Source organism: Bradyrhizobium sp. 154 (assembly GCF_023073875.1).
Classification (GTDB): Bacteria; Pseudomonadota; Alphaproteobacteria; order Rhizobiales; family Xanthobacteraceae; genus Bradyrhizobium.
Genome location: NZ_JADPKG010000117.1, coordinates 57,672 through 115,342, shown reverse-complemented (window position 1 = coordinate 115,342; position 57,671 = coordinate 57,672). Strand labels below are relative to the sequence as shown.

General features: G+C 62.5%; 44 protein-coding genes and 5 pseudogenes (2 of these 49 cut by a window edge). 14 read left to right on the top strand and 35 right to left on the bottom strand.

Annotation, left to right across the window (positions count from 1 at the left end; all coding sequences use genetic code 11):
* Positions 1-218, bottom strand: the 5' portion of a protein-coding gene (locus IVA92_RS31530) for a hypothetical protein (protein ID WP_247278801.1). Its footprint begins 169 nt before the window's first position; the window shows 218 of its 387 coding nt (coding positions 1-218); the start codon lies at positions 216-218; the stop codon falls past the left edge of the window.
* A 212-nt stretch (positions 219-430) separates the two neighbouring features.
* Between IVA92_RS31530 and IVA92_RS31525 the strand changes: the two genes are divergently transcribed.
* Positions 431-2,395 carry an acyltransferase family protein gene (locus IVA92_RS31525; protein ID WP_247278802.1) on the top strand — a complete coding sequence of 655 codons (1,965 nt, stop codon included), beginning with the start codon at positions 431-433 and terminating at the stop codon, positions 2,393-2,395.
* Between the two features lie 350 nt (positions 2,396-2,745).
* On the opposite strand, the gene IVA92_RS31520 is transcribed toward IVA92_RS31525, so the two are convergent.
* The 4 genes from IVA92_RS31520 to IVA92_RS31505 all read right to left on the bottom strand — a co-directional run bounded on the left by IVA92_RS31520 (position 2,746) and on the right by IVA92_RS31505 (position 5,063).
* Positions 2,746-3,045 carry a hypothetical protein gene (locus tag IVA92_RS31520; RefSeq protein ID WP_247278803.1) on the bottom strand — a complete coding sequence of 100 codons (300 nt, stop codon included), beginning with the start codon at positions 3,043-3,045 and terminating at the stop codon, positions 2,746-2,748.
* An 86-nt stretch (positions 3,046-3,131) separates the two neighbouring features.
* Positions 3,132-3,560, bottom strand: coding sequence for a hypothetical protein (locus IVA92_RS31515; RefSeq protein ID WP_247278804.1), 429 nt, complete (start codon positions 3,558-3,560; stop codon positions 3,132-3,134).
* Between the two features lie 407 nt (positions 3,561-3,967).
* Positions 3,968-4,654, bottom strand: coding sequence for a hypothetical protein (locus tag IVA92_RS31510; RefSeq protein ID WP_247278805.1), 687 nt, complete (start codon positions 4,652-4,654; stop codon positions 3,968-3,970).
* A gap of 226 nt (positions 4,655-4,880) precedes the next feature.
* Positions 4,881-5,063, bottom strand: a complete 183-nt coding sequence (locus tag IVA92_RS31505) for a hypothetical protein (protein ID WP_247278806.1) — start codon at positions 5,061-5,063, stop codon at positions 4,881-4,883.
* Positions 5,064-5,386: 323 nt separating this feature from the next.
* Here IVA92_RS31505 and IVA92_RS31500 point away from each other — a divergent pair, with 323 nt between their 5' ends.
* Positions 5,387-6,445, top strand: coding sequence for a methyltransferase domain-containing protein (locus IVA92_RS31500; protein ID WP_247278807.1), 1,059 nt, complete (start codon positions 5,387-5,389; stop codon positions 6,443-6,445).
* A 402-nt stretch (positions 6,446-6,847) separates the two neighbouring features.
* On the opposite strand, the pseudogene IVA92_RS31495 reads toward IVA92_RS31500, so the two are convergent.
* Positions 6,848-7,203 (bottom strand): annotated as a pseudogene (locus IVA92_RS31495) (tripartite tricarboxylate transporter permease); the annotation flags it as partial.
* Positions 7,204-7,344: 141 nt separating this feature from the next.
* Between IVA92_RS31495 and IVA92_RS31490 the strand changes: the two are divergent.
* Positions 7,345-7,571: pseudogene (locus IVA92_RS31490) on the top strand (IS5/IS1182 family transposase); the annotation flags it as partial.
* Between the two features lie 43 nt (positions 7,572-7,614).
* On the opposite strand, the gene IVA92_RS31485 reads toward IVA92_RS31490, so the two are convergent.
* Complete coding sequence (locus IVA92_RS31485; RefSeq protein ID WP_247278808.1) at positions 7,615-9,915, bottom strand: M10 family metallopeptidase C-terminal domain-containing protein; 2,301 nt, start codon at positions 9,913-9,915, stop codon at positions 7,615-7,617.
* A gap of 291 nt (positions 9,916-10,206) precedes the next feature.
* On the opposite strand from IVA92_RS31485, the gene IVA92_RS31480 reads away from it, so the two are divergent.
* Entirely contained in the window at positions 10,207-10,419 is a 213-nt protein-coding gene (locus IVA92_RS31480; protein ID WP_346015578.1) for a hypothetical protein, read from the top strand.
* 132 nt (positions 10,420-10,551) lie between these two features.
* Positions 10,552-11,745 (top strand): CoA transferase, encoded by a 1,194-nt coding sequence (locus tag IVA92_RS31475; RefSeq protein WP_247278809.1) that lies wholly within the window; start codon positions 10,552-10,554, stop codon positions 11,743-11,745.
* A gap of 98 nt (positions 11,746-11,843) precedes the next feature.
* Here the strand turns inward: IVA92_RS31475 and IVA92_RS31470 are convergent, their stop codons facing one another.
* The 3 genes from IVA92_RS31470 to IVA92_RS31460 all read right to left on the bottom strand — a co-directional run bounded on the left by IVA92_RS31470 (position 11,844) and on the right by IVA92_RS31460 (position 15,097).
* The gene (locus tag IVA92_RS31470; RefSeq protein ID WP_247278810.1) at positions 11,844-13,367 is read right to left on the bottom strand and encodes a tripartite tricarboxylate transporter permease; all 1,524 of its coding nucleotides are present in this window, start codon (positions 13,365-13,367) and stop codon (positions 11,844-11,846) included.
* An 11-nt stretch (positions 13,368-13,378) separates the two neighbouring features.
* Positions 13,379-13,921: a tripartite tricarboxylate transporter TctB family protein gene (locus IVA92_RS31465; protein ID WP_247278811.1), complete on the bottom strand. Its 543-nt coding sequence runs from the start codon at positions 13,919-13,921 to the stop codon at positions 13,379-13,381.
* A gap of 180 nt (positions 13,922-14,101) precedes the next feature.
* Positions 14,102-15,097, bottom strand: coding sequence for a tripartite tricarboxylate transporter substrate-binding protein (locus tag IVA92_RS31460; protein WP_247473070.1), 996 nt, complete (start codon positions 15,095-15,097; stop codon positions 14,102-14,104).
* Positions 15,098-15,440: 343 nt separating this feature from the next.
* Between IVA92_RS31460 and IVA92_RS31455 the strand changes: the two genes are divergently transcribed.
* Positions 15,441-16,403 carry a UDP-glucuronic acid decarboxylase family protein gene (locus tag IVA92_RS31455; RefSeq protein ID WP_247278812.1) on the top strand — a complete coding sequence of 321 codons (963 nt, stop codon included), beginning with the start codon at positions 15,441-15,443 and terminating at the stop codon, positions 16,401-16,403.
* Between the two features lie 57 nt (positions 16,404-16,460).
* Here IVA92_RS31455 and IVA92_RS31450 read toward each other — a convergent pair.
* Positions 16,461-16,887: pseudogene (locus tag IVA92_RS31450) on the bottom strand (tripartite tricarboxylate transporter substrate binding protein); the annotation flags it as partial.
* A gap of 468 nt (positions 16,888-17,355) precedes the next feature.
* Between IVA92_RS31450 and IVA92_RS31445 the strand changes: the two are divergent.
* The 3 genes from IVA92_RS31445 to IVA92_RS31435 all read left to right on the top strand — a co-directional run bounded on the left by IVA92_RS31445 (position 17,356) and on the right by IVA92_RS31435 (position 20,348).
* Positions 17,356-17,523, top strand: coding sequence for a hypothetical protein (locus IVA92_RS31445; protein WP_247278813.1), 168 nt, complete (start codon positions 17,356-17,358; stop codon positions 17,521-17,523).
* A 143-nt stretch (positions 17,524-17,666) separates the two neighbouring features.
* Complete coding sequence (locus tag IVA92_RS31440; RefSeq protein WP_247278814.1) at positions 17,667-18,611, top strand: hypothetical protein; 945 nt, start codon at positions 17,667-17,669, stop codon at positions 18,609-18,611.
* Between the two features lie 177 nt (positions 18,612-18,788).
* On the top strand, positions 18,789-20,348 hold the full coding sequence (locus IVA92_RS31435) for an AAA family ATPase (protein ID WP_247278815.1): 1,560 nt from the start codon (positions 18,789-18,791) through the stop codon (positions 20,346-20,348).
* A gap of 185 nt (positions 20,349-20,533) precedes the next feature.
* On the opposite strand, the gene IVA92_RS31430 is transcribed toward IVA92_RS31435, so the two are convergent.
* From IVA92_RS31430 to IVA92_RS31410, 5 genes are all read right to left on the bottom strand, one after another.
* Positions 20,534-21,649, bottom strand: coding sequence for a hypothetical protein (locus IVA92_RS31430; RefSeq protein WP_247278816.1), 1,116 nt, complete (start codon positions 21,647-21,649; stop codon positions 20,534-20,536).
* A 138-nt stretch (positions 21,650-21,787) separates the two neighbouring features.
* Entirely contained in the window at positions 21,788-22,429 is a 642-nt protein-coding gene (locus IVA92_RS31425) for a hypothetical protein (RefSeq protein ID WP_247278817.1), read from the bottom strand.
* A 692-nt stretch (positions 22,430-23,121) separates the two neighbouring features.
* Positions 23,122-23,919, bottom strand: a complete 798-nt coding sequence (locus tag IVA92_RS31420; protein WP_247278818.1) for an enoyl-CoA hydratase/isomerase family protein — start codon at positions 23,917-23,919, stop codon at positions 23,122-23,124.
* Between the two features lie 122 nt (positions 23,920-24,041).
* Positions 24,042-25,241, bottom strand: coding sequence for an aminotransferase class V-fold PLP-dependent enzyme (locus tag IVA92_RS31415; protein ID WP_247278819.1), 1,200 nt, complete (start codon positions 25,239-25,241; stop codon positions 24,042-24,044).
* 141 nt (positions 25,242-25,382) lie between these two features.
* Entirely contained in the window at positions 25,383-26,585 is a 1,203-nt protein-coding gene (locus IVA92_RS31410) for an alanine--glyoxylate aminotransferase family protein (protein ID WP_247278820.1), read from the bottom strand.
* A gap of 134 nt (positions 26,586-26,719) precedes the next feature.
* Here IVA92_RS31410 and IVA92_RS31405 point away from each other — a divergent pair, with 134 nt between their 5' ends.
* The 4 genes and pseudogenes from IVA92_RS31405 to IVA92_RS31390 form a co-directional block, all read left to right on the top strand.
* On the top strand, positions 26,720-27,451 hold the full coding sequence (locus IVA92_RS31405) for a GntR family transcriptional regulator (RefSeq protein ID WP_247278821.1): 732 nt from the start codon (positions 26,720-26,722) through the stop codon (positions 27,449-27,451).
* A gap of 112 nt (positions 27,452-27,563) precedes the next feature.
* Positions 27,564-30,539, top strand: a complete 2,976-nt coding sequence (locus IVA92_RS31400) for an FAD-binding and (Fe-S)-binding domain-containing protein (RefSeq protein WP_247278822.1) — start codon at positions 27,564-27,566, stop codon at positions 30,537-30,539.
* Positions 30,532-30,960 carry a heme-binding protein gene (locus tag IVA92_RS31395; RefSeq protein ID WP_247278823.1) on the top strand — a complete coding sequence of 143 codons (429 nt, stop codon included), beginning with the start codon at positions 30,532-30,534 and terminating at the stop codon, positions 30,958-30,960. The genes IVA92_RS31400 and IVA92_RS31395 overlap by 8 nt, the downstream gene beginning before the upstream one ends.
* Positions 30,961-31,186: 226 nt before the next feature.
* Positions 31,187-31,380, top strand: a pseudogene (locus IVA92_RS31390) (caspase family protein); the annotation flags it as partial.
* A gap of 676 nt (positions 31,381-32,056) precedes the next feature.
* Here the strand turns inward: IVA92_RS31390 and IVA92_RS31385 are convergent.
* The 8 genes and pseudogenes from IVA92_RS31385 to IVA92_RS36185 form a co-directional block, all read right to left on the bottom strand.
* Positions 32,057-33,625: an aldehyde dehydrogenase family protein gene (locus IVA92_RS31385; RefSeq protein WP_247278824.1), complete on the bottom strand. Its 1,569-nt coding sequence runs from the start codon at positions 33,623-33,625 to the stop codon at positions 32,057-32,059.
* A gap of 30 nt (positions 33,626-33,655) precedes the next feature.
* Positions 33,656-34,656: pseudogene (locus tag IVA92_RS31380) on the bottom strand (alpha-hydroxy acid oxidase).
* Positions 34,657-34,664: 8 nt separating this feature from the next.
* Positions 34,665-35,552: an IclR family transcriptional regulator gene (locus IVA92_RS31375; RefSeq protein WP_249816805.1), complete on the bottom strand. Its 888-nt coding sequence runs from the start codon at positions 35,550-35,552 to the stop codon at positions 34,665-34,667.
* 15 nt (positions 35,553-35,567) lie between these two features.
* Positions 35,568-36,473: a 4-hydroxy-tetrahydrodipicolinate synthase gene (gene dapA, locus IVA92_RS31370; protein ID WP_247278826.1), complete on the bottom strand. Its 906-nt coding sequence runs from the start codon at positions 36,471-36,473 to the stop codon at positions 35,568-35,570.
* Positions 36,474-36,508: 35 nt separating this feature from the next.
* Positions 36,509-38,281 (bottom strand): ABC transporter permease subunit, encoded by a 1,773-nt coding sequence (locus IVA92_RS31365; protein WP_247278827.1) that lies wholly within the window; start codon positions 38,279-38,281, stop codon positions 36,509-36,511.
* A 3-nt stretch (positions 38,282-38,284) separates the two neighbouring features.
* Positions 38,285-39,385 carry an ABC transporter ATP-binding protein gene (locus IVA92_RS31360; RefSeq protein WP_247278828.1) on the bottom strand — a complete coding sequence of 367 codons (1,101 nt, stop codon included), beginning with the start codon at positions 39,383-39,385 and terminating at the stop codon, positions 38,285-38,287.
* 28 nt (positions 39,386-39,413) lie between these two features.
* On the bottom strand, positions 39,414-40,499 hold the full coding sequence (locus IVA92_RS31355; RefSeq protein ID WP_247278829.1) for an ABC transporter substrate-binding protein: 1,086 nt from the start codon (positions 40,497-40,499) through the stop codon (positions 39,414-39,416).
* Positions 40,496-41,785, bottom strand: coding sequence for an FAD-binding oxidoreductase (locus IVA92_RS36185; RefSeq protein WP_247278830.1), 1,290 nt, complete (start codon positions 41,783-41,785; stop codon positions 40,496-40,498). The genes IVA92_RS31355 and IVA92_RS36185 overlap by 4 nt, the downstream gene beginning before the upstream one ends.
* 968 nt (positions 41,786-42,753) lie before the next feature.
* Between IVA92_RS36185 and IVA92_RS31345 the strand changes: the two genes are divergently transcribed.
* Complete coding sequence (locus tag IVA92_RS31345) at positions 42,754-44,187, top strand: FAD-binding oxidoreductase (protein WP_249811987.1); 1,434 nt, start codon at positions 42,754-42,756, stop codon at positions 44,185-44,187.
* A 184-nt stretch (positions 44,188-44,371) separates the two neighbouring features.
* Here IVA92_RS31345 and IVA92_RS31340 read toward each other — a convergent pair whose 3' ends face one another.
* The 11 genes from IVA92_RS31340 to IVA92_RS31290 form a co-directional block, all read right to left on the bottom strand.
* Positions 44,372-45,694, bottom strand: a complete 1,323-nt coding sequence (locus IVA92_RS31340; RefSeq protein ID WP_247278832.1) for an FAD-binding oxidoreductase — start codon at positions 45,692-45,694, stop codon at positions 44,372-44,374.
* Between the two features lie 292 nt (positions 45,695-45,986).
* A complete protein-coding gene (locus IVA92_RS31335) occupies positions 45,987-47,315 on the bottom strand; it encodes an aspartate aminotransferase family protein (protein WP_247278833.1) in 1,329 nt (442 codons plus the stop codon).
* 78 nt (positions 47,316-47,393) lie between these two features.
* A complete protein-coding gene (locus IVA92_RS31330; RefSeq protein WP_247278834.1) occupies positions 47,394-48,521 on the bottom strand; it encodes a phosphotransferase in 1,128 nt (375 codons plus the stop codon).
* Entirely contained in the window at positions 48,518-49,981 is a 1,464-nt protein-coding gene (locus IVA92_RS31325; RefSeq protein WP_247278835.1) for an aldehyde dehydrogenase family protein, read from the bottom strand. Before IVA92_RS31325 ends, IVA92_RS31330 begins: the two co-directional genes overlap by 4 nt.
* Positions 49,982-50,067: 86 nt before the next feature.
* Positions 50,068-51,237: an alanine racemase gene (locus IVA92_RS31320; RefSeq protein ID WP_247278885.1), complete on the bottom strand. Its 1,170-nt coding sequence runs from the start codon at positions 51,235-51,237 to the stop codon at positions 50,068-50,070.
* Positions 51,238-51,264: 27 nt separating this feature from the next.
* The gene (locus IVA92_RS31315) at positions 51,265-52,134 is read right to left on the bottom strand and encodes a GNAT family N-acetyltransferase (RefSeq protein WP_249797167.1); all 870 of its coding nucleotides are present in this window, start codon (positions 52,132-52,134) and stop codon (positions 51,265-51,267) included.
* Between the two features lie 186 nt (positions 52,135-52,320).
* Positions 52,321-53,631, bottom strand: a complete 1,311-nt coding sequence (locus IVA92_RS31310; protein WP_247278836.1) for an FAD-binding oxidoreductase — start codon at positions 53,629-53,631, stop codon at positions 52,321-52,323.
* A 53-nt stretch (positions 53,632-53,684) separates the two neighbouring features.
* The gene (locus tag IVA92_RS31305; RefSeq protein WP_247278837.1) at positions 53,685-54,563 is read right to left on the bottom strand and encodes an ABC transporter permease; all 879 of its coding nucleotides are present in this window, start codon (positions 54,561-54,563) and stop codon (positions 53,685-53,687) included.
* 38 nt (positions 54,564-54,601) lie between these two features.
* Positions 54,602-55,552 (bottom strand): ABC transporter permease, encoded by a 951-nt coding sequence (locus IVA92_RS31300; protein ID WP_247278838.1) that lies wholly within the window; start codon positions 55,550-55,552, stop codon positions 54,602-54,604.
* A 55-nt stretch (positions 55,553-55,607) separates the two neighbouring features.
* Positions 55,608-57,275 (bottom strand): peptide ABC transporter substrate-binding protein, encoded by a 1,668-nt coding sequence (locus IVA92_RS31295; protein ID WP_247278839.1) that lies wholly within the window; start codon positions 57,273-57,275, stop codon positions 55,608-55,610.
* A protein-coding gene (locus IVA92_RS31290; protein WP_247278887.1) for an ABC transporter ATP-binding protein crosses the window boundary here: on the bottom strand, positions 57,272-57,671 show its 3' end. 1,292 nt of this gene lie beyond the right edge of the window; 400 of the gene's 1,692 nt are visible here — the last part of the coding sequence; the start codon falls outside the window, past its right edge — the gene reads right to left on this strand; its stop codon occupies positions 57,272-57,274. The genes IVA92_RS31295 and IVA92_RS31290 overlap by 4 nt, the downstream gene beginning before the upstream one ends.

The window sequence follows — 57,671 nt, the reverse complement described above, 5'->3', positions numbered from 1 at the left end:
GCTGCACGACCCTCCGTCCCCATAGTGGCATAGGAAATAGCGTCTATGGTTTTCCCGATGCCGTTCTCCAGCAACCACCAAAGCGGCCAGACGAAGACGCAGGCGATCTGCCGCGCACCTAACCGCCCCTCGTGCGTGCGGTAGAAGTGCCCGATCGTGATCAAAGTACCGAACCCATAAACTAATAAAACTGGCATTAGCGGCTTAAATGAAGCCATCGTCCCCCCCGATTCCCCAATTGCAATTATGATAAAACGCAACTTTTTGATACAGAAAGGCCATTGCCTGCAATTTACACCCCTAGAAAGCTCTAAATTGATGCCGGGGGAAATTACTCGGCTGGGTGTGTCTTGTTGGTCACGCTCGACGCTTGCTCGGGCGAGTTATGGTGAGTAGTTTGCAGCCCCGGTTGAGAACGGGCGGGCACATCTTGAAATATCGCGCTGACATCGATGGCTTGCGAGCCATCGCCGTGCTGTCTGTCTTGGCCTTCCATTACAATGCAGCTTTGCCGGGTGGTTTTACCGGCGTTGACGTGTTTTTCGTGATCAGCGGCTTCCTGATCACGCAGCAGCTGTCCGCTGAAATTTCCAACGGAACATTCTCCATCCTCAATTTCTACGACCGCAGAATTCGGCGCATTGTCCCGGCGCTGGCTGTGGTGCTTGCCCTCTCTTTGTGGATCGGCAAGTTCCTACTGTTGCCTGGCGACTACAAATCGATGGCCGCAAGTGCAGCCTACGCGGCATTTGGCGCCTCAAACTTCTTCTTCCTGTCCAACACTGGTTATTTCGACCAGACTTCCGACTTGATGCCGCTCCTTCACACCTGGTCGCTCGGTGTCGAGGAGCAATTCTATCTGGCGTGGCCACTGCTTTTGGCTCTCATCGCAACTGGCCGAAAGAGGATCGACCTAGCCGCCGCTATGGGTGCTGCTGTCGTCATCGGCTTCGGCGCGAGCCTGTTCTGGCTCGACACCGATCCAAAGGGCGCATTCTATCTAGTGCTACCTCGCGCCTGGGAGCTGGCGCTCGGCGCGCTGCTAGTTTTCCTGCGGCCTCTACCGCAGCGCCTTGGCGCTGCTGCCATCGCATCCGGCCTTGCTTTGATCGCCGCAGGATTCGTTCTGGTCCATGCCAGCGCGTTCCCTGGCGCAGCAGCCCTTTATCCGTGCGTCGGCGCAGCGCTCGTGATCTGGCCGCGTGTAGCGGAATCGAACCTTGGCTACTGGCTCGGTAAACTGCGACCGATCGGGCTGATCTCCTATAGCCTGTATCTCTGGCATTGGCCTGTGTGGGTTTTGTTCCGCCACTACATCAACAACGCCGAGCCAAGCCCGTTAGAGACGATTGCGCTCGCCGCCACCTCGATCGTTCTTGCGTTCCTGTCTTTCCGCTTCGTCGAAAAGCCTTTCCGCAAGCCAACGTGGGAGCCTGCGCGCACCGTTCGTGTCGGAAGCTTCGCAGCTATCCTGCTCTTTTGCTCTGGCATGTACGTTCATAGCTCGGAGGGGCTCCCGGAACGCATGTCGCCTGCCATCTACCCCATGCGCAGCCTCGATGCGATGTGGGGATGGGACTGCCCCAAGTACGAACAACTCCCGCAACTAAAGGGCCAATACTGCTCGTTCGGCCACGACTGGGCGACTGCAAAGACGAAAGCCCTGCTGTGGGGCGATAGTCACGCCGGGCATCTTGCGCCGGTAGTGCAGGTCGCGGCTCGACCCAACGAAGGACTTTTGCTCTACACGAACTGCCCCGCCTCCTTTGGCGGCCGTACTCAGCGCCTAGACTTAGAAGGATTCCCGAATTTTGCAGAATATTGTACCGACCAGCGCAAGCGAGCCATTCAACTGTTGCGAGATGATCCATCTATCAACCTTGTGATCCTGGCTTCTTCGTGGAGTCGAATGCCACACCAGATCATTGGAAACGCTAACCTAAGCCGAGAAAACAGGGTCTCCCTGATTGCATCCGGAATAGATGACCTGATACAAGAGACATCAATTCCAGGCCGCCGCTTTCTCCTTGTCGGCAGTATTCCGCAACTCAACAAGGACCCCCTGCCATGTGCCGTGAACTCGTTGTCCGGTCTCTTGCGCCGACCGTGCAAACTTGACGCAAATACTGTCGCCTTTATGAAAACGTACACGGTTCAAACAGACAGGATGCTTGAAGGCATCGCAAAACAGCATGCGAATGTGACTGCTCTTATCCCAAGAGAAACGATGTGCGACTCCGTCAGTTGCAAAACCTACATCAAAGATGAATTTATCTACCGCGACGCAAGTCATATCAGGCGCAATCTGGCGCCGGAGACCCTGCATGAACTCGCAGGGCTAATCGGCCTTCCTGCCGCTCTCAACAACCAGATTAGCTCCGCATCTCCAGATTAGATATATCACTACGCATGCTAAAAGGTTTGGAGTTAGAAATGGAAAATCGTGAGCACATGCGCGGGATGTCCCCTAGCGCACATACATACGCATTCCTCATTTTGATAGACGGCGCAGTCGCGATAGCGGCAGTCGTCATTGCTATCATCAAATTGGTCTAGCGGCCTCTCAGTACGATTGGACAGTTTCAAAAGGACGGCACAGACAGGCGAGCGCGATCGCCGCGAAAATTGCGTTTTCATTCTGTGATGCTTCCGGTTTGACGGGCGGGAAAACTCAGTGAGCCGAACCGCCGCCCTTGTCGGCTCGCTCCGTGCGCTCGATCCGCTCGAGGCACTGCTCGAGGTCGGCTAACCCCCCGCGCATGTCGTTTTTTTGATTTCGCGCACGCCCTCGCCGTGATCCCCTTTCGGCAGGTACTCCTCGGCCACCTTGGCGCGGAAATTCAAGAGGCCGATCTGCATCGCGTGAATGTTGGCGCGGATCGCGTCTAAGCCGACGCGGTAATTGTCCTCGTATTCGTCGATGCGCCCCGTCAGCTCGGTTTTGATCTTGTCGATCGCTGCCGTCGTATCCTTGTCAAGTTTTGCGAACATAGCCGGCAGCCTCTTTCCGCCGCCGAACAGTTTCTCGCCGATCAGGATCAACATGGTCACAGCCGAAATGATCACGGCAACGTTGTTGCTGCTTTCTCAGTCAGAATCATTCCCACCCTGCGTTGAAGTTGACGCTTCACTCAGGTCGGGATCGGCCGGCCGTTCGCGGCGGGCGGCGGATCCGCTAATCGTCGTCGCGCGGCTCGAGCAGGCGCTCGATCGCGCTGCGCGGCGGCCGCGACGCCGGCGGCACGGCGATCGCCAGCGGCGCAACTCTTCCATCTTTGCAGGCTGCACGTGGATCCGCGCGATGATGCCGGGGCGCCTGGCCGGCTTGGCTGCGGAGATCTTGCCGCCTGGTGCCGCGTCGATGGAGGCCGGCCGCTTCCAATGAGAGCCGCCGACGCCGCCTCGACCTGGCTGTCGATCCAGTCCAGGTCATAGGGGCGCTTGCCGCGCACCTCGTATTGCGGCGGCTCGAAAATCCTGCACTCGCCGCTGGCGATCGAGGCCGGCCCGCGCGAGGCGCAGCCGGCAAGCAGCAGCGCGATCGATGCGAGCCTGATCATGAGCACCTCCTCTCGCTTTGGATCCAGCGGCCGCCGCGGTCGCGGCAGCCGCGCCAGGTCTTGCGCAGCTCGGTCGCCTGCCCGATCGCGCGGCGATCCTCGGCCGCGATATCGGCGAGCGCGCGGTCATAGCCGGCGCGATAACCTTGTGATGCCAGACGCCATAGGCGAGCAGCGTGGCCGCCGCGATCGACGCGGCCACGACCAGCCTCGTCACCAGGCCGGAGGCCTGCAGCAGCGCCAGCGCGCTCTTGAGATAGATCATTGCCGTTCCCTGTTTGCGCAACGAGCGTCGACGTCTTGATCGCGCGCCAGGAATTGTATGCGATGAAGGCACGCCCGCCGGCGCCGAGCAGCAGCCAGACGCTCGACGGCCAGGCCGTGACGTGATCCCCATACGCTCGAAATCAGGCCAGGATGGTCATCGACGACGTCGCGATGCCCTGAGAAGAAATCCCAGGCCTCGGAGACGTAGCCGCTGACGGCTTCCCAGACCGCGCTAACCGCGGCGACGATCGAGCCCCACAGCGCGGCGAGGAAATGCGCCTGGCCGGCGTGATCTCCGGCGCCAGCTGCGCCAGGATATGCGGATCTGCGTTCGCCCGCGCCGTGCTGACCGGGCGAAACCAACCGACTGCCATCGCGCTGGATCTCGACCTCGGCCTGGCGAGCTCGGCGCGCACCTGGCCGAGGATGCCGTGAAATTCCTCGATCGAGGAGGGCAGCGGCACCGCCAGGCCGCGGTCATTCATGAGGCCCGACAGCGGGCCGCTGGTGCCGCTGCCCCACCGGCCGTCAAGCCCGCCAGGCGAATAGCGCCGCGCCTTGAGCCCGCGCCGCACGTAATAGAGCACCGGATCGCCGGCGGCGGCTGGATCGAGCGGCTGCACGTTCGGCGGCGAAGCGTGCGGCGCGCTCGCCGGCCCCTGCGGCAACGCCACGGCAGGCGGCGCATGGTCCTCGAGCTCGTCGGCCGGCGCCGCCATGACGGCAGGCTGGCCAAAGATCGGCGGAGGCCATTTCGGCTTACGGCCGCCGTTGTCGACCGCCTCGAAATACATCGGATCCTGCGGCCCGAATACCAGCCGCCGCACATCCAACCTTGCCGGCAGAATGCATCAATGACGAATTGCGGCATGTTGCCTTTGGCATAAAGGCCGTTCTCCTCGGCGTTGAAATGGATCGCAGCGGCATCGGCGTGATTTGACCATTTGGTCTTGCATCCGCGCACCAGGCGATGATTGTAAGCGCCGGCATATTTGGAGACGCCGGCAGCGTAGATACGCTTCTGATCATGCTGGCAATAGTCCCGGATCTCGTTCAGCGCAGCGCGCAGCGGCGGCGCCGCCTTGCGATGGAACATATCGATTTGACGCGCCGGCCCTTGTAATACATCGCGAACGCCGGCACGACCGGAACCATCTGCGCCGCGATCTCGCCTTTGCCGGGATCGCCGTAAAAGGTATTGCGAGCGGCTTGCGTGTCTTTGGGCCAAGTTGCCATAGGTTCTCCTCGATAGAGGCGATTACTCGCTTAGGGTTGCGGTAGTTGATGGCTTGCGAAAACGTCGAGCGCGACGCCCCAGGGAATGTCGACCCGGCCGCGCGGTTCGCGCGCGAATAGGCACCCGCGGCCTTGACGCGCTTGCCGGAGGCGCTGAGGAGGATCCCGCAGGCTGGTCACCTACTCGATGACGACCAGGTCGAAGGCGGCACCCGAAATGCCGTCCGGGTCGAGCATGTGATCAAGTCCCGGTTGATGTCGGAAAACTGGGGAGATATTGCTAACAGGTGGCCCGGCATAGTGCGGGCGAAAGAGGGGAAGAGATGGGTTTAGCGTTGAACGTCGCTGTGCTGTTGCGTGAGTGGTTCCTGGCTCATAACATCAAAGGTCCTGTTGTTACGCTTGGCGTTATGGACTGCGGCTTCACCGAGAAGATGTTCCGCGGCGCTCTCGGCAAACTCTCGCTTTGGCCGAGGGCCGATCAGCCGATGGACGCTCGCGGCTATTTCGAGGCGTGCGGCCTAGCCGAGCTTTCGAGCGTGGACGTCAGCAAGTACGAGGGCGCCGATTTCGAGTTCGACTTGAACAACGAAAATCTGCCCCCCGAGTTATCCGGAAAGTTCGGCGTGGCATTGAACGGCGGAACGCTCGAGCACGTCTTCCACGTCCCGAATGCTCTAACAAACATCACCCGCATGCTCCGGCCCGGAGGACTCGCAGTCCACATCCTGCCGATGAACAATTGCGTGGATCACGGGTTCTATCAGTTCAGCCCAACCCTGATGCTCGACTATTACGCAGCCGCGAAGTTTGATGTTCTGCACTCCGCATCCCTTCTCTTCGGCGCGCAGGCGCCCGGCACATGGCAAATTAGACCTGCTCTGGCTGGATCGTTCGGTGAAGGCATCCTCGGAACGCTTGATAGCAGGATTGCCTTCCATATGTTCGCGGCGCGCAAGAGGCCAGACTCTCTTGAGAAAGCCGTACCAATGCAAAGCCTGTACGGTCGAAAGTTCACCGGGTCTTCCCCGTCCAATTCCATCGAATGGTTTCCGCCGTTCGAAATGAAGGACGGTCATCGAACGGCGACTGGCAAGCCGAGAGAGATTCAGATTTTGTCTCCGGCAGCAAGCGCAGGACTGATGTGGGCGTTCGTGCTGCCAGATCACGTCCCCCTTGGAGATAGTTCGTCAAACCCGATAGCGTCGAGTCTCGCTCTATTCGAGGACGGCAAATTGATCGGGCCGCCTCATTCGTCACACGATACGATTCAGAAGATCGGCCGCGGCGCCTATTCGCACTGGAACAACGCACTCTATTTTTCGTCGTGCGACGGGACTGACCCCACCACGAACGGACGCACCTACGTTTGTAAATTTTGATGATCATCGTCCATCAGAGTTCGCGCTTCTAGCAGACGGACGGCATTTTCATTCTCGCCTCCGAAGCATTATATAGGTGTTCTTTGCGCGACACGTTCCGACATCGTCAGACCCATTCGGGCGTCGTGGCGTGGTGTGCGTCTACACGCGCATCGGAAATAGCGCTCTTGTGAAAGTGCGAACTCATCCATCCGGCCGTTGAGGCGATACGTTCCAGGGGATGCTCCGCCAGCAAAGGTGTTGCCCAACAACGTCACCTTGGGCATTCTGGTGATGAGGTTCATCGAAACAGCGACGGTCTGCCTAGCCTCTTTCCCAACAACACGGACGAACAATGTGCTGCCACTTCTGCCGACGATGACATGATAGAATGTATCCGGACGTCAAAGAAATCGTGCTGCTGACAGCAACCACCGATCCGATGAAAGAGGAGGTGAACGCCGCGGTCAGAGCTGCCGCCGCCCTGCCCTGCTGCGGCATCGGATAGCCGTCCGACCTGGGCTCACCGGGAATGTTGAACAGGATCGAAGTAATCGCTCCGCCGAACAGCGCGTCCCAACGAAACGACAGCATCACGATCGCCGATGTCGGATCCATCGTGAAGGTGAGCGGCAAGAGGATTGTCACGCCGTTGGGGCCCCGAGCTCGGGCAGCACGCCAACGAAGATGCCGAGCACCAGCCCGACCATTATCAGCACCAGCGTCTTCCACGTCAGTAGGATGGCAAAACCGTGAAGCAAAAGTCCGAAAGCTTCCATCGCCGACCCGCCTAGAGCGGAAGGCCGCTTCGAGCGATCCCTTCGGCATGATGACGTCGACGGTGATGTCGAAGCTGATGAACATGATCGCCGTGAACGCAACAGCGGTGAGCGGCGACTTTCCACAGCGCGATAGGCAGTGTCCTGATGGGCGATGCGGCGTACGATTCCGATGCGTTGCAGTCCGCCATCGGCGCAAAAAGGCGCATAAGCCGTCTCCCGAACAACCCCTCACGGGCAATCAAACATCACTCAACAAATTTCTGTTAGCCGAGCGTCACGTGGTCGAATACTGGTTCTCTAAACTGAAGCGGTTCAGGCGCGTCGCAACGCGTTACGAAAAGACCGCCCGAACTTCGCCATCGTAGCGACGGCTGCCGCTGCTCTGGTTAACGTAATTGTCCACATCGCCTAATGGACAATGAAGTAGCCCGGCGGGTCGGCCATATGAACGTTGATTGTATCCCGCCCTATGACGCCATCATGTAAATCGCTCCATTGATCGCTCGGCGTTTCGCGCAAGAGCTCCGTCAGCTGTTTGCTGATAGCAACCAAAGCCAATCCATCAGGCGCAACAATTTCCGAGTTTCCGGCATTTGCCACGTCCCCATCGATGCCCGGGGGAAGTACAAGACTATCGTTGCCAGCTCCGATCCTGGGCCCTTGTGATGTGGGACTTGGAGTCTCGTCCACTTTGGTCAAGCCGGCGGCTTCGACCACGGTTACGCTCGCCGCAGGTATGCCGATCACAGCGTCGGCGTTGAGGTCCTGCTGGAAGCTGCTCTCAAACGCTTCAAGGATCGCACTGCTTCCTGAGACGACCGCGGTCGCAGAAGAGACATAGTTGCCGTTGCTGTCGGCATTCCAGACTGAGTACTGATCCGAACCGATCACCTTCCAGGCAATCTGATATCCGTTTGCCGTCTGCTCCGCCCCGATCGGCGTCCAGGCTCCAACCTGAGTGGATGCAGCAAAAGGCGTTCCGGCATATTTGACTGATGGGCCCGTACCGCCGCTGACCGGATCGAGAAAATAGTAGCTGCCGATCTGGTCCAATTTGGTCAAGCCGGCGGCTTCGACCACGGTTACGCTCGCCGCAGGTATGCCGATCACGGCGTCGGCGTTGAGGTCCTGCTGGAAGCTGCTCTCAAACGCTTCAAGGATCGCACTGCTTCCTGAGACGACCGCGGTCGCAGAGGAGACATAGTTGCCGTTGCTGTCGGCGTTCCAGACTGAGTACTGATCCGAACCGATCACCTTCCAGGCAATCTGATATCCGTTTGCCGTCTGCTCCGCCCCGATCGGCGTCCAGGCTCCAACCTGAGTGGATGCAGCAAAAGGCGTTCCGGCATATTTGACTGATGGGCCCGTACCGCCGCTGACCGGATCGAGAAAATAGTAGCTGCCGATCTGGTCCAGTTTGGTCGAGCCGGCGGCTTCGATGACCATCGGCGGGATCACCGAGGAGCCCGCGATCGTGCGATCTGCAAACTGGAAATATTCCACCCCAGTCACGGTGTCGGTGCCGTCAGGCGAACCGGAACGCTGGTCGATGATTGTAAAGATTTGCGTCGCCGAGTCATAGGAGATGGCGTAGTTGGCTTCGCTGCCCGAATACATCGCCGTGTCAGTACCGGAGCCGCCGATGATGGTGTCGTTGCCGCCACCCCCGGTTATCCTATCGTTGCCGAAGCTGCCGTTCAGCGTGTTGGCAATGGCGTTGCCTACCAACGTGTCGTTGCCGGAGCCGCCGATGGCATTGTCGATATAGGAACGGGCGTCACCGTTATAGAGATAGGCGTTGTAGACGTTGCCGGATGCGTAATGGCCATCGCCGAGATAGGCCAGTTGAACGGAGGAGAATACCGACGACGCGCCGGGGTTGAGGTTAATGCTCAGGTTCGTCGTGTAGGTCGACAGGTCGTAAGTATCGACGCCGCCGCCGTCCCAGACCGTCTCGTAGATTCGATTGGCCGAGCCGCCGACGCCGCCGCCCGGCGCGAGCTGCCCGATGCCATTGATGAACTCCTGGCCCGTGGTCGGATTCCAGGTGTAGACCGTGTTGCTGCTCTGGGTCGTGAAGTTCGCGCCGTACATCGTCTGCAGCGTGAGGATGTCGTTGGCCATGTAGGTCTGCGGATATCCGTAGGCCTCATTGGTGTATCCGCTCGTGGTGGAAGCGCCGACATAGCTGCGATAGCTCATGACGGTATATTCGCTGTCGTCGTGCGCGGTCGGCACCGCGACGTTGGCGGGGCCGCCGGTCTCCTGGCTATGCTTGAGGCCGAAGGCATGGCCAAGCTCGTGGAGCGCGGTCGTGAAGTAATAATTGCCGAGCTTGGCGAGCGAGTAGTTGTATTGAGTCCCGAACCAGATGTCGCCGCCGGACGCATAATTGCCGGGGTAGTAGGCGTAGGAGGTCGGATTGGCGGAGGGCGACTGCGCGATCATGATGTCGGCGCCGTTCGTGCCCGCGTACCGGACGTTGGCGTTGGTGTAGCTGTTGATCAATCCGACGGCGTAGTTGATCGCCGTCTGCATCTGGGTCGGCGCCGAGGCGAAGCCCGACGTGGTCGGCTCGCTGCTGCCGCCCGTGTAGTCGCTGGACGAATCCGGGAAACTATAGGTGATCGCGCCCGACCATTTGTAGCCCGACAGCAGACCATCGATATCGGCGTTGTTGGTCTTCGTGACCGTAACTGCGGTTGCCAAATCCAATCTCCGAAGCAGCAGGCCCCATCCATTCGAGGGATTAACAGATTATTCTAGCTAGAGGATTAAGCGTTTGGTTTAAATGGGGCGAGACCGCTCGGACCTATGCCATAATGCGCTGTTTAGCTATGAGATCCAGTAGTCATACGGGGCACGAGCAAAAGCTTCGGTTCCCGCGGAACGCGTAATTTGCAGGGGTTCATGAAACGACGTTCCCTCGCGGCCGGCCTGTTTTGCGTCCTTGCGGCGTACGCTGGATTCGATCACACGCCTTACGGAGGACTGCCCGTCATGGTGGAGAACGCCAATGCGCATGACAGCGGAAAGGCGGGCCGCTCGCCCACCATGCCAATGGCCCGCGATCCTGCCATTGCGATGGCCGAGGAATACGAAGCCGCCCGCCGGAAGGGAACGCGGGAGGCCTTTGAGCTCTTCATCGCACGCCACGGCGATGACCCGTTGGCCGAGAAGGCGCGCGCGGAACTGAAGCGCCTGTCGCGCTGATCCCTTCACGCAGCGCAGCAAACCGCGCCAGCCACTGCATTTCGACAGGCGACATCCGCGCCGGCCCAGACTTGTCGCAAGGTCTTTCGACACTATGGTAGGGGCCGCAATCTGTCCCGGAGCCCTTTCACGATGCCCTTTCCGCATGCCTCGGAAGCCCTGTCGCGCTTCACCGTGCTCGATCTGACCCGGGTCCGCTCCGGGCCGACCTGCGTGCGGCAGCTCGCGGATTGGGGCGCCAATGTCATCAAGATCGACGCGCTGACTGAGGATGCCGGTGGCGAGCAGCCGGGCGGACCCAGGCGGGGTTCCGACTTCCAGAATTTGCACCGTAACAAACGGGCGATGACGCTGAACCTGAAAGACGAGCGCGGGCTCGCCCTGTTCAAGCGCCTTGCCGCCAGGGCCGACGTCGTGGTCGAGAATTTCCGCCCCGACGTGAAGAAGAAGCTCGGCATCGACTATGAGAGCCTCGCCGCGATCAACCCGCGCATCGTCTATGGCAGCATTTCCGGGTTCGGCCAGGACGGCCCCTATCACAAGCGGCCGGGCTTCGATCAGATCGCGCAGGGCATGGGCGGGCTGATGTCGATCACCGGCGCGCCGGGCGGAGGACCGATGCGGGTCGGCATTCCCGTCGCCGACCTCACGGCGGGCCTGTTCTGTGCCATGGGCATTCTCACCGCGCTGCTCGAGCGCGAGGTCTCCGGCAAGGGCCAGTGGGTGCAGACCTCGCTGCTCCAGGCCCAGATCTTCATGCTCGACTTCCAGGCCGCGCGCTGGCTGATGGAGAAGGAGGTCGCCAAGCAGGCCGGCAACAATCACCCGACCAGCATCCCGACCGGCGTGTTCAGGACCTCGGACGGCTACATCAACATCGCGACCACGGGCGGGCGGATCTGGGAGCGCTGCGCCCAGGCGATCGGCGCGCCGGAGCTCGTCAGCAATCCCGACTACGCGACGGCCCCTGCGCGCTCCAGGAACCGCGACGCGCTCAACGCCGAGATCGAGAAGCGCACCGTGACGAAGTCGACCGAGACCTGGGTCCGTGAGCTCAACGAGGCCGGAGTGCCCTGCGGGCCGATTTATGCCATCGACCAGATGTTCGAGGACGCACAGGTCAAACATCTCGGCATCGCGCAGGACGTGCAGAACGGCGAGGACCGCCACATCCGTCTGGTCGGCCAGCCCGTGACGCTGTCGCGCACGCCGAGCAAGATGGTGGCGCGGCCGCCGGAATTCGGCGAGCAGACCGACGAGGTGCTGAAGGAGTTCGGCTTCGGCGCCGACGAGATTGCCAAGCTCAGGGACGCCAAGGTGGTGTGAACGTCACGCGGCACCGTCTCCAACGACAAAGCCCGGCGCGAGCCGGGCTTTGCATCTTGTTGACGCTCTGTCATTTTAATACTTCGCTATCCAAGAGATTATGCTTCGCGCGATGTCGCCCTGGTCCGATGCGTCCAACCAACACGGGCGAGCAGGCCGTCAATTACGGGCCAGAACAGCAGCACGATGGCCAGCGTCGTGATCGAGCCGACCAGCCCGTTCGACCAGAACACCTTCAGTGTCCCGCCGGAGCCGATCATGGACAGGCGGAAGGCATCCTCGGCGCGGTTGCCGAGCACGAGCGCGAGCGTGAACGGCGCCAGGGGAATGCCGATCTTCTTGAAGACGTAGCCGACGATGCCGAAGCCGAGCATCAGCCAGATGTCGAACATCGCGTTCTGGATCGCATAGGCACCGATCGCGCAGGACACCACGATCATTGGCGCCACCGCCGCAAACGGCACGCGCAGGATCGAGGCGAAGATCGGCACCGTCGTCAGCACCAGCGCGAGACCGACGACGTTGCCGAGATACATCGAGGCGATCAGGCCCCAGACGAAATCCTTGTGCTCGACGAACAGCAGCGGGCCAGGATTGAGCCCCCACACCATCAACCCGCCGAGCAGGATGGCCGCGGTGCCGGAGCCGGGAATGCCGAGCGCCAGCATCGGCAGCAGCGCCGAGGTGCCGGACGCATGCGCCGCCGTCTCAGGCGCGAACACGCCCTCGATGCGACCCTTGCCGAAACCCTCGGGATTCTTGGCGAAGCGCTTGGCGAGGTTGTAGCCCATGAAGGACGCCGCAATCGCGCCGCCGGGGGTAATGCCGAGCCAGCAGCCGATGAAAGACGAGCGCAGCAGCGTCAGCCAATATTTGGGCAAGTCCTTCCAGACGCTGAGCACGACGCGGAGCGAGATGCTCGCCGCATGCCCGCGCAGCGCCAGCCGTTCCTCCATCGTCAGCAGGATCTCGCTGATGCCGAACAGGCCGATGACCGCGACCAGGAAGTTGATGCCGCGCAAAAGCTCGGCCGAGCCGAAGGTCATGCGCAGATTGCCCGAGACCGTATCCATGCCGACGCCGGCGAGCAGGAGACCCAGCGACATCGAGATGACGGTCTTGTGCTTGGCTTCCCGCCCGAGGCCGACGAAGGAGCAGAAGGTCAATAGATACACCGCAAAGAACTCGGGCGGCCCGAACTTCAGCGCAAAGGACGAGATCATCGGCGCCAGGAAGGTGATCAAGAGCACCGCGACCAGTGAGCCGATGAAGGAGGACGTGAACGCCGCGGTCAGCGCCTCCGCCGCCCTGCCCTGCTGCGCCATCGGATAGCCGTCGAAGGTGGTCGCGACCGACCAAGCCTCGCCGGGGATGTTGAACAGGATCGAGGTGATCGCGCCGCCGAACAGCGCGCCCCAATAGATGCAGGACAGCATCACGATCGCCGAGGTCGGATCCATCGTGAAGGTGAGCGGCAACAGGATCGCAACGCCGTTGGGGCCGCCGAGCCCCGGCAGCACGCCGACGAAGATGCCGAGCACCAGCCCGACCAGCATCAGCATGAGTGTCTTCCACGTCAGCAGGACCGCGAAGCCGTGAATCAGGAGACCAAACGCTTCCATCGCGATCCGCCCTAGCGCCCGAGGGCCGCTTCGAGCGGCCCTTTCGGCATGATGACGTCGAAGGCGATGTCGAAGGTGACGAACATGATCGCCGTGAACACGAAGGCTGTGAGCAGCGACTTCCACAGCGCGATCTTGCCGACGAAGCGCATGAAGCCGGAGATCAGGAGGAAGCTCGCGACATAGAGGCCGAGGAATTGGGTCAATAGGCAGAACAGCAGCGTCGGCACGAACACCGCCATCACGCGGCGGGCTTGCGCCCGGGTGACAAAGGTCTCGCGCGGCGCGCGGTGCGCGAGGAGTGCCGCGATCAGACCGTAGAGGCTGCCGCCGCCGAGGATGACGCAGAGATAGAACGGGAAATAGCCGGGCTCGGGCCCGGTCGCATCCCAAGCCGCACCGGTACGCCAATTATCGTAGGCGAGCGTGACCGCGAGGGCCAGCAGCATGAGGCAGACGACGATCTCGATCGTGCCGGAGGAAACGACGGAGGGGGAGTCGTCCTCAGGCGCGGTCGGATCGTCGACGACGATTTCAAGATCGGTTTGGGACATTACCTGTCACGGACGGAGTGCGTTCAATTCCCCCTCTCCCCGCTTGCGGGGACAGGGTCGGGTGAGGGGAGTCTCCGGGGAGCCAGTGAGAGTTGGACTCGCGGAGAGTCCCCCCTCACCCGGATCGCGTCTTCAATGCAATCCGACCTCTCCCCGCAAGCGGGGCGAGGTGACAAGCAGCTACTTCGCGACGAATCCGGCTTCCGTCATCAGCGCCTTGTTGATGGCATCGTCCTCCTCGAGGAACTGCACCATGTCCTTGCCGGTGAGGAAGATCGGCTTCAGGGCCTGCTTCTCCATATAATCCTTGTACTCGGCGGTCTGTGTCACCTTGTGGAAGAGATCGACATAGAACGCCTGCTGCTCCGGCGTGACTTTGCCGGGCAGGAACATCGCGCGCAGCATCAGGTACTGGACATCGACGCCCTCCTCCTTGCAGGTCGGGATGTCGGCCCAGGACTGCGTCTCGGTCACTTTGGTGGTGTAGGCGATGCGCTCCTTGTCGAACACGCAGAGCGGACGCACCTGGCCCGCGCGCCAGACTTCGAGATTTTCGGAGGGGTTGTTGACGTTGGCTTCGGTGTGGTTGCCGACCAACTGGGTCGCCGCCTCGCCGCCGGACTTGTAAGGCAAATAGGAGAATTTCGCGCCGGTCTTCTGCTCGAGGAAGACGGTCAGCACGTGATCCTCACGCTTGGAGCCGGTGCCGCCCATCTTGAACGGCGAGCTAGCCGCTTTCGCGGCTGCCACGAACTCCTTCACCGTCTTGGGACCTGCGCTGTTGTCCCACAGCACGAATTGGTCGAGCGCGATCACCGAGACCGGGGTCAGCTCGCGCCAGTTGAAGGGGATCTTCGCCGACAGCGGCAGCATGTAGATCAGCGAGTAGGCGATCAGCACCTTGTTCGGATCGCCCTCGCTGGACTTCATGTACATCAGCGCTTCCGCGCCCGATGCGCCGCCCTTGAGCGAGACGACTATCGGCTGCTTCATCAGATTGTTCTTCTGGATTGCGGCCTGCATCATCCGCGCCATCTGGTCGGAGGCGCCACCCGCGCCCGCCGCCACCACGATCTCGACGGGCTTTGCCGGTTCCCAGCCGGCAAAGGCCGGCGTGCTCAACAACAGCGCCGTCGCCGCGCCGATGGCCTTCACTGGAATTCGCACGAGTTTCATCCCCTGATGTTTTTTGAGTTGTGGTGCGGAAAAAATATCCCTGCATTGTGCGGACTAATACTGACGAGTTCAAGCAGGCGGGCAATTCAGCGCATATGACTTTCGACTGACGAAGCCGAAAGCTTATGATATCTTACCTGCCCTTCCAATTCGGCCTGCGCTTGTTGAGGAAGGCGTCCATGCCTTCGCGGAAATACACGCTAATCTAGGCCTTCAGGATCAGGTTCACTTTCGAAGGATCATAAGCGGAATGCAAGCCTATTGGCCTTTCCGCCCGTAGCAGATACCACTCTGCCGGCCTCCCCGGATGAGTCCGCCCCCGATATCCCTGCTGGAACCGATCATGCCGTTTGAAAGCTACAACAACAGTCGCATCCTCGTGACCGGAGGCGCCGGCTTCATCGGATCGCATCTCTGCGAGCGACTGCTCGAAGCGGGGGCCGAGGTGGTGTCCGCGGACAATTATTTCACCGGCAGCCGGCGCAACATCGCCCATCTGATCGCAAATCCACTGTTCGAGGCGGTCCGGCACGACGTCACCTTCCCGCTCTACATTGAGGTTGACGCGATCTTCAACCTGGCCTGCCCGGCCTCGCCGATCCACTATCAGCGGGATCCCGTGCAGACCACAAAGACCTCCGTGCATGGCGCGATCAACATGCTCGGCCTCGCCAAGCGACTGAAGGCGCGCATCTTCCAAGCCTCCACCAGCGAGGTCTATGGCGATCCGCTGATCCATCCCCAGACCGAGGATTATTGGGGCAACGTCAATCCGATCGGAATCCGCTCCTGCTACGACGAGGGTAAGCGCTGCGCCGAGACGCTGTTCTTCGACTACTGGCGTCAGCACGGCCTGCCGATCAAGGTCGCGCGCATCTTCAACACCTACGGCCCGCGCATGCAGCCCAACGACGGACGCGTGGTGTCGTCCTTCATCGTCCAGGCGCTCAAGGGCGAGCCGATCACCGTATTCGGCGACGGCGGGCAGACCCGCTCCTTCTGCTATGTCGACGATCTCGTCGAGGCCATTACGCGGCTGATGGTGACACCGGAAGACATCACCGGCCCGATCAATCTCGGCAACAACTCTGAGTTCACGATCCGCGAACTCGCCGAAAAGGTCATCAAGCTCACGGGCTCGCGTTCGACGCTGGCGTTCAAGCCGCTGCCGCAAGACGACCCGCGGCAGCGACAGCCCGACCTTGCCAAGGCGAAGGCGGCGCTGAACTGGGAGCCGAAGGTCGCGCTCGAGGATGGGCTGAAGGAGACGATCGCCTACTTCAAGCGCTCGCTTGAACTGATCTGATTCCGCGCGCAGCTTTCACCGTCCGCAACACGCCCTACGCAATGCGCGCGCTGCGATCGCGGCCGCGACGAACTCCTTCATCGTCTTGGGACATCGTCTTGGGACCTGCGCTGTTGTCCCACAGCACGAACTGGTCGAGCGCGATCACCGACATCGGGGTCAGCTCGCGCCAGTTGAACGGGATCTTCGCCGACAGCGGCAGCATGTAGATCAGCGAATAGCCGATCAGCAACTTGTTCGGATCGCTTTCGCTGGACTTCATTTACATCAGCGCTTCTGCGCCCGATGCGCCGCCCTTGAGCGAGACGACCATCGGCTGCTTCATCAGATTATTCTTCTGGATCGCGGTCTGCATCATCCGCGCCATCTGATCGGAGGCCCCGCCAGCGCCCGCGGCCACCACGATCTCGACAGGCTTCGTTGGCTCCCAGCCGGCAAAGGCGGGAGCAGATGCCAATGCTCCTGCACTGCAAGCGACCATCATCAGTTTTCGCACGCGTCTCTTCCCTGTGGTTCTATTGCTGACAAGCTCGGCACGTCCCTGTCTCGGCAAGTAATGGCACGTTCGGGCAATTGCGCCATGTGACTTTGGGCGGAACTTGAGGTTGGGGCGACGAGTCGCGGTTCACCCGCACTTGCGGCCACGCTCCCAGAGCGGATCCATAGACAAAGTTCTCACGCGAGAACGAGACGATGGTTCAAAACAATCGATCTTCAACCAAAGCTCCTTTCCTGCACGTGGCCTCTCGATTACGATAGGCTGCGCCGCCGCACTCAAACGAACCGAAGCGGCGTTAACCATTCCGCTAAAAATTTATGCCACCGCCGCTGGCTTTTCTCAGATCCGCGTTCTACATTTGTGCTGCCATCGCAATGAACGCGAAGGCGGCCGCCGCCGATGTTGCAGCACCGGACGACGGCCTGACCACAACAGACTAACCAGGAGTCCATCATGGCTAAGAGCCATTATACCGCCGATTCGGCGATCGTTTCCGCTTTCAAGCTCGCTGTTTACGGAGACCGGGGTTCCCCCCGGGAGCAGGCCGTGCTCGCTTTGCACGCGCTCGCGCGCCACAAGTCGGCGAACGAGGCAATGGCCTTGCCTTCGCCCTCGAACTAGCACCGCCATACTCACCCCCGATTTCGATCCGCGGACCTATGACGCGCCAGCGTGACGTGGCCGCACCGCGCACTTGCCCGTTCGAGCCGGGTGCCGTGCTGCCCGTCGGAACGAGGATCTTCATAAGCCCCAGGAGTTCTTCAATGTCGTTGTTCAAGAGCAAGGCCGTGCTGGCCCGCAGCACCACGCACATCTACCGGCCGTACGGCGGCATTGCCGATGTGCGCGAGGTCACCGACCGCGCCGCCCATGTCCGGGTTCTCGACTTTCCGTGGACCCTGATTTCGGACCTCATCGCAAGCGAGGTTGCCTGCCCCGCCTTCTACACCATGGTCGGCTCGGGGCGCATCTATCTCGGAGAGACCAACAATCTCGGCCGCCGGTTGGGAGAACATGCCGCCGATCCCCAGAAGGCCTTCGTGCAGAGGATCTTTGTTGTCAGGGGCGCCGAAGGGTTCCGCTTCACCAAGGACACGGCTGTCTATCTGCAGTACACGTTGACGCAGACCGCCAGGGCGTGCAGCGCGTTGCAGGTGGTGGCGGGTTGCCCGCCCCGCTTGCCCGAAGTCGACCCGCTCGACGTTCCGCTTTTGGAGCGCATCCTGGAGGACAGCAAGCGGCTTCTGTTCGACGCCGGCCTCGCCGCTTTCGAGCCCTCGCCGTTCGCCAACGCGCACGAGCAGGTCGCTGAGGTCTCCGCGTCCGAAACCGTCGAGGCGGACGAGACCGGTCCGATGGAAATCGGTGTCGATTTGCCGCGCGGCGGCAGCGAGTTCGAGCTTCGGTATGACGATACGCTGTGGGCACACGGCTATCCCGCCGGCGACCGCTTCGTGGTGGCCGCCGGTTCGGACATCCGCATCACCACGAATCCGAGCGCGAGCGCGGTCAACCGCGCCCGCCGCGCGGCACTGTTCGATGCTGGCGTATTGAGCCCGATCCCAGGAGCCTCCGATCGCATGCGCCTGACGGTCGACGTCGCTCTGCCCTCGATGGCGATCGCCGCCGCCGTGGCGTGCGGCGCCCATGTCGACTCTTCGAAGTGGCGGGCGATCGATCCCAATCAGCGCCCCCTGATGCACCTCTAGTACGGATCTCGACGTTGCACGCTCCCGGGAGCGTGTGACGTCGGTCTCTCACCGCATGGCGGCACTTCACCGCCCATCGAGATCCGAAGCACCAAGCATTGCCTTCCGTGCCTGTCGAGGTCGGTCACGGCACCGATCGGTTCGGCCGGTTGCAGCGACGCATTCAGGGGCAAGACGATGACCGACGATACGGACGACACGCCGTTCACCGATTTCGATCTGGATCTCCTCGAGGGAGCGGCTGAGGATTCGGCCGCGAGCGACGACGAACTCGCCATGCTGCCGCGAATTCTGCGTTATGGGCTGCTCGCCTCGCGCGGCGTCAATTCGGTCCATCGGCGTCTTGCTGCAGAGATCGAGGAAAGCTGTCCCGGCTTACCCTTCACCGCCGCATGGCTCGGCATGCCCAATGCCGAAACGGGTCACAGGCTCGCGGCGGAGCTCGACCACCGCGCCGTCGCCGAAGACAAGAGTGAGCTGCGGGGACTTGCCGATTGCATCCGCCTGACCTCGCTGATACTGCCCCGCGATCGGGCTCTCATCGAGGACCATCGCCGTGTCGCTCGAGCGCTGCTCGCCGCGCTGCGCAAGCTCGACCACGACAGCCCCCCTCACCTCGCCGCCGAGGCAGAGGCGGTGACCTATGGCTGGGCAGCCTTGCCGGTCTGTGCGGACGACGTCACCAGAACCTTTCAGACCCCGGCCGCGACCGCCGCGGCGGCTCTGGGTGCGCGCATGGCAACATATCGGATGGAGGCCGCCACCGCCAAAATCTCGGCGCAAGCCACCAGGGAACGCGTGGAACGGACCAAAGCCGATCTCGCCGTGGCTCCCGTGAAGGGCAATGGACGCGGCGATACGCCGGCGCCGAACGGCCAGGTTGTGGTCGCCCAATTGGATTCGGCAGAGTTCTCGCGCCATAGGCTCAAGGACATCGTCGCGCCCCTGAGTAAGGTCATCAATATCCCCTTGCCGCTCGTCGCCATGCCTCCTCTCTCCGAAGTGCGTCGAGCACTGCTGGCCGAGTTTCCGTATGCGGCCGTCGTCGTCGACTTCGTCCTCGCCGATCTCGTCGGTCGGGCAACGGTGAGAGTAAGCCCATTGCTGTTGAGCGGCGAACCGGGGTCGGGCAAGACGCGGTTTGTGGAGCGCATGTTCCATCACCTCGGAGTATCTCTCTGGCGCACCGATGCCACGGCAGTCGACGGCTCGGCTTTCGGTGGCACCGACCGGCGCTGGTCGAGCGCCCAGGTCTGCCGCCCCATGTTGGCGATCGCCCGCGCAGGCCACGCCAACCCCGGGATCCTGATCGATGAAATCGACAAAACCGCGGTTGGCCGCGAATATGGCCGGTTGCTCGACTGCCTGCTGGCCTTCCTGGAATTGGAGACCGCGCGTCAATACCCTGATCCTGCTCTGCAGACCGCACTGGACCTGCGTCATGTTTCCTATGTTGCCACCGCCAATCACCCCGACACGCTGCCTTCCCCATTGCGCGATCGATTTCGGCACATCGAATTTCCCAGGCCCACCGCCGAGGACCTCGAGGCCCTGCTGCCTGCCGTGATCGCCGACATCCTGCGCGATCGTGGTCTCGACCGTCGCTGGATGATCCCGTTCACGACTACGGAAAAAGAGGCCATCGCGCGCCATTGGCATGGCGGCTCGGTCCGTCGCTTGCGTCGCATCGTAGAGGTCGTGATGCGCGAGCATGACGCTTGGGCCGCTCGCAATTGAGCGATGTCGTGCGATTGCTGCATCCTGCCGACGCACAATCGTTTTGTGCACAGGTTGCGCTCGAGTGCGCGCCGCCACAGACACCCTGCATCGGAAACGCCCGAACGATCTTTTGCTCTCGCCCTGACCTTCCCCCGAAACGGCACGTCGCCCAGTTGGCGTCCAACAGTCAGGAGTTAAGACCGTCAGCGATCCGACTTGGTCTTCAGCTTGCGACGATTTGCGAGCTGCCTCGCGCGGTCGATGCTGCCGGTGCGAGGCTCTCTGGCGGCTTCGATCCTCACGTAGCCGACCAGCTTCCGACCATGCTGGTGATGGCCGTAATGAGACTGGGTCTTGTCGGTACCGTGGCCGGCAGCAATAGCGACCTCCCTTCCGGCCCCGTAAGTTGCCTTCAGGTCCGCCACAACCTGGTTCCTTACGACGTAGGGCGTGATGGAAACCGCGTCGCGAAGAACGCGCTCGCCGAGCCTGCCAAGCGCTTTGCGGAAAGCATCGGTCGAAGCGATCGTCACCACCGAGCACCCGCCCGCGCACAAGTCGGCAAGATACTGCGCCGGCCCTCCGACAATGATCCAGTCTACGGTTATCGTGCTGCGGCCGGTGCCATATCGGCCGCGATGGCTCTTGGCGGGTGTATATTCGATCGCGAGCTCATTATCTCGCACGGAAAGACGAACGCCCACCCGATGCACGTTGTTGCGCAGCCCTTCAGTCAGCTCTTCGGGCCTGATCGGAGCGATCAAGCAAACCGCGAGCGCCGCTCGATATTTCCAGTCCGTGGGAACCCCGTCCCACAATTCTCTCGTCCAGTCGCCCCCTCTCTTGTGCAGGACTGCCAAGACGTCCTTCTTTCCGCCCGAGCCGCCGCCGGATTCTTCACCCTCTTCCGTCTCTTCGGTCTTGGACGGTTTCCAACGGGAAGGTCCGTTCTCGAAGGGCAGAACGCCAGGCTCGCAAGGGGGCTCGAGCGCCAAGGCCTTCTCGACCAGGACCAACATCCGATGGAGCCGGCGCGCATAGTCCAGAGCGAGATCTGCGTCTTCCCGTTCTGCGGCATCGTAGCAGGCCCAGAACAGGTTGATCAGAGAAATCCTGGCTCCAGTATGAAATGCAGCACGGGAAAAATAGAAGCCGCCGCGGCTGATCTCCGGCCGCAACGGATCGAGATTGCCCGATGCCAGCATGCGCTCGAACTCCGCGAGGTAGGCATCGAGCGCGTTCGGGCTGACTTCGCGCTTGGGAATGCGCTCGCAACATGCCAGCGTACGCTCCAGCAGTGTCCGGACGTTTACGTTCATTGCTGGTCCAGCCTCCTTATTGTCGGACGCCAAGCGTCCGGAAAAACGGGACAAGCGATCGCCGCGCCAACGATGGGTGCGTTGATGAAGGACATCAGCGCTTCGCCAGGAGACCGGCAATCCTTACCGCGGAATGAACTAACCGAAGACCGTCTGGGGAAGCGGACGAGGAACAACCGGTGCCTCGGTCGCGCCGCCAAGCAGACCGCACTTCCTTCCCAGTTCGCCGATCGCCGAAGACTTGGCGTCAGCCAGGAAGCCGACGAACGCCGCGAGCTGAGCGGACGACAGCGCGGAGGTCAGCATGAAGGCCAGCCGGTCGATCTCCTCCGAAGAGATCTCGCCGTGGCGGCGCCGCGCGCCGGCGTCTTTCGCGTCTTTCATGCGCTCCACGACGATCGCGATCGTCGGAATGTTGCCAGCGGCGATTTCGGCCAAGATCGCCTGCACCACTTCGGAATCGGCATCCTTGGCAGCGAGCTTATAGGCGACGCCGGGGGGCACTTGAGAGACGACCTCCTCGCCGAGACGGTCCGCCAACTTTGCAAGGCACATGTAGTGCTGCGCCATTCGAGGATTCAGATCGAGAGCTTCGACGCAGTAGGTGGCGAACTCACCCCGCTTAAGCTTGGACTTCACCGCGATCAGCGCCTTGCCGGCCTCGATGTTGCGTTCGGTGGAAGATCGGAAAGACGCCCGGATCTGGATCGTCAGATGCCGAACTTCTTCGCGGCACTCGGCGGGAATCTTGGTGAAGTCGTAATTCTCAACGTCCCTCATGCGGTCCCTCTCACGCTGAAATCCTGTGGACCCCCCGCAGGACTGTCGCCCTACCCCGCAAGAAAGATTAGAGCGCTTCGGAATTCCGTCAAGGCAATTTGATTAACTCAAACAAAAAATCTTAAAAAGCGAAACTGTTTCGCTTTCGGAAATATGTAAATACCAAAAGCACTACTTTGGTGCTTTGCATATCAGCTAGTCGTCGGCACCAAGCCAAGCATGATGAGAGCTCGTAACCAAACTAATCTCCATCCACTATGCATCTATCAGAATTGGAGATGCGGCGTGCGTCCAACAGACCGATGGCAGCCTGTTTGGCACGAGGATCGAGTGCACATACCGATGAATTCCTGCACCAGGATTTTCTTCGTAACGGCCGAGGTGATTTCGGAAATTCGTTGGCCGGCCACAGTCGGCGCTCATCTCTGCGAACGCTTGGCGAGTCCAACCGGTGGAGGCAGGTCGATTTCGCAACGTTGCATAATCAGCGTAGAATAGTCTGCTGAACGGTTTCGACGTAGGCGCCGAAAAGCACGCGCTTCGACTGGCCCGATAAAGCGCCGGCCGCCTGCGGCGCTCCAGAAGATCCTACGCGCTGAAAGTTTCGGTCAATCGTCGCGCGAATTGGATACCGAAGCAGAAAACGAAACTGTTTCGCTTTCTCGATCAGGATCGCTCTTTGAGCAAATTCCCTACTTGCCCTTCCAGTTCGGCGTGCGCTTGTTGAGGAAGGCATCCATGCCCTCGCGAAAATCCTCGCTCATATAGGCCTTCAGGATCAGGTCCTCGCCCTCCTCGCGCGACAGCGTGCGGCGGATGCGACGCACCGCCTCCTTGGTCGCCTCCAGCGTCAGCGGGGCATGGCTGGCGACGAGCTTTGCGGTCTCGTCGGCGCGGCGCTGCAGCGTCTCGATGTCAGGCACGACCTCGCTGAGCAGGCCGAGCGCCAGGGCCTCGGGCGCCTCGACCAGGCGCGCCTTGAAGATCAAATCCTTGGTGCGGGCGGGACCAACCAGCGCGACGACGCGGCTGATGTTCGACATCGACAGGCAATTGCCGAGCGTTCGCGCGATCGGAAAGCCGATCCGCGTCGTCTCGGTGCCGATGCGGAGATCGCAGCAGGCTGCAATGCCGGCGCCGCCGCCGGTGCAAGCTCCCGCAATCGCAGCGATCACGGGCACGCGGCACTGCTCGAGCGTGCCGAGCACGCGGTCGATACGGGCCTCGTAGTCGAGCGCGTCCTGCGCGGTCTTGAAGGCGCGAAACTGCGAGATGTCAGTGCCGGAGGCAAATGCCTTGTCGCCGGCCCCGGTCAGGATCAGCGCCTTGATCGAGCGGTCGGCGTTGATCTCCTGGCAGATCTCCGCCATGCGCTCGTACATGGCGAAGGTCAGCGCATTGCGCGCCTGCGGGCGGTTGAAGGTGATCCGCGCGATGCCGTCCTGGACGGAGTAGAGCAGGTCTTCGTTGGCGGTCGCAGGTAGGTTCATCGCGCGCTCTCTTCAGTTCAACTGCAGCATGATCCGGAAAAGTGTGCAGCGGTTCTCCGAAAAAGATCATGCTCAAACGATAGATCCAAAGCGCGACGAAGCTTGTTGCGCTTTAGAGTGGTTCAGGCGACCTGCGCCTTGGCCATCGGCCTCACGTCGCGTCCCTTTAGGACGTCCATGGCCGCCAGCACGCCGCCGCCGCGGTGCGGGACTTTGGCGAGATCCAGCCCCATCTCGACGCCGGCCAGCGTGCCCATCAGCATCAGATCGTTGAAATGGCCGATATGTCCGATCCGGAACACCTTGCCCTTGACCTTGTTCAAGCCGGTGCCGAGCGACATGTCGAAATTCTCCAGCACCACCTTGCGGAAGTCGTCGGCGTCGTGGCCCTCGGGCATGCGCACGCCGGTCAGCGCCGGCGAATGCGCGTTGGCATCGGCGCACTGCGTCTCCAGCCCCCAGACCTTGACCGCGGCACGCGTCGCCACGCTGTGGCGCTTGTGGCGGGCCCATACGTTCTCGAGCCCCTCTTCTTCCAGCATCTTCACTGCCTCGCGCAGGCCGTACAGCAAGTTGGTCGCGGGCGTATAGGGGAAGGTGCCGAGCCTGTTGAAGCTGATAACCTCCTGCCAGTCCCAGTAGGAGCGCATGCCGGGGTTGGCCTTCGCCACCGCGAGCGCTTTCTCCGAGACGGCGTTGAAGCCGAGCCCCGGCGGCAGCATCAGACCCTTCTGCGAGCCGGCGACGGAGACGTCGATGCCCCAGGCATCGTGCTCGTATTCCATCGAGCCGAGGCCAGAGATGGTGTCGACCATCAGCAGCGCCGGATGCTTTGTGCGGTCGAGAATCTTGCGCACTTCGAGCGGCGGGGTCACGCAGCCGGTCGACGTCTCGTTGTGCACGACACAGACCCCCTTGATCGCGTGCTGCTTGTCGGCGGCAAGACGCTTCTCGATCTCGGCGAGATCGGCGCCATGACGCCAGTCGCTTGGAATGAAATCGACGTCCAGCTTGAACTTGTCGGCGATGCCGCGCCACAGCACGGCGAACTGGCCGGTCTCGCACATCAAAACCTTGTCGCCGGGCGCGAACACATTGACCATCGCCGCTTCCCAGGCGCCGGTGCCGGACGAGGGGAAGATGATCACGGGTTGCTTGGTGCGAAACACCCGCTGCATCGAGGCGAGGACCGCAAAACCGAGCTCGGCGAACTCCGGACCGCGATGGTCCAAGGTCGGCATGTCCATCGCCCGCAGCACCCGGTCGGGCACATTGGTCGGTCCTGGAATCTGTAAGAAATGCCTTCCAGTATGCACGGTCATCGGCGTCCTTCCCGGTCTAGCCTTGGTTTGTGGGCGCCGAATAGCACCATTTGACCGGCTTGTCCCCTCCTCCAAGAGGGTCCGTCCGTGCATAACGGGCCGACCTGCCCTCGGATACCCTCCCCTTTCACCGCGACCACCTTACGTGCCGACGACCTTCAGATGCGGCGATGCATTGCCCTGCGGGCGCTGCTCCAAGAGCTTCATCGCGACGTCGACCCCGCCGGAGCGATGCGGCACGCCCGCAACCGACAAGCCCATCTCGACGCCGGTGAGCGCGCCGAGCAGCGTCAGGGCGTTGCATTCGCCGAGATGGCCGATGCGGAAAACCTTTCCGGCGACCTTCGACAGGCCGGAGCCGAGCGACATGTTGTAATTGTCGAGCACCACTTTCCGGAACTGGTCGGCATCATGTCCCGGCGGCATCAGCACGGCCGTGAGCACCGGCGAGTACTCGGCCGGCTCCTGGCACAGGATCTCAAGGCCCCAGTGCTTGACGGCAGCGCGCGTCGCAGCAGCCAGCCGCTGGTGGCGAGCGAACACGTTGTCGAGGCCCTCTTCGAGCAGCATGGCGATCGCCTCGCGCAGGCCGTAGAGCAGATTGGTCGCCGGCGTGTAGGGGAAGAAGCCTTTCGCGTTGGGCTTGAGCATCTCCTCCCAGTCGAAATAGGAGCGCGGCATCCTGTTGGTCTTGGACGCGGCACGGGCCTTGTCCGAGATCGCGTTGAAGCCGAGACCGGGCGGCAGCATAAACCCCTTCTGCGAGCAGCTGACGCTGACGTCGACCTTCCACTCGTCGTGGCGGTAGTCGACCGAGCCGAGCGAGGAGATGGTGTCGACCATCAGGAGCGCCGGATGCGAGGCGCGATCGATCGCGGCGCGGATCTCGGCGATGCGGCTGGTCGCACCGGTCGATGTCTCGTTGTGCACGACCATGACGGCCTTGATCGCATGCGCGGTGTCATCGGTGAGCCTGGCCTCGATCACGGCGGGATCGGCGCCGCGGCGCCAGTCGCTCGGAACGAAATCGACCTCGATGCCGAAGCGCCCGGCCATCTGCCGCCACAGCGTGGCGAAATGGCCGGTCTCGACCATCAGCACCTTGTCGCCCGGCGACAGCGTGTTGACGATCGCGGCCTCCCAGGCGCCGGTCCCCGACGAGGGGAAGATCACGACGGGAGCTTTGGTCTGGAAAATCTTCTGGCTGCCTTCAAGCACGGCGCGGCCGAGCTCGGCGAATTCAGCGCTGCGGTGGTCGATGACCGGCATGTCCATCGCGCGCAGCACGCGCTCGGGGACCGGGCTCGGACCTGGAATCTGGAGGAAATGGCGTCCCTGATGCATGGAAACCTCCCGGTCGGTGGGACTCTCACCGGCCCCATCGGCTATTTTGCATTCATTTTTTGTCCTTTCAATCGAATTTTGGTATTCGATTGTGGCCGTCGACGCGACCAAACAGGCAAACTACTGTGCTGCAAATGAAATCCACGATTCCCAACACCGGGGTTCCGATTGCCCCGCCCGCCACAAATGGCGGCGACCGCCAGGAGGCCTCGCTTCATGGCGAGACCCTGCTGCGGCTGCGCGACTACGTGGTCGAGGGTAATATTCCGGAAGGTGGGCGCGTTCCCGAACGGCAGCTCTGCGAGATGCTCGGCATTTCGCGAACGCCCCTGCGCGAAGCCTTGAAGGTGCTTGCTGCCGAGGGGCTGATCGAACTTCTACCGAACCGCGGCGCGCGGGTGCGTCAGCTCAGCCAGCGCGACCTCGAGGAGCTGTTCGACGTGATGGCGGGATTGGAGAGCCTCGCCGGGCGCCTCGCCTGCGAAGCCATCACCGACGCGGAAATCACCGCGATCGAGCAGTTGCATTACGGGATGTACGGCCGCTACCTGCATCGCGACATGCACGGCTATTTCCAGGCCAACCAGCGGATCCACGAGAGCATCGTCGCGGCCGCGCGCAACGAGACGCTGAAGACGGCTTACGCCAACTTCGCCGGCCGGATCCGGCGCGTTCGCTACTCCGCCAATTTCGCACGCAAGCGGCAGCGCTGGGCGGAGGCGATGCGCGAGCACGAGGCCATTCTCGATGCGCTGCGCCGCCGGGCCGCGAGCGAGCTCAGCGACATCCTGTTCCAACACCTGCGCAACAAGCGGGCGGCCGCGATCGAGCACCTGACCGAGCCCCAAGAGAACGCACCGGCCTAGTCCTGAGGACGGCCGGGTTGCTCATTTTGAATTCACAATGTAATCGAACGCGAGACATAGTGAATAACTCAGCAAGGCTGGACCACCTCGCTGGATCGGTCCGGGATCAGGGATGACAAACGCCTCTTCGCTCGAACGGCGCTTGCGCGCGGAAATAACCGGCGACGTCCTGTTCGACGGTTTTAGCCGCGGTCGCTACGCCACCGACGCCTCGTTCTATCAGATCATGCCGGCCGGCGTGGTCGTGCCCAAGAGCATGGACGAGGCGCTACGGGCGCTCGCCATCGCCCGCGACGAGGGGCTGAAGGTCACCCCGCGTGGCGGCGGCACCTCGCAATGCGGCCAGACCGTCAATGATGGGCTCGTGGTCGACCTCTCCAAGCATCTGAACCGGATCCTGTCGCTCGACGTCGCGGGCCGGACCTGCGTGGTCGAGCCCGGCATCGTGCTCGACGACCTCAACCGCCAGCTCAGGAAGCACGGCCTGTGGTTTCCGGTCGACGTCTCCACGGCCTCGCGCGCCACCATTGGCGGCATGGCCGGCAACAATTCCTGCGGCGGCCGCTCGCTTCGCTACGGCACCATGCGCGACAACACGCTGTCGATGGAAGCTGCGCTCGCCGACGGCACGCTCAGCCGCTTCGGCGAGGTCTCGCGCGATCTCTCCGACGTCGAGGCCAGCGACAGCGCACGCGCCCTGTTCCGCGACATGCTCGATCTCGGGGCCCGCGAGGCCGAGGAGATCGCCGCGCGCTTTCCCAAGGTGCAGCGCCGCGTCGGCGGCTACAATCTCGATGCGCTGGTGCCGCGCAATGCACCCAACAACATGGCGCATCTCCTGGTCGGCTCCGAGGGCACGCTGGCCTTCACCACCAAGGTTGAGCTGAAGCTGTGGCCTGTGATCCGCAACAAGGCGCTCGGCGTCTGCCATTTCGGCAGTTTCTACGAAGCGATGGATGCGGCCCAGCATCTGGTCAGGCTCAAGCCGATCGCAGTCGAGCTGGTCGATCGCACCATGATCGCGCTCGGCCGCGACATCGCGATGTTCAAGCCGATCATCTCCGCCGCGATCAAGGGCGATCCAGACGCCGTGCTGGTGGTCGAATTCGCCGAGGAAGACCAGGCGGACAATCTGGCGCGCCTCAAGCAGTTGGGCGAGCTGATGGGCGATCTCGGCTTCGGCTGGAACAACGACAAGCGCAAATGGGGCGGAGTGGTCGAGATCACGGAGCCGGCGCTCCAGAGCGGCATCGCCGATTTCCGCGCCGCCGGCCTCAACGTCATGATGTCGATGAAGCAGGAGGGCAAGCCGGTCTCCTTCGTCGAGGACTGCGCCGTGCCGCTGCCACACCTCGCGGACTACACCGCACGGCTGAACGAGGTGTTTGCCAAGCATGGCACCAGCGGCACCATGTATGCGCATGCGTCCGAAGGCTGCCTGCATGTGCGGCCCGTGCTGAATCTCAAGTTGGAGAAGGACGTCAAGGCGATGCGCGCCATCGCCGAAGAGGCGTTTGCGCTGGTGCGCGAATACAAGGGCTCGCATTCCGGCGAGCATGGCGACGGCCTGGTGCGCTCCGAATTCCACGAGACCATGTTCGGTGAACGCCTCGTCGCCGACTTCAAGGACGTGAAGCAGCGCTTCGATCCCGACGGCGTTCTCAATCCCGGCAAGATCGTCGATGCGCCCAGGATGGACGACCGCTGGCTGTTCCGCTACCCGCCCGATTACGGGGTGGGCGAGCTGAAGACCAGGCTCGACTGGTCCGCCTATCCCGGGGCCGGCGGCGGTTTCCAGGGCGCGGTCGAGATGTGCAACAACAACGGCGCCTGCCGCAAGCTCGAGGGCGGCGTGATGTGTCCGTCCTACCGCGCGACACGCAACGAGAAGGACGTCACGCGCGGCCGCGCCAATACGTTGCGGCTGGCGATCTCCGGCCAGCTCGGCCCCAATGCGCTCTCCTCCAACGAGATGATGGAAACGCTAAAACTCTGCGTCTCCTGCAAGGCCTGCCGCCACGAATGTCCGACCGGCGTTGACATGGCCAAGATGAAGATCGAAGTGCTGGCCGCGCGCGCAGCGTCCCATGGCCTCACGTTGCGCGACCGCTTGGTCGGCTACCTCCCGCGCTATGCCGACCTTGCATCGCGTTTCTTGCCGCTGGCGAATTTGCGCAACAGCAGCCCGCTCTTGCGAAAGCTGTTCGAGCGCTTTGCCGGCATCAGCGCGCGCCGTGCCCTGCCCGCCTTCCGCAAGGATGTGTTCGTGCCGCCGGCTGACAGCGTGGGACCGGAGAGCGGCCGCGAAGTGGTTCTGTTCGCCGATACGTTCAACCGCATCTATGAGCGCGAAAATCTCGAAGCTGCCCTGCGCGTGCTTGCGGCCGGGGGCTATCGCGTGCATCTGCCGAAGCCGTCGAGCGGCAGTCGCGCGCCGTGCTGCGGCCGCACGTTCCTGTCAGCCGGCCTCGTCGACGAGGCCAATGCCGAGCTCGATCGTCTCGTGGCCACCTTCGCGTCCTTCGCCGCGCGCGGCGTGCCGATCATAGGTCTAGAGCCGAGCTGCCTCTTGACGCTCCGTGATGAGCTAGCCTCGCTACGCAAGGACAACGACGCCAACGCGGTCGGTGCCCACGCGCTGACTTTCGAGGAATTTCTGGTGCGCGAGGCCGAGGCCGGACGGCTGCAACTGCCGCTCGGTAACCTGGCCGACAAAGCCATTGTGCACGGCCATTGCCACCAAAAATCCTTCGGCGCCTTCAAGCCGGTCGAGCAGGTGCTGCGCCTCGTCCCCGGCCTTGAGGTCGAGACCATCGAATCGAGCTGCTGCGGCATGGCCGGCGCGTTCGGCTATGGTGCCGACACTTACGATGCCTCGATCCAGATGGCCGAACTGTCACTGCTGCCGGCCGTGCGGCGCGCGGACCAGACTACGCTGGTCGTCGCCGACGGCACCTCCTGCCGGCACCAGATCCACGACGGTGCCGGGCGCGAGGCCCTTCACGTCGCGCGGGTGCTGGCCATGAGCCTCGATCGCGACGGACCCAATTCCAGTTCTCCAGCTACAAAGGAAACCAGCCATGGCTGAGCTCACCCTCGACACCGCCCGCAAAATTCTCGACGCCGCCTTCGCGAAGGCCGGCGAGCTCAAGCTGAAGCCGGTGGTCGTCACCATCCTGGACGCGCGCGGCGTGCTCAAGCTCGCGGCTGCGCAGGACGGCACCAGCCTGATGCGCGGCGAGATCGCGCACGGCAAGGCCTATGGCGCGCTGGCGATGGGCATGGGCTCACGCGCGCTGTTCCAGCGCGCGCAGGAGCAGGCCTTTTTCATCGACGCGGTGAACACGATCGCCAAGGGCGCACTGGTGCCGGTCCCGGGCGGCGTGCTGATTATGGACGGCACGACGCTTCTCGGCGCCGTCGGTGTCTCCGGCGACACCTCCGACAATGACGAGGCCTGCGCGGTCGCGGGCATCCAGGCGGCGGGGTTGAAGGCGAACGCAGGCTAGGACTCACCGGCCGAATGACAAAAGAAGACAGCTAATCCGGATGCTGGTCGCTGATCCCTACCGATGCGATCCTAGAGACCGGCTGTGACGTTCTCGACGAGACGGTGGGGCTTGAGCATGGCTGTTCGCCGTCGCGCCTACAAGGCAGCTCGACTGATCATGCTCAATGCCTGCCGCGACGACCTTTCGCCAAGACCATGAAACGGGCTATCGCCTCGCGCGATCGGACTGGAACGCGTTCTCGCAGCTGGCTCTATCAACTTTCAACAAGTCCGCTGGCACGAAGTTCGACGCTAAAGTTTAAGCTCGCGACCGTCGATGCGTTGGACGCGAAGGCCTGATCAGGCCGCGCTTGCCCGCTTGCCTCGTGGTCATGGTTTCAGGGCAGACGCAGATGCCAAGGTGAAGATCGCATGTCGCTGGACATTGAAAAAAATGGGCGGAGCGAGCGGATTTAAACCTCCGCCCCCTGCGTCCCGAACGCAGTGGATATCTTCTAAGTTATTGATCTTTCTTGGTGTGGGGGCTGGATCGGTCGCATTCTGTTCACGGTCATTTCACCCAATTCATTGCGATTTCGTTGCGGCGTCCTAGACGAGAACGGGGCTTGCGGGAGATCTGAGATAGTTGGATGCGGGCTAGGTCCTGGCCGCCGGCAACGCGGCCCCTTTCCAAATCCTAGCTTCCAAATGAACAGCCGAGTGGAGCGCTAAGTCCAGGAACTCCGCACCAACGTCTGCCTTGAGTGAACGCCAGAATGGCGGATCAAAATCCGTTTGATTATTCAATGATTCCAATAAGCGTTTGGAAAAAATGGTCGAATTCGCCTCTAGAGAAATCAGGCGTTTCCAAATGTGGAAGCGTCTCGCCCTGCAAGGGATGGGTATTCGAACGGCACCGACCTGCTCACATGAGAGGCCGTTAGCACATCGCTACGTCAGCCATTCTCATCCGGTGATCTGTGCGGGAAGCCGCGCGGACCACTGCTAAACACCTGTTTGCTATCGCTCTGCAGCATAACTCGCCAAGAGTGCTTCTTGGAAATCCCTCACGCCAAGATCTACCCATCGAGCAAAATTTCCCGGACCGAAGCTCGTCACATCACGTCGAACTCGACGCCTTGAGCCAGCGGGAGCGTGCGACCGTAATTGATGGTGGTGTTGGTCGCGCGCCGCATATAGGCTTTCCAAGCATCGGATCCGGATTCACGCCCCCCGCCGGTCTCCTTCTCGCCGCCGAATGCGCCGCCGATCTCCGCGCCGGACGGGCCGACATTGACGTTTGCGATCCCGCAATCGGAGCCGCGCGCCGACAGGAACGTTTCAGCTTCGCGCAGGTCGTTGGTGAAGATCGACGACGACAGCCCCTGCGGGACGGCGTTGTGCAACGCGAGCACGGAATCGAAATCGCGATACTTCATCACGTAGAGGATCGGCGCGAAGGTCTCGTGCTCGACGTGCCCCGTCTGCGCTGCCATCTCAACCAAAGCAGGGCGGACATAGTGAGCGTCGGGCGCGCCCTCGACAACGACCCGTTCGCCTCCATAGACCTTTCCATCAGCTGCCCTTGCAGCTTCGAGTGCGCTCTGCATCGCGCGATAGGCCCCTGCATCGATCAAGGGCCCCACCAGCGTGCCGCTCTCCAGCGGCGAGCCAATCGTCACGGATGCATAGGCCTGCTTCAGACGCGGCACGAAGCTCTCATACACGCTCTCGTGCACAAACAGGCGGCGCAGCGTCGTGCAGCGCTGCCCGGCGGTCCCCATTGCGGCAAAGGCAACGCCTCGCAGCGTCAAATCGAGGTCGGCGGTCGGCGCGACGATCGCCGCGTTATTTCCGCCAAGCTCTAGCAGCGCGCGGGCGAACCGTTTGGCGAGCCGCGGACCGACCGCGCGACCCATTGCCGTCGAGCCGGTCGCCGACACCAGGGGGACCTTCGAATGGTCAACGAGCGCCTCCCCAATCTCGCGGCCGCCGAAGAGCACCGCTGCAATCCCCTGCGGCGCGCCGCCGCCGGCTTCGTTGAAGCGCTTGAGCGCGCGCTCGAACAGAGCGTGCGTTGCAAGCGCGGTTAGCGGCGTCTTCTCCGACGGCTTCCAGACCAGGCTGTTGCCGCACACCAAGGCCAGCGCAGCGTTCCAGGCCCAGACGGCGACGGGAAAGTTGAAAGCCGAGATGATGCCGGTGACGCCGAGCGGATGCCAGCTCTCCATCATGCGATGCTCGCCACGCTCGGTCGCGATCGTCAGGCCGTAGAGCTGGCGTGACAGCCCGACCGCGAAATCGCAGATGTCGATCATTTCCTGGACCTCGCCGAGGCCCTCGGAAGCGATCTTGCCGACCTCGATCGAGACCAGCCGGCCGAGAGCCTCCTTGTTGGCGCGCAGTTCCTCGCCGAACAGCCGCACCAGCTCTCCGCGCCTGGGGGGCGGCACGAGGCGCCACACCAGGAAAGCCGCGTGGGTCCTCTCGATCACGGAAGCGGCCTCGGCGGCGCCGATCTCGGTGACCCGCCCGATCATTCCGCCGGTGATCGGCGTGCGAACGACCAGCGTGCCTTCCGTATAGTCGGGACGGGGAACCCCGAGGCTTGTGAGGAGTCCGTCGACTTCGCCGGCAACACCGGCGCTGCTGAAGGACTTAGGCGATGCTGATCTGGTGGACATGGCGGTTTTCCAAGTACTGGCGGTCTAAATTCAATTGTTCGTTTGCGCGCATGGACGCAAGTCCGGAGCGCGATCCGCTCCGAGAAAGGCCATCGCGGTATCCATCTCGCGCAAGATCATGCGCAGGGCGGCTTCGGCGCCCGTCTCTCCTCCCGCGGCAAGACCCCATAGCGGCAAGCGGCCGAGAAGAACTGCCTCTGCACCCAAGGCCAGATATTTCAGGACATCCGTGCCGCGGCGGACGCCACTGTCCGCCAGAATGGTTAGACGCCCCTTGACCGCTCCCGCAATCGCTGGAATGCAGTCCGCGGGCGCCGGCAGGCAATCGAGATTCCGTCCGCCATGGGCGGAGACCACGATCGCATCCGCGCCGATCTCGGCTGCCTGTTCGGCATCCTTAGCCGTGAGCACACCCTTGATGGTGAGCCTGCCTGGCCAGATCTCGCGCAGCCAGCGCATGTCGTCCCAGCTCAGCCGCGGCTCGAGCCGGACCGCCTCGCAGATATCGGCGCGGGTCACGGCGGTGCGAAATGTGTGCGGATAGTGACCGTAGTTCGGTATACCCTCGGTGACGAGATAGCGCGCAAGGACCCCGAACAGCCACGTCGGATGCAGTGCCATGTCGATCATGCTGCGCAGCCGCGGAGTGAATGGGATACCGAAACCGCTGCGCTGATTATATTCCCGGTTCGGCGAGACCGGCGTGTCGACAGTCACGAGCAGGTTCTCGCAGCCACAGGCAGTCGCCCGTTCCAGAAGACGCTCGGTCAGCGCGCGATCGCGCCGAGACCGGCAAGCGCGGTTGGCGCCACAGCGAGGGGCGCTGCCAGCTTTCGACCGAATAGCATCGTCTCGAAATCGCGCCTGTCATGCCCTGTCAGCACTGCGGGCATCAAGGTGATAGCGTCGAGCGAGCTGCGCAGGCGCCGCACCGCCGTCTCGTCCTCCGTGCCCCGATCGATATATTCGAACAGCCCGCGCGGAAGGACTTGCCGAGCGCGTTGACGATAATCGCTTGCATTGAGGAGCATCGGCATCTTCAAGCCGCGTGGCGTTTGAACTTGGATTTCGAGATCGAAGTCGCGGCGACGTGCACGTGCTGCACCAGCTCGGCCTCGACACGCTCGGTGGTCCAACGCGTCGTAGGGACGGAAATGTTGACCGCGGCAACTGCTCGTCCGTGCTCGTCGATGACCGGCGCCGCGACAGAAATATCCCCCATGACGCTCTGGTTGATCTGGATCGAATAGCCGCGGGCGGCCGCGAGGTGCACCTGCTCGCGCAACTTGTCGGGATCGGTGATCGTGTACGGCGTGAGCGGCTCGAGCCGTGTCCGCTTCAGCAGGTCCTGCCGCTCATTCTCTGGCAAGGCTGCCAGGATGGCGATACCGGACGCCGTGAAGTAGGCCGGCAGCCGGCTGCCGATCACGAAGTCGATATGAATGAGATGCCGGCCGGGAAAGCGAGCGACGAACACCACCTCATGGCCATCGAGCTCATGCAGGTTGCAGGTCTCGCCGAGATTTCGACTCATATCCAGAAGATACGGCGAGGCCTTGTCGATGAGCTCGTGGGCCTTGAGATAGCTGTGCGAGAACTGCAGCACCTTCGCGGTCAGACCGTAGTTGCGTGTACCTTCGATCCGCCTGAGGTAGCCTAGCGATTCCAGCGTATAGACCAGGCGTTGGGTGGCACTGCGATCGAGATTAGCCGCGCGGGCGATATCGGCGAGCGTCATGAAGCGGCGCGGCCCATCGAAGGCGTGCAGGACCTGGAATGCCTTTTCGGTCGAGCCAACGAACAGGGACGAGCGTGCCGGCGTCGTGCTCTTGGCCACCCTTTTTTCAGAGCCCGTCCCCGCACGAGCTTTCGGCGGGCTTTTGGCTTTGCCGGTTTTCCGTGGACCACCCTGGCCACTACGCGCCATGTTGCCGTGCCTCCGTCATCCAACGTTCTCGGAAACCGCCAACTGCTTGCCGAACTCGGCGCGCAGGGCGGACACCAGCGCCGGCGCCGGTTGCAGCAGTGGTGCCAGCATGCGTGGCGCGTCGATGCCGATCATGTCCATGACCGCCTTCATCGGCCCCGGATTGGTCTCCGCGAACGCCATGTTCATGAGCGGGACCAACCGGCGATGCAGGCTCAGTGCCTCCGCCGTGCGGCCCGCAATCCCCGTCTCATAGATCTGGCGCCAGGCGCGCGGCAGAAGGCACGCCGTGACGATAATGCCGCCCTTCGCGCCGGCTGCGAGGTGCAGCGGAAACAGGCTGTCTTCGCCGCTCAGCACCGCAAAGCTATCGTCAACGTCAGCAACCACCTGGAGGAAGTGATACATGTCGAGATTGCAGGCCTTCATGCCAATGATGTTGGGATGCCTTGAGAGCTCATGGAGGACCTTGGGCTCGATCGCGATCCGGGTTCGGTAGGGGATCTCGTAGATCAGGATGGGCACCGGCGAGGCATCGGCATAGCGTAGAAAGTAGTCGCGGATGCCGGCCTGAGTCGGATTGGTGTAGTATGGGGTCAGGACGAGCAAACCGTCCACGCCCTCAGTGGCGAATTCACGCCCCGCCTGCAGGGCATCGTGAAAGCCGGTGTCGAGCACGCCCGCGATCACCGGCCCCCTGCCCGCCATCGCTTTTACCGACAGCCCCGCCATCTTGATGCGCTCGGCGCGCGCCAGCGCGCCATATTCGCCAGTGCCGCCCAGCGGCACGACGCCGTCGATACCTTGCTTGATCAGCCAGGCGAACAACGCCGAGACCGCGGCGGCATCGATGGTGTCGTCGGCCTTCACCGGGGTCGGAATCGCGGGGAACAGGCCGCGGAGACGAGATGCAGTGAGCATGGAAGAGAAACCTCAGTTTTGATGGCGTTGAAGGCCTAGGTCGCTGCGGCGCGCCGGCGCAGGCGCTCCGCGAAGAAGATCAAGAGCCCCATGAAGACGAACAGGCAGGTGGAGACGGCAGCGATCACGGGCGAGACCTGAAGCGTCACCTCGTCCCAGAACTGCTTGGGCAGCGTGGCGTTGAGGCTGCCGGTCGCAAACAGCGCAATCGTCAGCTCGTCGAACGAGGTGGCAAAGGCAAACAGGAACGACGACATCATGCCGGCGCCGAGGATCGGAAACGTAACGTATCGTAGCGTCGCGACCGGCCGCGCGCCGAGGCTCTGCGCCGCAAGGTCAAGCCGCGTGTCGTAATTGCGCAGCACCGCCACCATGGTTATCACCACATAGGGCACCGCGACGACCGTATGCCCGAGGATCAGACCGAGGGCGCTGCCAACCAGACCGATGCTCGCGAACACGTAGAACAGTCCGACCGCGATGATCATGCGCGGCACGACGATCGGCGACAGGATGAAGGCGAGCCAGGCAGCCTTGGCGGGGATCTCGCTCCGCACCAGCAGGAAGGCTGCGGGCGTGCCGATCAGCATCGCAAGCAGCCCCGTGCCAACGCCGACCATAAGCGAACGCAGCAGCGCTTGCGCCCAGACCGGCGAGGTCAGCACGGTCTCATACCAATGCAACGTGAAGCCCTGCGGCGGCCAGTTGAGACCACCACTGCCGAAGGACAGCGGGATCATCAGGAGCGTCGGTAGGCTGATGACCAGGAGCATGAGCCAGACGAAGACCTGCAAGCCGAGACCCGGCTGGTCCGGATTGGACTTGCGTCGCTGCGAGGAGAGCAGGTCAATGATGCCGTCGAAGAGCAAGCCTAGCATAGTCAACAGCGCATCGCCGGCCTTCTGGATCGGACCGCTCAGGCGCGACGGCTTGGCCTTCCTTGCGGTGGCGGCTCCCGTCATCGTCGACAGGCCGAGCAGCCGGTCATAGGCGGCAAAGACGATCAGCACGACGAGCAGGAGCAGCACCGAGATGGCTCCGGCAAAGCCCCAGTTCATGGTCTGCTGGATCTGGTCGATGATGAGCTGCGTGATCATGGTCTCGCGGCGACCGCCGAGCAGCGCCGGCACGATGAAGAAGCCGATGGCGGTGACGAACACCATGATGCCCGCGGCCGCGACGCCGGGCAGCGACAGCGGGAAATAGATCTTCCAGAACGCCATGCCGGGCCTTGCCCCGAGCGTTGCCGCCGCACGCGGCAAGTTGCGGTCGATGTTATCCATCACCGACAACATCGTCAGTACGGCGAGCGGCAGCAGTGCATTCACCATCCCGACCAGGACGCTGCCGAAATTGTAGAGCAGGCCGGCCGGCGTCGAGATCATGCCGAGCGAGGCGAGAAGCTTGTTGATGACGCCGTTGCGCCCGAGCAGCACCACCCAGGCGAAGGCACGCACCAAAAAGCTCGTCCAGAACGACAGCAGCACGAAGAACAGCAGCCTTGCCTTACGCTCCTTGCCGACGATCGAGATCAGATAGGCGATGGGATAGCCGGTCATGACGCACACCAGCGTCGTCATCAGCGAGATCTTCAGGGTGATGAGGAGGACGTCGACGTAAACCGAGGATGCGAAGAGCTGGCGATATTGCGCGAGCGTGAAGCCGTTGTCGTTATGAATGCTCAGCAGCAGCAACTGGCCGACGGGGTAGACCAGGAAGCACGCGAGCAACAGCGCAAGGGGGCCACCCATCGCGACCCAGCGCCAGATCTGGCCTTGCGGCAGCACGCGTGTCTTGGCCGACACCATGGTTCAATGCCCTCCGCCGTCGCGGATCGCGACCGCGTCCGCCGGATTCCAGCCGAGCGAAACGAGCTGCCCGATCTCGTGAGGAACCGAGCTCGAGCGGGTCGGGTAGGCCGCGACGAGCTGCGGCAGGCCGGCCGTTTCGGGCGCAATATAGAGCCGGGTCAGGCTGCCGCTGATCATCACGTCGACCAGCCTGCCGGTCAGTCCGCCGGCTCCGTTTGCTGCGGCCTCGACGTGCAGGTTCTGCGGCCGCACCATGATCTTGATCGGCTCGCCGGCGGAAAAGCGCGATCCGTTGCCGACGGCGCGCGATCCGGCGTGTTGATGGGCCAGCACGATGTCGAGCCCCTCCGCATCGACACCGCGCACCGTGGCGCCGAGCAGATTGGATTCGCCGAGGAAGTCCGCGACGAACACCGAACGCGGACGGAAATAGAGATCCTCGGGCGTGCCGAGCTGCTCGATCGCACCGGCGTTCATCAGGCAGATGCGATCCGACATCGTCATCGCCTCTTCCTGATCGTGGGTGACGTAGACGATGGTAGTGCGGAGCTCGCGATGGATGCGCTTGATCTCGAGCTGCATCTGGTCGCGCAGCTTCTTGTCGAGCGCGCCCAGCGGCTCGTCCATCAGGATGATCGCGGGCCGATAGACGATGCAGCGCGCCAGCGCGATGCGCTGCTGCTGGCCGCCCGAAAGCTCGCGCGGATAGCGCTTTGCGACCTGCGGCAGGCGCACCGTCTCCAGCGCCTCCATCGTCCGCTTGCGCGCTTCGGCATCGTTCACCTTCCGCATCTTCAGTGGAAAGGCGATGTTGTCCTCCACGGTCATATGCGGAAACAGCGCGTAGTTCTGGAACACCACGCCGATGTCGCGCTCATAGGCCGGGCTATGCGTCACATCGGCGTCGTCGACCAGGATCTGCCCCTCGTCGGGATGGGCGAGGCCAGCGATCAGGCTGAGCAGCGTGGTCTTGCCCGACCCCGACGGCCCGAGCAGCGTGAGGAACTCCCCCTTGCCGACGTCGAGACTGGTCGGCGCCAAGGCGACGAAGTCCCCATAGCACTTTGACAGCTTCGAGATGCGCAGGCTCGACGAGACCATGGACGGCTCCAATCCGCGGCAGTGCGGCTCAGCTTAGGACCCAGCTGTTGAAGCGCTCGATCACGGCCGCCTGGTTGTCGAGCCAGTATTTCGCATCGATCTTCAGGCCGACCTTGATGTTGTCGGGATAGGTTGGGCAGTTCTTGGCGATCTCCGGCTTGACGTAGTGGAAGGCCTCCGGCTGGGTGAGACCGGCGGGGAAGTATTCCGTCAGCGCGGCCTGGCGCTTGGGGTCGGAAGCGAACTTGATGAACTCGCGACAGGCATCCGCATTTGGCGTGCCGGCCAGGATCGACCAGTTGTCGCCGCCCCAGATGCCCTGGTTCCAGACGATCTCGATCGGCGCGCCCGCTGCTTGCGCGGCCTGCGGACGCGACACCCAGGTCGGCAGCAGGTCGATCTCGCCCGAGGTCAGCATCTGCTCGACCTGCGCGCCGCTGGTCCACCACACCGCAACGTGTGACTTGATCTTGTCGAGCGAGGCGAAGGCTTTGTCGAGGTCGCAAGGATAGACCTGCGCGGTCGGCGTGCCCGCCCCCATCAACGCCTCTTCGACGGTGTCGAACGGGTGCTTGCGCACAGCGCGGCGGCCCGGGAATTCGGCGACATTCCAGAAGTCGGCCCAGGACTGCGGCGCCTTGCGACCCTTGAAGGCATCGGTGCGATAGGCCAGGACCGTGGTGTAGACGTTGGTACCGACGCCGTAGGGCGACATGAATTCCGCGGGGATCGACTTGATGACCGGCTCGGCCTCGAGGCCGTGCTTTTCAAGATAGGGCTTGTTGCCGGTGGTCAGCAGGAGGATCGCGGGCCAGCTGATCTTGGTCATGTCCCAGGTATAATTCTTGGTCTCGACCATGGTCTTGATCTGGGCGACCGGCTCGGCATTGGCCTGGACGCCGACGACCTCGATTCCCGTCGCCTCGGTGAACGGACGGTAGAACACCGCGCCATATGCCTTGGTGTAGATACCGCCGTCGTCGCGCACCACGATGCGCTTGCCCGCGGCGCGGGTGGGCGACCAGACCGCCGGTGCGGCAACTGCCATTGCGCCGGCTCCGGCACCGAGCAGCAGGCGACGGCGGGAGGTGATGATCTTCGGAAGATGGCTCATGTCTTCAGTCCCCTCTGTGATGGCGCGATTGATGGCGAGGCACTTGGTGACGGCGGCGGCAGAACCTGGCCGGGATTGAAAAGGCCTTTGGGATCGAAGGCCTGCTTCACGGCGCGCATCAGCGCGAGCTCGACCGGCGGCTTGTAGCGCGACATCTGCTGCATCAAGGTGCGGCCAATCCCATGTTCGGCACTGAACGTACCGCGGAGTGAGGCTGCGACATCGTTGACGGCATGACGAATGCGCTCGCCGACCGCATCGCGATCCGGCATGGAGTCCCACTCGGCAAAAGTGAAGAACGGGATCAAATGGATGTTGCCGTCCCCCACATGGCCGACGATGACGAAGGGCAGATCCGGAACGATGTCGTTCACCGCGCGCATTGCCTGCGCGATGAAGGCGGGGACCGCCGAAACCGGGACGGCGCTGTCCGACGTCAGCCCGACACCCGCCTTCTTGTTGGCTTCCGAGACGCTGTGACGCACCAGCCACATTGCCTTGCGCTGCGCCTCGCTCGAGGCCACGACGCCGTCGCGGATCATGCCGGCTTCAAGCGCCTGCTCGAGCAGACCCTGCATCGTTGCGGTCAACGCTGCGATGTCGCCGGTGTCGGAGAGCTCGACCAGAACGTGCCAAGTGTCGATGTCCGCGACTGGGCATCGCCGCCCCGGCACCTGCTCGATCACCAACCGGACCTGCTTGGCGTTCATCAGTTCGAACGCCGATAGGCGCGAATTGCAGGCGGCCTGGAACAGCCCGAGCACGTCGAGCGCCTTTTGCGGATTGTCAACAGCGAGCCAGGCGACCGATTCCGCTGTCGGCAGCGGATTCAGTTTCAGCACCGCGCCGGTGATGATGCCGAGCGTACCTTCGGAGCCGATGAAGAGATGCTTGAGATCGTAGCCGGTGTTGTTCTTGCGCAGCGCGTAGAGCCCGTCCCAGATCGAGCCGTCCGGCAGCACAACCTCGAGACCGAGCACGTTGTCGCGGGTGTTGCCGTAACGCAAGACGCCGGTGCCGCCGGCATTGGTGGCAATGTTGCCGCCGATCTGGCAGGACCCTTCGGCGCCGAGGCTGACCGGATAGAGCCGCCCGGCCGCTGCCGCCGCTTCCTGGATTGAGGCGAGTACGCAGCCGGCGTCGACGACCATCGTGTTGTTGACGGGATCGAGCGAGCGGATCCGCCGCATGCGAGTCAGAAGGACGATGACGGGGCGCTCACCCTGCTCGAAGGGCGTGGCACCGCCGCACAGGCTGGTGTTGCCGCCCTGCGGCAGCACCGGCACGCGATAATCGCATTACGATTAATTCAATCGTATTATGGTAACTATGAATTTCGTGCCGCGGCGAGTCAAGGCCGAACGAGATGAATCAAAGAACTCCGCCCTGAGAGAACGGGAGCTGGAAAGAGCGTTGCAGGAGTGGCGAAGCCGACCAGGAGTAGACCATCGCGGGCGATCGAAGCGCTGATCGTGGCGGCCCAGGGCTTCGCAAGCGGGCTGTCGAACAACCGCAAGACATCGAGGGCGGGCAAGCGTGCGACGCAGAAATGAACCCCACTGCGACTCGTCGAGTCGGTCGCAAGAGAGTGTCAGTCAACATCAGTTGAAAGAAGGCCGCGGGATGAGCGCGACACGAGGGCGCCCGGTCCGAACCTCTGGAGTGAGTCGAAAGCCTTTCAGCGGCCGTGCGATCTGAATGAGCGATTCAGGCGTCCAGCACCAAGAGTGCGGAATCGAAGAAAATCGTAGTGTGGCGTACAAGATCGCGCGATTGGAAGCGGGGGTCCGCTACATCGCTAAACCCACTATTTCGGAGGCCTTGTTTTCCTATCGAAGGGCAGCCTAACTGGCGAATTGAGCCCGCGATAGTTCGTCAATAGGCGCCGTTCGTACGCAGAGCCAAGCAGGTTCAAATCGCGGAGGCGCAACCACTGATGCCGACATTCAGTTCGGGTTGCGATCTAACCAAGGGCCCATCGTCACATTTCGCATCCGACGTCGATCGGCTCGAGCTCCGTGCGCCACGTCCGTCCTCCGACCCCACGCTCCGAAGCCACAGTTTGCGCGGTTACCTGTGAAGTCATCGACCACTCCTCTCAAGTCCCAAAGGCTTCGCGATCAAGTGTTCGACAGCGGCGCAAGCTGCCGACAATCGTAGCAATTCGGCATTGGTTTCTTCCGAATGCCCCCCGAACGGCAGCCAATGCGGCACAAGCGCGCAAATATGACCCGATGCCAATCGGGAGCTGAGCATGTCCCAGTCAGTACACGTTCGGGCCTTTCGCGATCTTGTCGGCGACGGAGGCTTCGTTGACGACCCGGAGCGGATGGCTACCTACACGACGGATCAACGCCAGCTCTCCACGGGCTCGACGTTTGCCGTGCTGAAGCCGACGACGACGAAGCAAGTCGCCGACATCGTGCGGCTGGCGGCCCACCACGGTATCGGAATCGTTCCGCAGGGCGGCAACACCAGCTACTGCGGAGGCGCGACGCCGGACGCCTCTGGACGCCAGATTATCGTGAGCCTCGAGCGGATGGACAGGATTCGCGAAATCGATCCGGTCTCCATGAGCATCTCTGTGGACGCCGGCGCCATCCTGAAGAACGTACAGGACGCCGCGGCGGCCGCCGGACTTCTGTTGCCGCTCAGCCTCGGCGCGGAAGGCAGTTGCCAGATCGGCGGCAACATCGGGACGAATGCCGGCGGGCTATCCGTCGTGCGTTACGGGATGACGCGCGATCTGCTACTCGGAATCGAGGCGGTGCTGTCGGACGGCACGGTAGTCTCCGACATGCGCAAGCTGCGGAAGAACAATACCGGCTACGACGTCAAACAGTGCTTCGTCGGAAGCGAGGGGACTCTCGGCATCGTCACGGGCGCAGTGATGCGTCTGGCGCCCTTGCCGACCCGCCGCGCGACGGCCTGGCTGAAACTGGCGCGGGGCGCGCCGCTCGCCGATCTTCTCGCTCTGATCCGTCGTGAATCCGCGGACCTGCTGACCGCATTCGAGTTCATGGCAGCCCGATCGATCGCGCTCGCGACCGAAGCAATGACCGATCCGTCCACCCTTCGAGCAGGCCCGGAAGGCGCCGTCCTCGTCGAGTTCGCCTCTTCGTCACGCCATCTCGACCTCGACGAGCTGATGGAAGCCGTTCTGGCTGAGGCGATCGAGTCCGGATGGATCGAGGATGCGCTCCTGGCGCAGAGCGGATCGCAGCGGGCCGCGATGTGGCGGCTCCGCGAGACCATCCCGGAGGGCGAGAAGCGGCGGAACGGATCGGTCAAGCATGACATCTCGGTACCGCTTTCGTCCATTCAGCGCTTCCTGGATCTGGCAGGCTCGCAGGTGCGATCGTACGACGCCGAGCTTGAGCTGTCCGTGTACGGCCATGTCGGCGACGGCAACCTGCACTACAACGTTCTCGTTCCTCCGGAGGCCGACCGCATGGAGTTCACCAGGCGGATCGAAAGCGGCCTGTCGCTGCAACTCTACGACACGGCCGCCGCGCTCGGCGGCACGTTTAGCGCAGAGCACGGCGTCGGCCGGTTCAAAAAGCATCTCCTGGAGCGGTACGGCGATGCCGGCCGCATCACTGCGATGCGCCGTATCAAGACTGCCTTTGATCCAGCGGATATCATGAACTCAGGCGCGATCGTTGGTCCGTTCGGGAAGTCTGCCTGATGAACCGTCGGCCGGCGAACTGCGATGCTTTTGTCCAGGCCCAAACGGTGGGTCTTCGGCTGAGGCCGCCTCGATCAACCAAATCGTCTTGTCCATAAAGAAAGAAAGAGCCACTCCGAAGGAGTGGCTCAAGTTGGGGAGGAAACGCCAGGGTACGCGTCAGGCCTGAGTTCCGGCTCGATCTTCAGATGGCGGCGATGTCCAGCTTGGAGCCGTCGACCAGACGTGACAGCCGGAATGGTGTGGGATCGACGCAAGGCGTGTCGTTGACGACAAGCTCTGCGGCCAGATAGCCGAGCCCGGGGCCCAGACCGAAGCCGTGGCCCGAGCAGCCCGCTGCGAGCACAAGGCCCTTCACGCCGTCCACCTGCGACACCACGGGCACTGCATCCGGCGTGCAGTCGACGAAGCCGCCCCAGGCGCTGTCGATCTTAATCTCGCCGAGTTGGGGGAAGGTTTTCCGGACGCTCTCCACCACTTGGCTCACCAGCCATTTCAAGGGCGGAGGATCCAGCACGCGATTCCGTTCGAAGATCCGATCGTCGTTGGTCAGCAGCGCCGGAAGTGAATCCGGCCCGGAAACGAACGATTGGCCGACGCCGAGCCTGACGTTCTTCAGGCGACGCAAGAACTGCGGCATGAATTCCCGGCTATACCGGATAGCCTGGGGCGTGATTTCGAGGTTCGCCTTGCCGCTGATCGCAAGTGTGTAGCTGCCGTCCAGTCGGCGCGTGATCGTGCAGTAGGGTGTCGAGACCGCCTCGCCGATATTGATTGTGGGGGTGGAACGCAGCGCGGTCTGCCGAATGCTCGCTTGGGGCAAACTGATCCCGAGCGGCCGAAGGAAGCGCGAGGACCAGGCGCCGGCTGCGCAAAGCACCGCGCTGGTTCTGATGTAGCCCTTCTCCGTGTGCACGCCCGCAATCTTGCCATTGGTCAAGTCGAGCGCCCGCGCCGCACATCCCTGGTGGATCGTGGCGCCCAGAACTCTGGCCCCCTCAGCGATCGCCGGCGCGGCGAGCGCAGGTTCGGCCTTGCCGTCCCGTTCCGAATAGGTCCCGCCGACCCATTTGTCGCGCGCTTCGGGGACGCGCTCGGCCACCTCGGCCCGGCTCAGCACACGGGTATCGACGCCGTACTCCCTGGCGACCTCGCGCCACTTTTCCCAGCCCGCGAGCACAGCCTCGTCATGGGTCGCGTAGACTAGACCGCAGCGACGAAATCCAAGGTCCCGATTGATGTCGCGCGTGAGTTCGTCCCACAGCCGCATGGAGAGCACCGAGAGCGGCAGTTCGCGCCGGTCGCGGTTCTGCTGACGGCACCAACCCCAGTTTCGGCTCGATTGTTCACAGGCGATGTGGCCCTTCTCGAGCAGCGCCACAGAGAGGCCGCGCTTCGCCAGGTAATAGGCGGCCGTAGAGCCGAGGATACCGCCGCCGACGATGACCACGTCGGCCTCGGCCGGGAGACGCTCATCGCTGTGAATGCGCTCGACGTGGGGCGACATGTTCCAACGAACCTCGGCTGCCAAGAACGCGGAAGCACAGTTCCGATCAGCCCTTCTTCGCACGGTGCGCCCGATAGAATGTGCTGAAATCATCTAGGGCTTCGCAAGATGTTCGTGTTTCTGACCGCTTCAGTGATACAAGCTGCTCAAGCGCGAACGAGTCCCAGTTCGGCGCAGGGCGGCGTAGTGGCTGCCAAGACAGGTGCAGATTTCGTTTAAAGCGTGATCGGGTTTGGTAGCCCGCGCCGCAGCTCGCCCCCGGAACGGGTGCCGCTCCGATGAGGTCTGCGATCTAGCGTGCGATATTGATGAGCGCGCGCTCCATGGCTGCCAGGAACAGGTCAATATGCTCGGCTTGGCAAACGAGCGGAGGACGCACTTTAAGTGTATCTTCATTGGTCCCGGTCGTGCTGATAAGCACGCCGTCATCCCGCATTGCATTGACCAGGTCCAAAGCCATCGCACGACAGCTTGGCGCCGGGGTTCCTTCGGGCCCTATATCGACGCCAAAGAAGAGACCGGCGTTTCTGATCGCACGAACCTCATGACGTTGCTTTGCAAGCTTCTCCAGTCCGGCGCGGAGGCGCTCGCTCATCGAAAGCGCCTTCTGCGGGATTTGGTCGCGCTGCAGGATCGTTAACACTGCGTTCGCCGTTGCTATTCCGACTGTGTTTCCAGCGAATGTGTTCGAATAGCGAGAGGTGGCACCAAATTGGTCCATCCATGCTCTGCGACCAACGACAGCGCCAATCGGGAATCCGTTGCCCATCGGCTTGCCGAGGGTAACAAGATCCGGAACGATCCCGTGGCGCTCAAAGCCCCACATACAGGCGCCGGTTCGTCCGAAGCCCGGTTGAACTTCGTCGGAAATGACGAGACCACCCGCTTCCTGCACCGCCGCGACTCCGCTCGCGATGAATCCAGGAGGATCCACCCATACGCCGTCGCTGGAAAAAATACTGTCGAAGAGCATGGCCGCAACGCCGATGCCACGACGGCTGAGATCCATCATGGCTGAACGAATCTGTGTCTCGAAAAAATCCGCAGCCTGGGCTTCCGGTATGCCCGCTGGTCCGGGTAGGGACACCATCCGCACGAACGGGCTGAGCTTGACTGAGTCGCCCAGGTTCGGCGAAACCGCGGCCGTCGCAGCACTCGTGCCGTGATAGGCGTAGGTGGAAACGATCACGCCCTCATTGCCGCTGGCACACCGCGCAATGCGAAGCGCCAGATCGTTGGATTCACTCCCCGTGCAGGTAAACACCACGCGGTCGAGCTCGTTTGGGAAAGTATCGACCAACCGCTCGGCATAATCGACAAGCTTCGGCTCGAGATAGCGTGTGTTGGCGCTTATTCGGCCCGCCTGCTCCGCCATGGCCGCGTTTACTTCCGGGTGGCAATGGCCGAGACACGGCACGTTATTGTAGAAGTCGAGATAGGCCCGCCCGTCGGGATCGTATAGCCACATACCTTCGCCGCGAACGAAGTGCACGGGCCGGCGGTACTGGAGCCGGTAAGAAGCGCCCAGAACTTTGTCACGACGAGCAATCAGCTCGGATTCGCGCCTGGGAAGGCTTGATTCGCCAGGTCGGTAGCGATTGGGCATGAGATCTGTGGACATGTGCTGCTGCCTGTCTGAAAGAATACTGGGGTCACTTCGCAATTTTACGGCCTGTCGATCGACCAAACCTAAGCGGCATCACGGCAAGCACGACGATACTGCCGCCATGACTACCGCCTCGCCCGATGCGCCATCCATAGGCTCCAGGATAGAAAGGCCGTGCTCGGCACGCGCGACGTTCTTTTTGATGTACTGGGCGTCGGCTGGAAAAAGGTGGGCGCGCCAGTAATTGACCAATATCAATGCGCTTTGTCGCGCCCGCATCAGTCCGACGAGGAGTCTTGCTTCAAGCGGCGAAAGCGCAATGACAGAGGCATAGCCACCAATGAGATGTTCGGCGCCACCGAGAGGAAGAGTCGGATCTGATACGAGGTGGCCTGCTGCGATCGCCAGATCCTGTATCCTGGGGCTCCAGCAGCCGTCACCAAAATCGATGAAGCCCAGACCTCGGCCAGTCACAATCATATTGAACGGACTGGGATCGTTATGAGTGACCTGCCAGACGACATTCGAGATTTGTGGCTCAACAAACTCCAGATACTCGGCCATGGCGGCGCGAACGCAATCGGCAATGCTCCCGCTTGGCAGGTACTGCTCTAGTTCCATCAGGCGCGACCAGCACCCGACGTGCCAAAGAACGGGCCGGTGGGCTGCAGGCACCTTGACTTGCGCAAGCGCTAAATCAAGCAGAGCAAGGGCGCGTCCAGTCCGAAATAGCAGGTCGGGAGTGCGCATCACCTGGTGCAGCGGAATGCCCTCGAGCCGGGTTTGCAGGAACCCGCATATGCCTTCTTCCTCAAACATCAATTCCCCGCTGCTCGTTCGCAGCACTGCGGGTGCAACGAAGCCCACAGCCCCCTCCAAGCCTGCCAAGGCTGACGTCTGGAAGCAGAAGCTGTCGACAGCCTCCGGTCTGGTCGACGTCTTCAGGATGCACCGGCGGCCGTCCGGGGTGTCGACTTCAACGGTGCGCTCGATCTCGGAGGACAACGTCGCGATCGAGCCGGTCACTCCGTAGTGACGCTTCAGCAGCGCCGCCGACATGTCCGGTCCGGAGGAGTCGGACCGCATGGCCAGGACTGCGACGGCCGCGCGAAAATAGGTTTCGGTTGACGCTGACGCGCAAGAAAGCTGGTCGACTGTTGCAATCACGGGTGTTTCTATGCCGGTGCTTGAAAGCGGCTTCTGATGACTGCCAGCATTCATCGATAAAATCCGAGAATGGCCTTGGTCTCAAGATACTCCTCCATGCCCTCGATGCCGTATTCGCGACCGTTGCCAGAACGCTTGTATCCGCCAAAGGGAGCATTGGGGTCCCAGTCAGGATAATTGAGATGGACTTGACCCGACTGGATCTGTCCGGCGACGGTTCGCACCGTCTCCATATCGGTGCCCTGCACGTGGGCGCCGAGACCATAGACCGTGTCATTGGCGATCGCGATCGCCTCGTCCACGGTGTCGTAGGGAATGATCGACAGCACCGGGCCGAATATCTCCTCCTGCGCGATCCTCATGTCGGGACGGACGTTCGAGAAGATGGTCGGCCGCGCATAGAAGCCAATCTGAAGATCGCCGGGCCGCCCGGGTCCGCCGACGACGAGCTTGGCGCCTTCTTCCAGGCCGACACCGATCATGGCCTGGACTCGCTCAAACTGTGGACGGTTCGCAATCGGACCATGAGTCGTGTTTTCCGCAAGCGGGTCGCCGACTACCAATTGAGAAGCGGCCGCCGCTGCAAGGATCTCGACCTCTTCCATGTGTGAGCGAGACACGAGCATGCGCGTCGGCGCGCTGCAGGATTGACCGAGATTGCGGAAGGCGGCGGCGACCCCAAGCGGAACAGAACGGCTGAGATTGGCGTCCGGCAAGATGATGTTCGGCGATTTTCCGCCGAGCTCCTGGGCAACGCGCTTGACGGTGGATGCTGCCGCTTGCGCGACGAGAACGCCCGCTCGCGTCGAGCCGGTGATCGAGATCATGTCGACCAACGGATGCGACGCGAGAGCGGCTCCCACGATCGGACCTGTCCCATTGACGAGGTTGAAGACGCCGGGCGGACAATCGGCATTGTCCATCAATTCCGCGAATAGCAAAGCGCTCAGCGGCGATAATTCGCTCGGCTTCAACACCACCGTGCAACCGGCCGCCATCGCCGGGCCCACCTTCGCAGTAATCTGATAAAGTGGCCAGTTCCATGGCGTGATGAGGCCGCAGACGCCGATTGGCTCACGCATGATCGCGGTGCTGCCGCGCGCGGCGATGAACGGATAATTCGCGAGATTGTCGCGGGCGACGCGGATATGTTCGGCGGCCAACGGCACCTGAGCGCGGCGCGCATAGGTGATCGCAGCTCCCATCTCGCAGGTAAGCGCCTGCGCGAACAGCTCCAGCCGCTCAAGGAGCAAAGCGTGCATCCGGTCGAGCAACGCCGCTCTCTCAGCAGGCGGTGTCATGGACCAGCCGGCGAAGGCTCGCCTGGCGGCTGCGATGGCGCAGTCCACATCATCGTCATCGCCGAGCACGACGTCGGCGATCGGCTGCTCCGTCGCCGGATTGACGACGGTTGCTGCTGCCGCGACTGATCCGATCGGCTTCCGCCATTCTCCGTCGATGTAGAATTTTCCGAGGCAGCCGGCTTCCGTCAGGTGTCGAAGGGGCGAGGTCATTGGAAGCGATCCTTGATCCGGTAAGAGGCGCCGATCAGCGGCAGGAACAAATGGAGGCCGAGGTGGCCCGGAATGGTCGGCCAGCCCTACCAACCGCGCAACCGGGACCATCGGGCGTGAATCGCGTCGCTGCCGGCGGAGAGGACGTTGTACAACTCGTGTTGCGACGCCGTCGCACAGGCGTGATTGGGGAGGATCCTGACCTTCGCACCGATCGGAAGATTGGGCAAAGCGTGCGTCGACCCGGGCCTGATGGCGAGGATCCCGTGCTCCTGGCTTGCTTGCGAAACGATCAGGTCTGGATAGACCTTGCCGGCCACGTCGCAGACCAGACCATATCCCTGGTCGACCCGCTGCGCCGCGGTGCCGCGGTCGCGCGACAGCGCCATCCAGCCTGCGTCGACCAAGATCCAGCCCTTCTCCGGCTTCGTACCGATCACGGTAGCGAGCACCGAGATCGCGATGTCGTCCGTCGTGCAGACACCAACACCGTGCATCACCAGATCGAAGAACATGTAGACGCCCGCCCGCACTTCCGTGACGCCGGTCAGGTCTTTCGCGAAATGGGCAGTCGGCGTCGAGCCGACGCTCACGATGGGGCATTGATGCCCGGCCGCCCGCAACGCCGCCGCAGCGGCGACAGCCACGGCCCTTTCATTCTCGGCCGCGCCCTCAAGAGCCTCCGGCGTGCAGAGGCTGTAGGACTCGCCCGCATGGGTCAGAATGCCGGCAAGTTTAACCCCGGCCTCGGCCAGGGCGACCGCGACCATGCCGAGCTTGGGATCGGTGGCGGTCAGCCCACCGCGGTGACCGTCGCAGTCGATCTCGATGAAGGCGGATGGGGTCACGCCGGCGACACGACCCGCCGCACCCAACATCCTCGCCTGTTCAGAGGAATCGAGCAGCACCTTGAGATCGATGCCCGCTTTTCGCAGACGCATTGCTCTCTCTGCGGTGTGTGGCGCCAGGCCCACGGCATAGGTCATGTCCCGGAAACCGTGCTGGGCGAAATACTCTGCCTCCGCCAAGGTGGAGACGGTGATTGGCCCAGGACCCGACCGATGAGCGCGTCGCGCGACGTCGATGGATTTCGCCGTTTTCATATGGGGACGCAGCACGACGCCTCGCGCTTCCATACGCGATGATAGACGGGCGAGATTGCGGTCGAGCCGGTCCTTGTCTAGCAGGAGGGCCGGTGTTGCCAGCGCGCCCACCGTTTCGGCCGTCTCGCTGCTTCCGATAGTCAGTCCGCGCAAATCCGAGCTTCCCACGTCGATGTCTCCTTAGCCAAACGACTGGTTAGCGAGCGCGAACAGGCGTGCTGGTCCGGTCGAAGGCGCCGGTGTCCCCAGGATCATGGTCGTGGCGTCGCTGACCTGCTGCAGGCCGATGCCATCGAGCCACTCTCCGAGCTGCGACGTGGCAGAGGTGTCGATGCGGACGAAGGAACGCCCGAGCGGTGCGAGCGCAGCCTCGATCAACGCGCGGGCATCGGCCGGGCTATCGACGACGACAGGGCCGATGACATGGCCGCGGCCGAAGAGGCGACAGATGGCGTAGCCGCGCGGCGTGCCGCCACGTTGCAGGACATAGCCATCACCGCTCTGGAGGAGTCGATCCAGCATCCGCCGCCTCTCCAAACCCGTAGCTTCCTGATCGAGCCGCGTGATGGCCTCAAAATCCGATACAGCCATCGGCTTGATGAGGCCGGACGGCGGCATCTCAAAACGCCCTCGTGGGATGCCGTGATGCTGATGGATGGTCCCTAAAGGCACGAAGCCACGGCGTCGGTAGAGCATGATGCCTTCCGCCGTCGAATTCAGCATGACCGTCCGTGGGCGCGCGGACGCCAAGAGCGCGTCCATCAGGCGCGCCCCGTAGCCGCGGCCCTGGGCGGCTTTCGCCACGATAATCATCCCGGCGGACGCATAGGTGTCGCCATACGGCCACCAGGCCGCGGTCCCGACCACCTCACCTAAGCGCTGGAGAACATAGCCATGGCCCAACTGCAGCGCGACATCCCAATCCTCAAGCCGATAGGGCCAGGACATCTCCTGCGAGAGCTTTAGGGCGCCTTGCAGATGCTCTCTGGCGAAGGGAACCAGGACCACGTTTTCTTCGACACGATTTCCCTGGTACGCTGCGCTTGTCATGATGCTTCGATGTCTTTTGCTCGGAGTTGCCCGACTAATCGCCAGTGGCCGATGGTGATGAGGGCTTTCTGTTGGTCCTCGGATCGCCTGCAGCGTATCTTGAGCTCGACGGCATTACGCAACCAAGCTGGAGCAAAGTTCGGCATAGTGTTTCGAAGATGATGCAGCATCGCAGCCAATCTGCCGTCAGCGGCTGGCGCGCCACATCGCGATCCGGTCACGCATCCGGTAGCCCTGAATGAACGCAGGCATGAACCACGGATTGCCGCGATAGAACCGGATGAAGGCTGGAGGCCTGAAGTCGAACGCGGTGCGCGCCCGCTCCTCGTGTCCCATGAGCTTTTGGGCGGCATGCATTCCGACCCATGGCGCCCAGACCACGCCCGAGCCGCAGAAGCCGGTTGCATAGACGATGCCGTCCTTTTCGAAAATGCGCGGAATCATGTCGCGGTTCATGGCGACATTGCCGAACCAGCTGTGCGAGAGGCGAACGCTCTCCAGTTCCGGAAATAGATTGACCAAGCCCTTGCGCAAAAGCAGCTTCGGAGCGATGGGATCGCCGACGCGGGAGCTGTCGCGGCCGCCGAGCAGAATTCGTTTGCCATCGGGCGAAGGCCGGTAATAGAAGCCGACCTCCCGATTCTCCGTGATCATCATGCGTTTCGGCATCAACCGCGCCATGACTTCGGGTGCAAGCTCTTCCGTTGCAATGATCCGGCTGCGGACCGGGACCAGCCGGCGGCGCAGGAAGGGTACGGCGCCGTCGGTGTAACCGTTGGTACACACCAGTACCTGACGCGCCTGCACCGGACCGGCCGCGGTGACGACGCGGAAATCGGAGCCATCTCTGTCGATCGAGATCACGGGCGTCCGCGCGTGGACTGTCAGTCCAGAAGCGAGCGCGACCCGCAGCAGTTCGGCGTGGAACTTCGCCGGGTGCAGCCCGCCGATGTCCATCCGAACCGTCCCGCCGCGGTAGAAATCGGTGCCGATGTACTTGCGCTGCTCGGCATACGGAACTGCGTAAGCTTCGATTCCAAGTTTCCTTGCGAGCCTCTCCGCGGTCCGCGCCATGGCCTCGTATTGCTCATAGCCGAAGGCGCCCTTGAACTGCCCCACCGGCTGGAAGTCGCAGGCGAGGCCTTCCATCCTGATGAAATCGTACAGGAACTCGCGCGCGGCCTTGCCTTCCGCCTCGATCGCCAGCGCCTTCTCATCTCCGAACCGGCGCGTGAGCGTCGCGTAGTCGGGCCGAATGGATCCGCTGGTGATACCGCCGTTGCGCGTCGAAGCTCCTTCGCCAGGGTCCATGGCATCATAGGCCGCAACCGAGCGGCCCTCGCGCGCCAGCACCAGACCGGCCGAGAGCCCTGCATAGCCCGCGCCCACAATCAACACGTCGAGCTTCTTGGCTATTGGCTGCTGGCACGGCGGCTCAAGCGGCGCGGCTTCCCACCAATAGGGCGTGGCCTTCTCGGCGACTCTCGGCGCGTGCATGGCTTTGCTTCTCGTATGGTTGATGGGTTCAGCCGCGGCTCGGTTCAAATCGTTCAGATGTGGTCGTTTCGAACGTCGAGTGCATCGCGCAGACCGTCACCGATGAAATTGAAGCTCGTCACCGCCATCGTAATGGCGGCGCCGGGAATGATGGCGAGCCAGGGAGCGCTCGCCAGATATTGCTGGGCGCCATTGAGCATGTTGCCCCAGCTGGGCAGCGGCGGCTGGATGCCGTAGCCGAGAAAGCTGATATAGGCCTCCAGAAGGATCGCGCGCGCGACGGCCAGACTTGCGGCGACGATGATGGGACCCATGGCATTGGGCAGGATCTCGCGGAACATGATGTGCGCCCTGCTAAGCCCGACCATGCGCGCAGCCTGGACGAACTCGCGCTCGCGCAGCGAGCGGACCTCCGCCTCGACGATTCGCGCCGTCTCCATCCAGCTCGTGACGGCAATGATCACGGTGATCATGACCGGGCTCGGCCGCAGCGTTGCGGCCAGCGCCAGCACGAGGAAGATCGAGGGATAGGCCAGGAAGCCATCCACCATCCGCATCAGTGCCGCCCCGACCCAGCCTCCGCGATAACCGGCCGTCACGCCGACGAGCGTACCGATCAACGTCGATAGCAACATCGCGGAGAATCCCACCGCCAGCGAGACGCGCCCGGCCATCAAGAGCCGCACGGCGAGGTCACGCCCCAAAGGATCCGTGCCGAAATAATGGTTGCCTGTCAGGGGCGGAGCAAAGCGGGCGCGTAGATCGATCTGGAGGGAGTCGTAGGGTAGAGCATAGGGACCGATGGCGCACGCCAGCACAAGCAGCGTGATCATCGCGATTCCCAGCAGTGCCAGATGGTGGCGCATGAAGCGGTTAACGGCACGGCTGCTCCACCAGCGGGTCGGAGCTGCGTGCGCGACGATGGCGGTCATATCTACTCGCTCCTCTTATCTGGCGTGAGTCCGCAAGCTCAGGCCAGGCGAATGCGTGGATCGACGGTGGCGATCACGATATCTGCGATCAGATTGCCCAACACGACCAGGGTGGCCGAGAAGATCAACAGCCCCATCACGACCGGATAGTCGCTGTAGCCAAGGCTGTCGAGAAACAGCCGCCCCATGCCCGGCCAGGTGAACACGGTCTCCGTGACCAGCGCGCCGGTGAGAATGCTGGGCAATTGCATCCCGGCCAGCGTGATCATCGGCAACAGCGCATTGCCGATGACGTGTTTCAGCAAGATGCGGCGTTCGCTCACGCCCTTGGCCCGGGCCGTCTTGACGAAATCCTGACTGAGCGCATCGAGCGTTGCCGTCCGCATGTAACGGCTCCAGATCGCGACATGAACCAGCGACAGCACCAGGCTCGGCAAGATCAGGTGATGCAGATAGTCCAGCACCGAGCCGTCGCCGATCGTGTACATGTTGCCTGCGGGCACCCAACCGAGCTTCAGAGTAAAGATGTAGATGCCGATCAGGCCGAACCAGAAAGTCGGAACGGACAGCGCCACCATGGCGCCGACAGTGGCGCAGTAATCGAAGAGGGAATAGCGGTGGGTGGCACCGCGGATTCCGATCCACGTGCCGGCCGCGATCGCCAACGCGGTGGATGTGCCCATCAGCAGCAGCGTCGCCAGCAGATGGCGGCCGATCACTGCGAGCACGGAAGAGCCGTCGCGGAAAGAGTGTCCCCAGTCGCCCTGCACCAGTCGCCAGGCCCAGTCGAGATACTGGATCCACAGGGGGCGATCGAGGCCCAGTTGTGAAGCGAGCCGCTCGACGTCCTTCTGGGTCATGCCGGGGTCGAGCCCGAATTGCGCGAGGGGGCCGCCCGGCATGAGGTTGAGAACCGTGAAACCGATGATCGAGACGATCACCAGCAGCACGATGCTCTGGAAGAGACGATTCAGCAGGAAGGCGGACATTTGAGTCCTCCATTAGCGTGGCAATGCCATCCGCAGCGGTCGGTCTGGCAAGACATCAGCTCGCCCAATACCAGGCAAGCGCGTTCCAGGACTCAGTGCGAGTATTGCCGTTCGGGACGAATCCATTGATCCCCTTCTTGAGACCTTCGACCGAGTTGCTCTGGTACAGCGGCAGGAAAGGCAGGTCGCGGCGCACAAGTTCCTGTACGCGAGAGTAGATCGCGCGACGCGCTTCGGGATCGAAGGTGCGTGCGCCTTTGTCGAGGAGGGCATCGACCTCCGGATTTGCATACTGCGCATTGTTCGAGCCGCGGCCGCCCTTCGCTCCGATCGAGCGCGAGTGCAAGCGATTGGTGACATCCGGATCGGCGCCAATCAGATACGAGCTGCCGACGATCACGGAATCGAACTGCGATTGCATCCAGAACTCGCCCCACATCACGGCGGCCGGTAGGTTCGATATTTTCATCTCGACGCCGAGCTGCGCGAAGGTCTGCTGCAGGAATTGCTGCAGCTGCTCGCGAAGCGGATCGCCCGACGTGGTCGAATTGGAAAAGGACAGGCGAACGCCGTTCTTGGCACGAATGCCGTCCGCGCCCTTAGCCCAGCCGGCTTGATCGAGAATCTTGCCCGCGCGATTCACGTCGAATTGGTGCGGGGGCAGATTGGGGTTGAAGAAGAAGGACTGCCTGGGCATGAAGGTCTCTGTCGCGGTCGGCACCCCGTAATAGAGCCCCTGGATGATCGACTCCTTGTCGATCGCCGCATAGAGCGCCTCGCGAACCGCAAGCTCCTTGAACTGCGGGCGCTCGAGATTCAGGTAGAAGGACTCGAACGAGGTCCTTGGGACCAGCGTCACGACACGGTTCGGCAGCGTCTTGGCTTCCGCATAGTGATCGGGCGTGATGTAGGGTTGACCTACGAGATCGATGTCGCCGCTCTTGAACTGGGTGTAGAGGACGGTGAGATCGGGAATGTATTTGAACACTAGCCGCTCGATATGCGGGCCTTCACCGAAATAATCGGTGTTGGCCACGAGCTCGAGATGGTCGCCGGCAACCCGCTTTTCCCACTTGAAAGCACCGGTTCCGACCGGCGCCTGGTTGAAGGCGGCGTTGTTCGGATTGGCCTCTTTCTCGAGGATGTGCTTGGGCACAATGAAGGTTTCGGTCAGGAAGGACAAATACGGCGCAAAAGCCTCTTCCATTCGCCACGAGATCTCCGTGGGTGAGACCACCGTGATGTCGCGCACGAGAGCATGGCCCGCCGTGCGCCAGCTCCGGAAGTTGGGGTTCGTGATCAGTTCAAGCGTGAACTTCACGTCCTCGGCGCTGAATGGTTTGCCGTCGTGCCAGCGGACGTCGTCGCGCAAGCGAATGCGCCATTTCAGGCCGTCCTCCGAAATGCCCCCGTTCTTCTGGTTCGGCACTTCCACGGCGAGATTTGGCTGAATGACGCCTTGAGGATCGATGCGGAAGAGCGCATCGAAGACCGAGAAATGCACGCCATCATCCACTTCAATGTGGGCCATCAGCGGATTGAAAACGGTCGGCTCTTGTCCAAGCCCGACGATCACGCGGCCACTTGGCTTTGCCGAAGCGCGAGCAAACGCAGGCTTGCCCAACAGGTTTGGCGCGAAGATGCCGACAGCTCCCCCGATGGCCACCATTCGCAGAGCATCGCGCCGCGAGTAGTTCGGTGTCGTCGCAGAATGCTTGGTCATAACGTAGCTCCTCCGTTGTGCTGTCCGCTATAATCTGCACGTTCGGGCATGCTCCCGGGTTGCTCGCCCGGGATCGCTGCCACCAGTTCTCGCGTGTAGGTGGATTTCGGATCGAGGAAGATCTGGGACGGCGGCCCACGTTCCACGATTTGTCCTCGATGCATGACGGCGATTTCATCGCAGATTTGGCTTGCGACGCGCAGATCATGGGTGATGAAGATCATCGAGACGCCGGTCTCGCGCTGGATCTGGTCGAGCAGCTTCAAGATCTGGGCCTGGATCGATACGTCGAGCGCCGAGACCGCTTCGTCGGCAATCAGCAATTTTGGTTTGAACATCAGCGCGCGCGCGATGCCGACGCGCTGGCGCTGCCCGCCGGAGAACTCGTGCGGATAG

Bases quoted from the DNA above. Each gene is read 5' to 3' on its own strand.
- IVA92_RS31520 (WP_247278803.1), bottom strand. From the start codon at position 3,045: ATGTTGATCCTGATCGGCGAGAAACTGTTCGGCGGCGGAAAGAGGCTG.
- IVA92_RS31515 (WP_247278804.1), bottom strand. From the start codon at position 3,560: ATGATCAGGCTCGCATCGATCGCGCTGCTGCTTGCCGGCTGCGCCTCG.
- IVA92_RS31505 (WP_247278806.1), bottom strand. From the start codon at position 5,063: ATGGCAACTTGGCCCAAAGACACGCAAGCCGCTCGCAATACCTTTTAC.
- IVA92_RS31500 (WP_247278807.1), top strand. From the start codon at position 5,387: ATGGGTTTAGCGTTGAACGTCGCTGTGCTGTTGCGTGAGTGGTTCCTG.
- IVA92_RS31480 (WP_346015578.1), top strand. From the start codon at position 10,207: ATGGTGGAGAACGCCAATGCGCATGACAGCGGAAAGGCGGGCCGCTCG.
- IVA92_RS31475 (WP_247278809.1), top strand. From the start codon at position 10,552: ATGCCCTTTCCGCATGCCTCGGAAGCCCTGTCGCGCTTCACCGTGCTC.
- IVA92_RS31470 (WP_247278810.1), bottom strand. From the start codon at position 13,367: ATGGAAGCGTTTGGTCTCCTGATTCACGGCTTCGCGGTCCTGCTGACG.
- IVA92_RS31465 (WP_247278811.1), bottom strand. From the start codon at position 13,921: ATGTCCCAAACCGATCTTGAAATCGTCGTCGACGATCCGACCGCGCCT.
- IVA92_RS31460 (WP_247473070.1), bottom strand. From the start codon at position 15,097: ATGAAACTCGTGCGAATTCCAGTGAAGGCCATCGGCGCGGCGACGGCG.
- IVA92_RS31455 (WP_247278812.1), top strand. From the start codon at position 15,441: ATGCCGTTTGAAAGCTACAACAACAGTCGCATCCTCGTGACCGGAGGC.
- IVA92_RS31445 (WP_247278813.1), top strand. From the start codon at position 17,356: ATGGCTAAGAGCCATTATACCGCCGATTCGGCGATCGTTTCCGCTTTC.
- IVA92_RS31440 (WP_247278814.1), top strand. From the start codon at position 17,667: ATGTCGTTGTTCAAGAGCAAGGCCGTGCTGGCCCGCAGCACCACGCAC.
- IVA92_RS31435 (WP_247278815.1), top strand. From the start codon at position 18,789: ATGACCGACGATACGGACGACACGCCGTTCACCGATTTCGATCTGGAT.
- IVA92_RS31430 (WP_247278816.1), bottom strand. From the start codon at position 21,649: ATGAACGTAAACGTCCGGACACTGCTGGAGCGTACGCTGGCATGTTGC.
- IVA92_RS31425 (WP_247278817.1), bottom strand. From the start codon at position 22,429: ATGAGGGACGTTGAGAATTACGACTTCACCAAGATTCCCGCCGAGTGC.
- IVA92_RS31420 (WP_247278818.1), bottom strand. From the start codon at position 23,919: ATGAACCTACCTGCGACCGCCAACGAAGACCTGCTCTACTCCGTCCAG.
- IVA92_RS31415 (WP_247278819.1), bottom strand. From the start codon at position 25,241: ATGACCGTGCATACTGGAAGGCATTTCTTACAGATTCCAGGACCGACC.
- IVA92_RS31410 (WP_247278820.1), bottom strand. From the start codon at position 26,585: ATGCATCAGGGACGCCATTTCCTCCAGATTCCAGGTCCGAGCCCGGTC.
- IVA92_RS31405 (WP_247278821.1), top strand. From the start codon at position 26,720: ATGAAATCCACGATTCCCAACACCGGGGTTCCGATTGCCCCGCCCGCC.
- IVA92_RS31400 (WP_247278822.1), top strand. From the start codon at position 27,564: ATGACAAACGCCTCTTCGCTCGAACGGCGCTTGCGCGCGGAAATAACC.
- IVA92_RS31395 (WP_247278823.1), top strand. From the start codon at position 30,532: ATGGCTGAGCTCACCCTCGACACCGCCCGCAAAATTCTCGACGCCGCC.
- IVA92_RS31385 (WP_247278824.1), bottom strand. From the start codon at position 33,625: ATGTCCACCAGATCAGCATCGCCTAAGTCCTTCAGCAGCGCCGGTGTT.
- IVA92_RS31375 (WP_249816805.1), bottom strand. From the start codon at position 35,552: ATGGCGCGTAGTGGCCAGGGTGGTCCACGGAAAACCGGCAAAGCCAAA.
- dapA (WP_247278826.1), bottom strand. From the start codon at position 36,473: ATGCTCACTGCATCTCGTCTCCGCGGCCTGTTCCCCGCGATTCCGACC.
- IVA92_RS31365 (WP_247278827.1), bottom strand. From the start codon at position 38,281: ATGGTGTCGGCCAAGACACGCGTGCTGCCGCAAGGCCAGATCTGGCGC.
- IVA92_RS31360 (WP_247278828.1), bottom strand. From the start codon at position 39,385: ATGGTCTCGTCGAGCCTGCGCATCTCGAAGCTGTCAAAGTGCTATGGG.
- IVA92_RS31355 (WP_247278829.1), bottom strand. From the start codon at position 40,499: ATGAGCCATCTTCCGAAGATCATCACCTCCCGCCGTCGCCTGCTGCTC.
- IVA92_RS31345 (WP_249811987.1), top strand. From the start codon at position 42,754: ATGTCCCAGTCAGTACACGTTCGGGCCTTTCGCGATCTTGTCGGCGAC.
- IVA92_RS31340 (WP_247278832.1), bottom strand. From the start codon at position 45,694: ATGTCGCCCCACGTCGAGCGCATTCACAGCGATGAGCGTCTCCCGGCC.
- IVA92_RS31335 (WP_247278833.1), bottom strand. From the start codon at position 47,315: ATGTCCACAGATCTCATGCCCAATCGCTACCGACCTGGCGAATCAAGC.
- IVA92_RS31330 (WP_247278834.1), bottom strand. From the start codon at position 48,521: ATGAATGCTGGCAGTCATCAGAAGCCGCTTTCAAGCACCGGCATAGAA.
- IVA92_RS31325 (WP_247278835.1), bottom strand. From the start codon at position 49,981: ATGACCTCGCCCCTTCGACACCTGACGGAAGCCGGCTGCCTCGGAAAA.
- IVA92_RS31315 (WP_249797167.1), bottom strand. From the start codon at position 52,134: ATGACAAGCGCAGCGTACCAGGGAAATCGTGTCGAAGAAAACGTGGTC.
- IVA92_RS31310 (WP_247278836.1), bottom strand. From the start codon at position 53,631: ATGCACGCGCCGAGAGTCGCCGAGAAGGCCACGCCCTATTGGTGGGAA.
- IVA92_RS31305 (WP_247278837.1), bottom strand. From the start codon at position 54,563: ATGACCGCCATCGTCGCGCACGCAGCTCCGACCCGCTGGTGGAGCAGC.
- IVA92_RS31300 (WP_247278838.1), bottom strand. From the start codon at position 55,552: ATGTCCGCCTTCCTGCTGAATCGTCTCTTCCAGAGCATCGTGCTGCTG.
- IVA92_RS31295 (WP_247278839.1), bottom strand. From the start codon at position 57,275: ATGACCAAGCATTCTGCGACGACACCGAACTACTCGCGGCGCGATGCT.